50 protein-coding genes, 1 tRNA gene and 1 pseudogene (1 of these 52 cut by a window edge) are annotated in these 56959 nt (G+C 68.2%); 28 read left to right on the top strand and 24 right to left on the bottom strand.

Features of this window, described 5'->3' with window-relative positions:
• The first annotated feature begins 736 nt into the window (after positions 1–736).
• The 3 genes and pseudogenes from ABD116_RS21085 (at position 737) to ABD116_RS21080 (ending at position 2703) form a co-directional block, all read left to right on the top strand.
• On the top strand, positions 737–931 hold the full coding sequence (locus ABD116_RS21085) for a hypothetical protein (protein WP_343972665.1): 195 nt from the start codon (positions 737–739) through the stop codon (positions 929–931).
• Between the two features lie 47 nt (positions 932–978).
• Positions 979–1458, top strand: a pseudogene (locus ABD116_RS41825) (recombinase family protein); the annotation flags it as partial.
• A 132-nt stretch (positions 1459–1590) separates the two neighbouring features.
• Positions 1591–2703 (top strand): recombinase family protein, encoded by a 1113-nt coding sequence (locus ABD116_RS21080; RefSeq protein WP_343972662.1) that lies wholly within the window; start codon positions 1591–1593, stop codon positions 2701–2703.
• On the opposite strand, the gene ABD116_RS21075 is transcribed toward ABD116_RS21080, so the two are convergent.
• Positions 2685–2769 (bottom strand) — tRNA-Leu (locus ABD116_RS21075). The genes ABD116_RS21080 and ABD116_RS21075 overlap by 19 nt on opposite strands.
• A gap of 90 nt (positions 2770–2859) precedes the next feature.
• Between ABD116_RS21075 and ABD116_RS21070 the strand changes: the two genes are divergently transcribed.
• Positions 2860–4188, top strand: a complete 1329-nt coding sequence (locus tag ABD116_RS21070; protein WP_343972659.1) for a M20/M25/M40 family metallo-hydrolase — start codon at positions 2860–2862, stop codon at positions 4186–4188.
• Between the two features lie 5 nt (positions 4189–4193).
• Positions 4194–4955: an SDR family NAD(P)-dependent oxidoreductase gene (locus tag ABD116_RS21065; protein ID WP_343972656.1), complete on the top strand. Its 762-nt coding sequence runs from the start codon at positions 4194–4196 to the stop codon at positions 4953–4955.
• 50 nt (positions 4956–5005) lie between these two features.
• Here the strand turns inward: ABD116_RS21065 and ABD116_RS21060 are convergent, their stop codons facing one another.
• Positions 5006–9055: a S8 family serine peptidase gene (locus ABD116_RS21060; protein ID WP_343972654.1), complete on the bottom strand. Its 4050-nt coding sequence runs from the start codon at positions 9053–9055 to the stop codon at positions 5006–5008.
• Positions 9056–9193: 138 nt separating this feature from the next.
• On the opposite strand from ABD116_RS21060, the gene ABD116_RS21055 reads away from it, so the two are divergent.
• On the top strand, positions 9194–10168 hold the full coding sequence (locus ABD116_RS21055) for a helix-turn-helix domain-containing protein (RefSeq protein ID WP_343972651.1): 975 nt from the start codon (positions 9194–9196) through the stop codon (positions 10166–10168).
• 15 nt (positions 10169–10183) lie between these two features.
• Here ABD116_RS21055 and ABD116_RS21050 read toward each other — a convergent pair whose 3' ends face one another.
• On the bottom strand, positions 10184–11068 hold the full coding sequence (locus ABD116_RS21050) for a LysR family transcriptional regulator (RefSeq protein ID WP_343972648.1): 885 nt from the start codon (positions 11066–11068) through the stop codon (positions 10184–10186).
• A 73-nt stretch (positions 11069–11141) separates the two neighbouring features.
• Here ABD116_RS21050 and ABD116_RS21045 point away from each other — a divergent pair, with 73 nt between their 5' ends.
• Both ABD116_RS21045 and ABD116_RS21040 read left to right on the top strand, forming a co-directional pair.
• On the top strand, positions 11142–12383 hold the full coding sequence (locus tag ABD116_RS21045) for an MFS transporter (RefSeq protein WP_343972645.1): 1242 nt from the start codon (positions 11142–11144) through the stop codon (positions 12381–12383).
• The gene (locus ABD116_RS21040) at positions 12340–13083 is read left to right on the top strand and encodes an N-acetyltransferase (RefSeq protein ID WP_343972642.1); all 744 of its coding nucleotides are present in this window, start codon (positions 12340–12342) and stop codon (positions 13081–13083) included. Before ABD116_RS21045 ends, ABD116_RS21040 begins: the two co-directional genes overlap by 44 nt.
• Here ABD116_RS21040 and ABD116_RS21035 read toward each other — a convergent pair.
• Positions 13080–13265 carry a DUF5703 family protein gene (locus tag ABD116_RS21035; protein ID WP_185445878.1) on the bottom strand — a complete coding sequence of 62 codons (186 nt, stop codon included), beginning with the start codon at positions 13263–13265 and terminating at the stop codon, positions 13080–13082. The genes ABD116_RS21040 and ABD116_RS21035 overlap by 4 nt on opposite strands.
• A gap of 34 nt (positions 13266–13299) precedes the next feature.
• Positions 13300–14241: an aldo/keto reductase gene (locus tag ABD116_RS21030; protein WP_270138833.1), complete on the bottom strand. Its 942-nt coding sequence runs from the start codon at positions 14239–14241 to the stop codon at positions 13300–13302.
• Between the two features lie 51 nt (positions 14242–14292).
• On the opposite strand from ABD116_RS21030, the gene ABD116_RS21025 reads away from it, so the two are divergent.
• Both ABD116_RS21025 and ABD116_RS21020 read left to right on the top strand, forming a co-directional pair.
• Positions 14293–15351, top strand: coding sequence for an LLM class F420-dependent oxidoreductase (locus tag ABD116_RS21025; protein WP_343972634.1), 1059 nt, complete (start codon positions 14293–14295; stop codon positions 15349–15351).
• Between the two features lie 6 nt (positions 15352–15357).
• Positions 15358–16185, top strand: a complete 828-nt coding sequence (locus ABD116_RS21020; protein ID WP_343972631.1) for an undecaprenyl-diphosphate phosphatase — start codon at positions 15358–15360, stop codon at positions 16183–16185.
• 115 nt (positions 16186–16300) lie between these two features.
• Here the strand turns inward: ABD116_RS21020 and corA are convergent, their stop codons facing one another.
• Complete coding sequence (corA, locus tag ABD116_RS21015) at positions 16301–17284, bottom strand: magnesium/cobalt transporter CorA (RefSeq protein ID WP_343972628.1); 984 nt, start codon at positions 17282–17284, stop codon at positions 16301–16303.
• 49 nt (positions 17285–17333) lie between these two features.
• Here corA and ABD116_RS21010 point away from each other — a divergent pair, with 49 nt between their 5' ends.
• From ABD116_RS21010 to ABD116_RS21000, 3 genes are all read left to right on the top strand, one after another.
• Complete coding sequence (locus tag ABD116_RS21010; RefSeq protein WP_343972625.1) at positions 17334–18044, top strand: histidine phosphatase family protein; 711 nt, start codon at positions 17334–17336, stop codon at positions 18042–18044.
• A gap of 100 nt (positions 18045–18144) precedes the next feature.
• Entirely contained in the window at positions 18145–18720 is a 576-nt protein-coding gene (locus ABD116_RS21005) for a DUF3090 domain-containing protein (RefSeq protein WP_343972622.1), read from the top strand.
• Positions 18717–19508, top strand: a complete 792-nt coding sequence (locus ABD116_RS21000) for an SCO1664 family protein (protein ID WP_343972619.1) — start codon at positions 18717–18719, stop codon at positions 19506–19508. Before ABD116_RS21005 ends, ABD116_RS21000 begins: the two co-directional genes overlap by 4 nt.
• On the opposite strand, the gene ABD116_RS20995 is transcribed toward ABD116_RS21000, so the two are convergent.
• Positions 19505–20407 (bottom strand): AraC family transcriptional regulator, encoded by a 903-nt coding sequence (locus ABD116_RS20995; protein ID WP_343972616.1) that lies wholly within the window; start codon positions 20405–20407, stop codon positions 19505–19507. The genes ABD116_RS21000 and ABD116_RS20995 overlap by 4 nt on opposite strands.
• Before the next feature lie 89 nt (positions 20408–20496).
• On the opposite strand from ABD116_RS20995, the gene ABD116_RS20990 reads away from it, so the two are divergent.
• Entirely contained in the window at positions 20497–21306 is an 810-nt protein-coding gene (locus tag ABD116_RS20990; protein ID WP_343972613.1) for an NAD(P)H-binding protein, read from the top strand.
• An 83-nt stretch (positions 21307–21389) separates the two neighbouring features.
• The gene (mshC, locus tag ABD116_RS20985) at positions 21390–22610 is read left to right on the top strand and encodes a cysteine--1-D-myo-inosityl 2-amino-2-deoxy-alpha-D-glucopyranoside ligase (RefSeq protein WP_343972610.1); all 1221 of its coding nucleotides are present in this window, start codon (positions 21390–21392) and stop codon (positions 22608–22610) included.
• A gap of 202 nt (positions 22611–22812) precedes the next feature.
• Here the strand turns inward: mshC and ABD116_RS20980 are convergent, their stop codons facing one another.
• The 3 genes from ABD116_RS20980 to ABD116_RS20970 all read right to left on the bottom strand — a co-directional run bounded on the left by ABD116_RS20980 (position 22813) and on the right by ABD116_RS20970 (position 25443).
• The gene (locus tag ABD116_RS20980) at positions 22813–23706 is read right to left on the bottom strand and encodes a hypothetical protein (RefSeq protein ID WP_343972608.1); all 894 of its coding nucleotides are present in this window, start codon (positions 23704–23706) and stop codon (positions 22813–22815) included.
• A gap of 26 nt (positions 23707–23732) precedes the next feature.
• On the bottom strand, positions 23733–24518 hold the full coding sequence (locus ABD116_RS20975; RefSeq protein ID WP_343972605.1) for a L,D-transpeptidase: 786 nt from the start codon (positions 24516–24518) through the stop codon (positions 23733–23735).
• Positions 24519–24597: 79 nt separating this feature from the next.
• Positions 24598–25443 (bottom strand): PAC2 family protein, encoded by an 846-nt coding sequence (locus ABD116_RS20970; protein ID WP_343972602.1) that lies wholly within the window; start codon positions 25441–25443, stop codon positions 24598–24600.
• A 142-nt stretch (positions 25444–25585) separates the two neighbouring features.
• Here ABD116_RS20970 and ABD116_RS20965 point away from each other — a divergent pair, with 142 nt between their 5' ends.
• The 7 genes from ABD116_RS20965 to ABD116_RS20935 all read left to right on the top strand — a co-directional run bounded on the left by ABD116_RS20965 (position 25586) and on the right by ABD116_RS20935 (position 34200).
• Entirely contained in the window at positions 25586–26236 is a 651-nt protein-coding gene (locus ABD116_RS20965; protein ID WP_343972600.1) for an HAD family hydrolase, read from the top strand.
• A gap of 71 nt (positions 26237–26307) precedes the next feature.
• Complete coding sequence (locus ABD116_RS20960) at positions 26308–27876, top strand: ABC transporter substrate-binding protein (protein ID WP_343972597.1); 1569 nt, start codon at positions 26308–26310, stop codon at positions 27874–27876.
• Between the two features lie 238 nt (positions 27877–28114).
• On the top strand, positions 28115–29107 hold the full coding sequence (locus tag ABD116_RS20955; RefSeq protein ID WP_343972594.1) for an ABC transporter permease: 993 nt from the start codon (positions 28115–28117) through the stop codon (positions 29105–29107).
• Between the two features lie 56 nt (positions 29108–29163).
• Complete coding sequence (locus ABD116_RS20950; protein WP_343972591.1) at positions 29164–30921, top strand: ABC transporter substrate-binding protein; 1758 nt, start codon at positions 29164–29166, stop codon at positions 30919–30921.
• A gap of 90 nt (positions 30922–31011) precedes the next feature.
• Positions 31012–32025 carry an ABC transporter permease gene (locus ABD116_RS20945; RefSeq protein ID WP_343972588.1) on the top strand — a complete coding sequence of 338 codons (1014 nt, stop codon included), beginning with the start codon at positions 31012–31014 and terminating at the stop codon, positions 32023–32025.
• Positions 32022–33080 (top strand): ABC transporter ATP-binding protein, encoded by a 1059-nt coding sequence (locus ABD116_RS20940; RefSeq protein WP_343972585.1) that lies wholly within the window; start codon positions 32022–32024, stop codon positions 33078–33080. The genes ABD116_RS20945 and ABD116_RS20940 overlap by 4 nt, the downstream gene beginning before the upstream one ends.
• A 61-nt stretch (positions 33081–33141) precedes the next feature.
• A complete protein-coding gene (locus ABD116_RS20935; protein ID WP_343972582.1) occupies positions 33142–34200 on the top strand; it encodes an ABC transporter ATP-binding protein in 1059 nt (352 codons plus the stop codon).
• A 56-nt stretch (positions 34201–34256) separates the two neighbouring features.
• On the opposite strand, the gene ABD116_RS20930 is transcribed toward ABD116_RS20935, so the two are convergent.
• The 7 genes from ABD116_RS20930 to ABD116_RS20900 all read right to left on the bottom strand — a co-directional run bounded on the left by ABD116_RS20930 (position 34257) and on the right by ABD116_RS20900 (position 42255).
• Complete coding sequence (locus ABD116_RS20930; RefSeq protein ID WP_425552109.1) at positions 34257–36671, bottom strand: ATP-binding protein; 2415 nt, start codon at positions 36669–36671, stop codon at positions 34257–34259.
• Between the two features lie 239 nt (positions 36672–36910).
• Positions 36911–38185: a hypothetical protein gene (locus ABD116_RS20925; RefSeq protein WP_343972580.1), complete on the bottom strand. Its 1275-nt coding sequence runs from the start codon at positions 38183–38185 to the stop codon at positions 36911–36913.
• Positions 38182–38703: a SigE family RNA polymerase sigma factor gene (locus ABD116_RS20920; RefSeq protein WP_343972577.1), complete on the bottom strand. Its 522-nt coding sequence runs from the start codon at positions 38701–38703 to the stop codon at positions 38182–38184. Before ABD116_RS20920 ends, ABD116_RS20925 begins: the two co-directional genes overlap by 4 nt.
• A 65-nt stretch (positions 38704–38768) precedes the next feature.
• Positions 38769–39428 (bottom strand): response regulator, encoded by a 660-nt coding sequence (locus tag ABD116_RS20915; RefSeq protein WP_343972574.1) that lies wholly within the window; start codon positions 39426–39428, stop codon positions 38769–38771.
• Positions 39425–40723 (bottom strand): sensor histidine kinase, encoded by a 1299-nt coding sequence (locus ABD116_RS20910; protein ID WP_343972571.1) that lies wholly within the window; start codon positions 40721–40723, stop codon positions 39425–39427. The genes ABD116_RS20915 and ABD116_RS20910 overlap by 4 nt, the downstream gene beginning before the upstream one ends.
• Before the next feature lie 39 nt (positions 40724–40762).
• Complete coding sequence (locus ABD116_RS20905) at positions 40763–41536, bottom strand: hypothetical protein (protein ID WP_343972568.1); 774 nt, start codon at positions 41534–41536, stop codon at positions 40763–40765.
• Complete coding sequence (locus ABD116_RS20900) at positions 41533–42255, bottom strand: ABC transporter ATP-binding protein (RefSeq protein WP_343972565.1); 723 nt, start codon at positions 42253–42255, stop codon at positions 41533–41535. Before ABD116_RS20900 ends, ABD116_RS20905 begins: the two co-directional genes overlap by 4 nt.
• Positions 42256–42476: 221 nt before the next feature.
• Here ABD116_RS20900 and ABD116_RS20895 point away from each other — a divergent pair, with 221 nt between their 5' ends.
• From ABD116_RS20895 to ABD116_RS20885, 3 genes are all read left to right on the top strand, one after another.
• Positions 42477–43313 (top strand): MIP/aquaporin family protein, encoded by an 837-nt coding sequence (locus tag ABD116_RS20895; RefSeq protein WP_343972562.1) that lies wholly within the window; start codon positions 42477–42479, stop codon positions 43311–43313.
• Positions 43314–43340: 27 nt separating this feature from the next.
• Entirely contained in the window at positions 43341–44858 is a 1518-nt protein-coding gene (gene glpK / locus ABD116_RS20890; RefSeq protein ID WP_343972559.1) for a glycerol kinase GlpK, read from the top strand.
• A 69-nt stretch (positions 44859–44927) separates the two neighbouring features.
• Positions 44928–46640, top strand: a complete 1713-nt coding sequence (locus ABD116_RS20885; RefSeq protein ID WP_343972556.1) for a glycerol-3-phosphate dehydrogenase/oxidase — start codon at positions 44928–44930, stop codon at positions 46638–46640.
• A 43-nt stretch (positions 46641–46683) separates the two neighbouring features.
• Here the strand turns inward: ABD116_RS20885 and ABD116_RS20880 are convergent, their stop codons facing one another.
• A complete protein-coding gene (locus ABD116_RS20880; protein WP_343972553.1) occupies positions 46684–47178 on the bottom strand; it encodes a winged helix-turn-helix transcriptional regulator in 495 nt (164 codons plus the stop codon).
• Positions 47179–47254: 76 nt separating this feature from the next.
• Here ABD116_RS20880 and ABD116_RS20875 point away from each other — a divergent pair, with 76 nt between their 5' ends.
• Both ABD116_RS20875 and ABD116_RS20870 read left to right on the top strand, forming a co-directional pair.
• Positions 47255–47725, top strand: a complete 471-nt coding sequence (locus ABD116_RS20875; RefSeq protein WP_343972550.1) for a nuclear transport factor 2 family protein — start codon at positions 47255–47257, stop codon at positions 47723–47725.
• Between the two features lie 53 nt (positions 47726–47778).
• On the top strand, positions 47779–48597 hold the full coding sequence (locus ABD116_RS20870; protein ID WP_343972547.1) for a GNAT family N-acetyltransferase: 819 nt from the start codon (positions 47779–47781) through the stop codon (positions 48595–48597).
• Between the two features lie 36 nt (positions 48598–48633).
• Here the strand turns inward: ABD116_RS20870 and ABD116_RS20865 are convergent, their stop codons facing one another.
• On the bottom strand, positions 48634–49026 hold the full coding sequence (locus ABD116_RS20865) for a hypothetical protein (RefSeq protein ID WP_343972544.1): 393 nt from the start codon (positions 49024–49026) through the stop codon (positions 48634–48636).
• 178 nt (positions 49027–49204) lie between these two features.
• Between ABD116_RS20865 and ABD116_RS20860 the strand changes: the two genes are divergently transcribed.
• On the top strand, positions 49205–50020 hold the full coding sequence (locus ABD116_RS20860) for a GNAT family N-acetyltransferase (protein WP_343972541.1): 816 nt from the start codon (positions 49205–49207) through the stop codon (positions 50018–50020).
• Positions 50021–50023: 3 nt separating this feature from the next.
• Here ABD116_RS20860 and glpK (ABD116_RS20855) read toward each other — a convergent pair whose 3' ends face one another.
• The 5 genes from glpK (ABD116_RS20855) to ABD116_RS20835 form a co-directional block, all read right to left on the bottom strand.
• Complete coding sequence (gene glpK / locus ABD116_RS20855; RefSeq protein ID WP_343972538.1) at positions 50024–51532, bottom strand: glycerol kinase GlpK; 1509 nt, start codon at positions 51530–51532, stop codon at positions 50024–50026.
• 48 nt (positions 51533–51580) lie between these two features.
• The gene (locus ABD116_RS20850) at positions 51581–52339 is read right to left on the bottom strand and encodes an IclR family transcriptional regulator (RefSeq protein WP_343972535.1); all 759 of its coding nucleotides are present in this window, start codon (positions 52337–52339) and stop codon (positions 51581–51583) included.
• Positions 52340–52387: 48 nt separating this feature from the next.
• On the bottom strand, positions 52388–54913 hold the full coding sequence (locus ABD116_RS20845; RefSeq protein WP_343972532.1) for an ABC transporter permease: 2526 nt from the start codon (positions 54911–54913) through the stop codon (positions 52388–52390).
• The gene (locus ABD116_RS20840; protein WP_343972529.1) at positions 54913–55671 is read right to left on the bottom strand and encodes an ABC transporter ATP-binding protein; all 759 of its coding nucleotides are present in this window, start codon (positions 55669–55671) and stop codon (positions 54913–54915) included. The genes ABD116_RS20845 and ABD116_RS20840 overlap by 1 nt, the downstream gene beginning before the upstream one ends.
• A gap of 165 nt (positions 55672–55836) precedes the next feature.
• Positions 55837–56959, bottom strand: the 3' portion of a protein-coding gene (locus ABD116_RS20835) for a ribonuclease J (RefSeq protein ID WP_343972526.1). It continues 563 nt past the right edge of the window; only the last 1123 of its 1686 coding nucleotides appear in the window; its start codon lies beyond the right edge, outside the window — the gene reads right to left on this strand; it ends in the stop codon at positions 55837–55839.

The raw sequence follows: 56959 nt of genomic DNA, 5'->3' as shown, positions 1-56959 counted from the left end.
GCCGACCCTGTTGTGTGGCGCTCGATCGTGGGTGGCTGGTAGGTCCAGCGCCGCCGATGATCGGGCAACCAGCTTCGTCAACTTGCGCAAATGCCGAGCCGACCGGTGCGGACACAACCTCGAGCCCACCGCGGCGGCTCGAACCCTGGACTGCCACCCATCAGGGTCAGGTGAAGAGTCGTTGCGAAGAGGAAGGCCCGTGCGCAGCGGGCGCCCTTGGGTCGCAACCTCGTCGGCTATTGAGTTATGGGAGCCGCTCGCCGCGACGCCCTCCCACGATGAGGGCTGATCGTCTGGCTGAGAAAGGCAAGAGTCGGGCCAGGCGATGCGGTCGAGATATGAGGTGCGTACTCTCTGGCTGCTCCGTCACTGCTCCGTGAGACGTCGGCAAACGACGATCAGCGCTAAGAAGCAATGAGGACAAATCCGCAGGTCAGAGGGCAGATCAGCCGTGGTGGCCGATCCGCCCTCGCTTGTACCCGCAAGATCCTCGACATCTTCGAAGGAAACGCCGGACGACGGGTGGCTAGGTGTAATCCTGCACCGTCGCGGACTCAGGGCCTCTGCTTGAGCCGTCTTGCGATGGTCCATCCTCCGAGACGAGTTCGTACCACCTTCGCGACTTGATGGGTGGCGCCGAAAAGTGATGGGTGCTGGTGGCAATTGATCCTCGGTTCGCGTGTCCGCTGTGGGGCACAGGAGCAAATTACGCTCCTGTCGGAGGCGTTGAGACTGCGTGAGGGCTGACAAGGAATCCGCGGAGGACAGCGAGACGCCGGACGGTGACGGTGTTGTTCATGTCGTGTTTCCGGACGAGGTCCCGGTGGTCTATCCACAGGCTGCTCGTTTGCTCGTCCGGATTGTCGTGCGGCTGGCGAAGATGGAACCTCCGGCGGAGGGTTCCGGCGGGACTAAGGAGGAGAGATCTTGAGTGGCGATGGGGCTGAAGCGTGGGGGACCTTGGATGAGCTGTTGGGGATGGAGGCGTTGGCGGCTGACGCCGGCAACGCGGGTGGGGTTGGGCGATTGGCGTTTTATGGGCGGTGTTCGACTGAGGACAATCAGGATCCGGCCACGTCGAAGGCCTGGCAGGTGGGGGAGGCGGCTCGGTTTGTTGAGCCGTTGGGTGGCGAGATTGTTGAGGAGTTCTTCGATATTGGGCAGTCTCGGTCGTTGCCTTGGGAGCGTAGGGGCGAGGCCAATCGGGTGTTGCAGGCGCTCAAGGATCCCGGGCGTGGGTGGGATGGGTTGGTGGTGGGGGAGGCGACTCGGTGTTGGTTCAGTAATCAGTTCAGTCTGACGTGGCCGAAGTTTGATCGGTATGGGGTGTCCCTGTGGATACCGAGTCTGGGTGGGCGGTTTGATCCGGAGAACACGGTGCATGACATGGCGATGACGATTACTGGTGGGTTGTCGAAGTCTGAGCGGCAGCATGTGCAGCGGCGGGTTCGGGCGGCGATGGCTGCTCAGGTGTTGATTGATGGGCGGTATCAGGGTGGGCGGCCGCCGTACGGGTATCTGGTGGTGGATGGTGGGCCTCATCCGCATCCGCGGAAGGCGCAGGAGGGGCAGCGGTTGCGGGTGTTGGTGGTGGATGACGCCGCGGCGGCGGTGGTTCAGCGGATCTTTGAGATGTATCTCGCCGGGTGGGGGAGCAAGGCGATCGCGGAGCAGTTGAATCGGGATGGGGTGCCGTGTCCGTCGGCGCATGCGCCGCAGCAGAATCGGCACCGGAAGATGGACGGGTGGCAGCACTCGGCTGTCGTTGCGATTCTGGAGAATCCGCGGTACACGGGGTACGCGATCTATGGGCGGTGGCAGAAGGTTGAGGAGTTGCTTGATCCGGAGGATGTTGCTGCGGGCTACATCGCTCGGTTCAAGCGGTCGCCGCAGGCGAAGATCGTGCGGTCGCGGGAGCCAGCGCATCCGGCGATCGTGTCAGTGGAGACATTCACTGCTGCTCAGCTCGAGAAGCGTAAGAGGCGGGTCGGCGGGGTCAACGGGTGGTCCTCCAGGGGCCGCCAGCGGGTTTCGAAGAAGCGGACCTACGAGCTGCGTGGGCGGGTCAGGTGTGGGATCTGTGACCGCAAGATGGAGGGGGCTGCGCGGCACAAGGAGGTGAAGTACTACCGGTGCAACGCCCGGACCTTGCTGCCGGAATCGGTGACGGCGCTGGCGCACCCGCAGCAGATTTATCTTCGGGAGGACCTGGTCACGCAGGCGATCAATCGGTGGATCGGGGAGTTGTTCGGGCCGTTGAATCGGCAGGTAACGATTGACTTACTTCTGGCGTCCGATGACAGTTCGGCGCGTCGCGACGAGCACATGGCGCAGTTGCACGGGCGCGTTGCGGCGGCTGAGGTCGTGATGGGGCGCTTGCAGCGAGCGTTGAATTCCGGATGGGATCCGGCGGCGCTGCGGGAGCAGTACAACGCTGCTGTGGCGGAGAAGCGGGCTGCTGAGACGGCGATCACACAGGTTCCTCCTGAGGCGGTGATGAGCCGCGAGGAACTGGAGGGGTACGTCGATCAGCTGGGAGATATGGCTCGGGCTCTGGAGAGAGCGGAACCGGAGGAGAGGAGCCAGCTGTATGGAGCGCTGAGGCTCTCACTGGTCTATCACCACGTCGATCAGATTCTCGACGTGGAGGTCGACCCGTTGGCCGACCGTGTGGATAAGTTGCGTGTCCGAGGGGGGACTTGAACCCCCACGTCCCGTAAAGGACACTAGCACCTCAAGCTAGCGCGTCTGCCATTCCGCCACCCGGACGAGTGGTGTCTGCCGCTGTGCGGCGTCGACTGGAGAACCTTAGCAAACCCCACGGGTGAATTTCACATCGGGCCCTGGCAGGGTGGGGGTATGACTTTTTCGAGCCCCGGTGACCAGTCCTACAGCCCTGACGCCGAGGTGGTGGAGCTGTGTAGTGAGTTGATCCGGTTCGACACGACCAACTACGGGAACGGGAAGAGCAACGGGGAGCGGGACGCCGCGGAGTACGTCGCGGCGAAGTTGGGTGAGGTGGGGATCGACTCGACGATTTATGAGTCGGAGCCTGGGCGGGCGTCGTTGGTGGCGACCTGGGAGGGTGAGGATCCAGAGGCTGAGCCGTTGCTGGTGCATGGGCATTTGGATGTGGTGCCGGCGGATCCGAAGGACTGGAAGGTGGATCCGTTCGCGGGGGAGATTTTCGACGGGTGCGTGTGGGGGCGCGGCGCGGTCGACATGAAGGACTTCGACGCGATGGTGATCTCCGTCGTGCGGGCGCGGCAGCGGGCGGGAGTGAAGCCGCGGCGGCCGGTGCGGTTGGTGTTCACGGCGGATGAGGAGGCCGGTGGGCTGTACGGGGCCCAGTGGCTGATCAAGAACCATCCGGAGACGGTCTCGGACTGCACCGAGGGGATCGGTGAGGTCGGTGGGTTCTCGGTGACGATGAAGGACGACCTGCGGTTGTACCTGATCGAGACCGCCGAGAAGGGGATGAACTGGATGCGGCTCAAGGCGCGCGGTACGGCGGGCCACGGGTCGATGGTGAACAACGACAACGCGGTGACGAACCTGGTCGAGGCGGTCACCCGGATCGGCAACCACGAATGGCCGTTGCGGTTGACGCCGACGGTCAAGGAGTTCCTCAAGACGCTCGAGGACGTGCTCGGGACCGAGCTCGATCCCGAGGACATGACCGAGACGCTGGCCAAGCTCGGGAGCTTCAGCCGGATGTTCGGGGCAACAATCCGCAACACCGCCAACCCAACGATGCTGAGCGCGGGGTACAAGGTCAACGTGATCCCTGGCGATGCCGAGGCGCATGTCGACGGGCGGTTCCTGCCGGGGTACGAGGACGAGTTCTTCGCCACTATCGACGAGTTGCTCGGCGACAAGGTGCAGCGCGAGACGGTGATCGAGGACATCGCGCTGGAGACCAGCTACGACGGCCGGCTGGTCGAGATCATGAAGTCGGTACTCAAGGCGGAGGACCCGCAGAGCCGGACGGCGCCGTTGCTGATGTCGGGCGGTACGGACGCCAAGTCCTGGTCCCGGCTCGGTGTCCGGTGCTTCGGATTCGTGCCGCTGCAGCTGCCGCCGGATCTGGACTTCATGGGTATGTTCCACGGCATCGACGAGCGGGTGCCGACCGCGTCCCTGGAGTTCGGCTCCCGGGTGCTGGACCGATTCTTCTCGGAGGCCTGACAACGATGGATCTGCAGCTGGCGGGGCTCAAGGCGTTGGTGACCGGTGGGACCAAGGGGATCGGGCACGCGATCGTCGAAGGTCTGGTGGCGGAAGGGGCCGCCGTCGCGTTCTGTGCCCGGACCGAGGCCGATGTCACGGCATCGACGGAGAAGTTGAAGGCAGCCGGCGCGACCGTGAGCGGACGGGCAGTGGACGTCGGCGACGCGGAAGCGCTTTCCCAGTGGGTACGTGACAGCGCTGCCGAACTGGGTGGCATCGACGTCGTGGTCTCCAATGTGAGCGCCCTCGCGATCGGCGAGGGCGAGGAGTTCTGGCAGCAGAGCTTCCAGGTCGACATGATGGGGACGGTCCGGCTGGTCAACGCCGCGATGCCGTTTCTCGAGGAGAGCCGGGCGCCGTCGATCGTCACCGTGTCGAGCGTGTCCGGCCGGGAGATCGATTTTGCCGCCGGCGCCTACGGCACGTTCAAGGCGGCGATCGTGCACTACACCCAGGGGCTCGCGTATCAGCTTGCCGGCAAGGGGATCCGGGCCAACTCGATCTCGCCCGGCAACACCTACTTCCCAGGTGGCGTGTGGGAGAGCATCGAGCAGAACAACCCCGAGTTCTTCCAAGAAGCCCTCGCCCTGAACCCGACCGGCCGGATGGCCCGCCCCGACGAGATCGCCCGCGCCGCGGTCTTCCTGGCCAGCCCCGTCGCCAGCTTCATCACCGGCACCAACCTGGTCGTCGACGGGGCCCTGACCCGAGGCGTGCAGTTCTGAGGACGGGGAGCGGCGTGCTGCCGCTCCCCGGCCCGCTAGTAGGGGTACGGCTAGTAGGAGAACTGCTGTAGCTGGGTGCCGTCCGGGCTGTACGTCCAGGCCGAGCGGGTGGCCGGGTCCAGCTGGAGCGAGGTGTCCTGTACGCCGTGCAGCAGCAACCCACCGCGGTTGGTGACAATCCCGGTGTTGAGCGTACGGATCACCTTCCCGCTGGTGAGGTCGACGACCGCCACCTGGCTGGTCGCGTTGTTGTCGGAGACGACGCCCTGTTGGGAGCCGAAGTAGATCGCGCCTTCAGGGGCCGCGAACGACACCAGCGCGACGTGATGGATGCCGTCCACGGCGAGCGTGCTCGGCGTGCCCTTGCGCAACGCGAGCCCGTCGCCCGCGGTCTGGGTCGCCTCGTCGTACGGCGTGAGCGTCGTGGTCGGCGCGATCTTCGTGCTGACCGAGCCGGCCGCCAGGTTGTACAGCGTGCCCGCCCCGTCCGAGACGATCCCATGACCACAGGCCGACACCGATCCGACGGTGGTCACCGTCGCGGTGTCGAGGTCGATCTTGGCCGGCGCGACCCCGCCGAGGCAGAGGATCGCGCTGCCGATCTTGCCGAGGAACACACCGCCCGTGGACTGATCCAACTCCAGCAGGCTGTACGTTCCGGCCGCGACCGCACCGTTGCCATCAGCAATGATCGCCACCCCGACGCTGCCATCGGCGAGGGAGACAGGCAGGACCGAGTCGACGTTCCCGGTGATGGTGCGAACCAGTACGGCGGCCCGATTGCGCTTGGCATCGACCCTGCCGGCGACAACCCGGTACTCCGAAGCCCGGAGTACCGAATCACCGACCAGCGTGCCGTTCGCACTGTCCCAGGTCTCGAGCCGGACGTCGCCACCCGCCTGGGTCGCGTGCGCGAGCAGCACCCGGTGCGAGTCCGGGGCCACGCCGATCACGTGGTAGTCGGAACCGGCGCCGGGATCCGAGGTCAGTACGGCGCCGTAAGTGCCGGTCGCCGTCGAGTACCGCCGCACCTCGGCGCCACCGGCGACGGTGCGCAGCGCGGCGATCGAGTTGTCACCGGCAGCGATGAAGCTCAGGAGCGTACTGCCCTCAGGCGCGAGGCCGTCGTCGACGACCAGGTTCGAGACGGCTGACGCCTGGCCGGTGATGCGCTGCTTGCTGTCGACGGCGAGGACGCGGACGCTGTAGCCGGTGGAGGTGGCCAGGCCGAGGGACAGCGCGTTGAGCCGGACGGTGCCGGACGTCGTGGGGAGCGTCCTGGTCGCGGCGGACGGCGTGTTCACTCCGTCGTTGTCCAGCGTCGTGCCGTTGGCGTTGGTGAACGTGTTCATCGAGTTGAACAGCGTCGGCGCCGCGGCCGAGAACTCGACGACCGCCGACTTCGCGCCGGGAACGCCGTGGACGTCGTAGCTCAGCTCGAAGGTGGGCGCGGAGCGCGTCACGACCGCGCTGTGGACACCCGCGGCGAAGGTCGGTGCCTCGGGCCGGCTGAACTCGGAGCCGCCGTCGATCCGGATGGGGGCGAATTCGCCGTACTTGACGAAGCTGGGGTTGCCGCCGAAGCCCGACAGGACGATGCCGATGCCGTAGAGGCCGCCGCCGCCTTTGAAGGCGTCGGCCGGGATGGTGACGGTGCCGGTCGATGCGGTCAGGGGCTGGTGCCAGCCGGCGGAGAAGATCGGGCCGAGGGACGGGTTCCAGTGGCCGACGGTGGAGACCACCAGTTCGGGAGCGGTGGCGGTGGTGACGCCGGTCAGGTCGTACGAGACGGTGACCGGCTTACCTGCCCGAGCGGTCGCGGGCGCGAGCGGCGCGGTGGATTCGACGTACCGGCCGTCGCTCGGGCCAATGGCCAGGGTACGGCGGACAGCGGCCTGCACCGTGCCGTTGATCAGCACCTCGAAGGTGAGGTCGACACTGCGGTCGGTCGTGGAGGTCACCGGAAGTCCAGCCGCGGACAGAAGCTGGCGGGGCGTCACCCTGATCGCCGGGGTGGCGGAGGAGAAGCTGACCGGATGGTCTGAGCCGACGGTGAGCCGGTACTGCGTATTGCCGCCGCGAGGCATCCCGGTGACGTCCGCAGCGAACGTGACGGGGCCGACCAGGCCCTCGCCGTTGCCGCCGGAGGCCATGTCACCGAGGTCGATCCGGTTCTGGTCTGTGGTCTCGAGGAAGATGCCGCCGAGGCCTCCCACGGTGACCCGATGGGCGACCGAGAGCCGGATGATCGAGGGGTGGGCGTCCTTCAGCTTGCTGCCCAGCGCCTTCTCGGTAGCGGCGGTCACGTCGATCTGCGGCCCGACCTGCAGCTTCCGGTCGATCTGCGGCGGGGTCTCGACCCGACGGCCGGTCTCCGCGAGCAGGTCCCGGACCTGCCCAGGAGTGAGCCGATGACCTGCCAGTCGGCCGGCCTGCAACACCACTGCGGCGGCCGCGGCGATCTCGGGCGCCGACGCCGACGTACCGCCGTTGAACACCGCGCTGACCGCCTGCGCGGTGCCGCCGGCGGAATGCTGGAAGGCGATGATGTTGTCACTCGGGGCGGACAGGTCGAGCCGGCTGCCGAAGCCGGAGGAGAAGGTGCCGAAGCCACTGATCCGGGTCTCCGCGTAGGTGCCGGTGTGCGCGGCGCCGGAGTTCGCCGGTACTGCGAGGGTGTCGTCCAAGGTGGTCCCACCGGCGGCGATCGCGCCGGAGTCGGGAACCTGTGACGGCGTGGTGGTCAGCGCGACGTCGTCGATGGTGGTCGCGGAGGCGGCGTTCGCGGCCTTGTCGGTGGGGGTGCTGCCACCGTCGGGGCCGACCGCGGCGGGCGTGTAGAGCCTGGTGCCGTCGTTGGAGGAGATCGACACCACGATGCCGTCGTTCTTGACGATCGAGGCGACCACGGACCGGACGTACGGGTCGTCCTCCAGGTAGCGGCCCGGGAAACCGATCGAGTCGGTGCCGAAGCCGAGGCTCGCGGTGATCACGCTGGGCCGCGGTGTCTGGTGGGCGGCGGCCAGCAGCGCGCCGGCGATCTGCCTGATCGTCGGCTCCTGCGGGACGACCAGCCGGTAGCCGGCGCCCGGCGCGATGCCGAGCAGGTCGGTGTAGCCGGTGCCGGTGGCTTCAGCGCGCTGCTGATCGTGTGGCAGCGGTGCCATCACGCTGAAGTCGAGCAGTACCTCGCCGAGGACAGGGTCCTGGTTCTTGGTCGAGCCGGCCGGGTCGAGCGAACCGTCGGCGCCGGCGACGTAGGTGGGGATCAGGGGCATCGAGGGCAGATCGAGGTACCGCCGGCCGTCCTTCAGGACCGTGGTCGGGCCGTAGCCCTTCACATAGGCGTCCCCGGCATCGGCCATCGACTGGTCGGTGAGGTCGCCGACGGACACGTTGGTGATGATCTCGCCGGTGCCGGGCTGCTGGCCGAAGTTCTTCTGAAGGGTGCTGAAGGCACCCATCGCGTTGACCCCGCCGGCGTTGAGGAAGGCCTGGGCGGAGTTCGACACGGCATAGTTCGTCGGTACCTCGGTAGAGCTGGAGTCAGCGGGTGGAGGCGGCGTCTTGGTCGCGTAGCTGGGCAGTGACTGCGGCCCGGCGTTCATGGTGTTCACGTAGCGATCCGGTTCGGCGTACGCGACGCCCGAGGTGCCCTGGAGGGTGCTGGCGACTGCTGCGGAGTCCTTCTCCCGGACGCTGACCACGTAGGTCCTGGACAGATCAGGTGCGTCAGCGGTGGAGAGCGTGGGGAACAGCGGGTGCAGGGAGGTTGCGCCCGCCGCGCGCAGCTTGGCGTTGAGAGTCTTGTCGCTGGTCTGCGGGGCGCGGGCGGCCAGCCGGCGCTGAGCAGGTCCGGCGAGCGCTGGCCCGGTCACCGAGGTGTTCTGGTTCAGAGTGACCAGTACCTGACCTGGTACTACACCCTGCCGTTGGCCGGGAGGCGTGGCCGCGCTACCCAGCGGCGTACTGGCAACGGGCGGCTGAGCCGGAGTGCTGGGTGCGGCGGAGGCAAGGGTGGAGCTGCCGGAGACGATGGTGGCTGTCAGAGCCATCACGGTGAGAGTCGCGGCGCCGTACCGGAACTGGGCATGGGGCATTGGCGGGCCCTTCGAATAGGACACAGTGGGGAGGACTTCAGATGGAGAATGTCAACGCAGACACCAACGGCACAAGGAATGTGGGTGGCTGAAGTACGCCGGGTGGCGGAGAGTCGCCACCGGCACGGCGGAGGTTTCATGAAACTGGATGTGCTGGGACTCACCGACGAAACGGAGCGCGTCTATACCGCTTTGGTCGGGCTGCCGCATTGCACTGCTTCGGAGCTGGCCGAGGCCTGCGGACTGACCGCGGCTACTGTCGGCCGGCTGCTCTCCGGTCTGGTCAGGGACGGCCTCGCCACCCGGAGTGCCGGCCGGCCGCCGCGCTTCGCCGCCACCGTCCCCGATGTCTCGGTCGCCGCACTGATCGACGAGCAGCAGCATCGGCTGGACGAGGCCCGCTCGATGGTCCACCAGCTGATGGAGACCTACCGGGAGGCGGCCCGGATCACGCATCCGGAGCTGGCGGTCGAGCTGCTCACCGATCGCGACGACATCAGCTCGGCGGTGGCCCGGATGACGGCTGACGCGCGCCGGGAGATCCGCGCGTTCGACCGGCCGCCGTACGTCGACAGGCCGGGCGTGAACCTCGATCTGCAGATCGAGCGTCAGCGGCACGGCGTGAGCCACCGGGTGATCTACAGCCAGGAGGCGGTGGCGTGGCCGGGCCGGATGACCTCCGATATCGCGCCCAGCATCAGAGCGGGGGAGAAGGCCCGGGTACGGCCCGAGCTGCCACTGAAGCTGGTGATCAGCGACAACCAGTTGGCGATCATCCCGTTCAGCCTGGCGGCCGGTGGTCAGTCGGCGGCGTACCTCATCCACCAGTCGCCGATGCTGGTGGCACTCGAGTCCCTCTTCGAAGGCGAATGGGAACGCGCCGCCGTCTTGTCAGCGGCCGGAGAGCAGGTCGACGACGGGACGCAGCCGGACGAGGAGACCCGATGCCTGCTGGAGCTGCTCGCCTCCGGGCTCACCGATACGGCGATCGCCCGCTCGCAGGGCTGGAGCGAACGGACCACCCAACGGCGGATCCATCGGCTGATGCAGGAGCTCGGCGCCTCGACCCGCTTCCAGGCCAGCCTTACCGCGGCCCGCCGCGGCTGGCTGTGACGCGCAAGACCTCGATCAGCGTGCCGAGGCACGACGCACAGACGTCAGGTGGAGAGCGTCCCGCAAGGTCGGGAGGAGGGCGAGTAGGCGTGGGGGTGGAGTCGTGCCGGTGATCATGCTGAGGGTCAGGCGGTAGCGGAAGGGAGCGGGGACCAGGCGTTCGCCGGGGAAGAGCTCATGGGAGAGGGCGCTGCGGGGGACCAGGGCCAGCTGGGAGCGACGGCGGGCCATGGCGACGGTGGTGGCGAGGGTGATGCCACGGCGGGCCTTGGCGCCGTGGGCGATCAGGCGGGTGCGGATCTCGTCGGCGCCGAGATCGTAGGTGGAGAAGGGGAGATCGCGCTGTCTCAGCGGGTACTTCCCGGTGCCGGGTGGGGCGACGCCGGCTGGGACGAAGAGGACCAGTTCGTCGCGGCCGACCGGGCGGGCGACGGCGCCGCGGGGGAGGACCATCTGGTCGGCGATCGCGATGAAGGCGGCGTCCATGGTGCCCTCGGCAACTAGTCCGACCAGGAACCGGCCGTGGTCGACCTCTTGGGCGATGTCGACGTCGGGGAGCTCGGCGTCCAGTACCGGGAAGAGGACCGGCGCGAGACTGGCGAAGGTGCCGATGGAGAGGCGCTCGCCGGCGACGGCTGCCCGGGTGGCGGCGTAGACCCCGTCGAGGTGGTCGAGGATGTGCTCGGCCCGGCGGGCCAGTTCGTGGCCGGCGGCGGTGGGGCGGGCACCTCGGGTGTCGCGGGTGAAGAGTTCGGTGCCGCAGCTGCGTTCGATCCTTGCCAGACGCTGGGATGCCGAGGGTTGGGAGATCCGCAGTTCGCGGGCGGCAGTACCGACCGAGCCGGTTCTGCTGATCGCGAGGACGAGTTGCAGGTCCTCGACCGAAGGTAATGAGGCCATAGGCCCAGCCTATGACTGATGGCCTGTTGCTGCCGGCTACCAGGGGCGACTCGACGCGACGACCATCGAAGGTGTGAGAGCTCGCCGGGATGCGTTGTTTCTGTTGGCAGGCAGTGGTTCCGCGGATCTGGCTCTGCGGTTCACGCAGGTGGCGTTGCCGCTGGTGGTGTTGCAGCAGACGGGGTCGGTGGCGGCGACCGGGCTGGCCGGTGGATGTGCTGGGGTGCCGGTTCTGTTGTCGCCGTGGTGGGCTCGGCGGGCTAGGCAGTGGGTTGATTCGGGGACGCGGCTGGCGGTGCTCGCGGTTGTTCAGGCGGCGGCGTTGGCGATGGTTCCGGCGGCGGCCGTGTTCGGGTTGCTGCAGGCATGGGTGTTGATCGCGAGTGGGCTGCTGCTGGGCTGTGCGGACGCGTTGTCGGCTCCGGGGCGGAGTGCGCTGCTCGCTGATACCGGAGATCGGTGGGGGCCTGACCGGGCGGTGTTGTTGCTGACCTGGCAGGACGGGATCCGGCGGGTCGGGATGGTGCTGGGTGCGCCCGCTGGGGCGTTGGCGGTGGCGGCTGGGTTCACCGACTCGATGTTGTGGGTGGAGGCGGTTGCCGTATTGATTGCCGGGCTGCTCGCGATCGGGATCGTCGGGGAGCGCTCTCCGGTCGTGGTGGAGGCGCCCTCGATCCGGGGGAGTCTGGCGGGGCGGCCGGACGTTCTGTATGGCTGGATCGCCCGTGGGACGGGGTCATTCACCTGGTTCGCGTTTCCGCTCGGGTTGTCCGTGATCGGTGCTGAGCGCGGCCGGCCGGGCGTCTATCTCGCGGCCGGGATGTCCGGCTATGGCTTGGGGTCGGTGGTGGGCACGATCGCGTCGCTGGCCGTGGTCCGGCGTTTCTCACCGGCGCCGCTGGCCGCTCTCGCCTGGACGCTGATGGGTGTGTGCTGGATCGGGATGGGGATCTGGACGACGCCGCCGGCGATCGCCGGTGTGGCCGCGCTCTCCGGAGCGACGCTGGTGCTCGGGATCACGGCGATCTCGCGAGTGATCACGAGATCGTCGACCGGAGCCGAGCGGCGCGCGTTGCTCTCCGGGCAGACCGTCGTGGTGAACGCGGGCAGCTCGGCCGGCCTGCTGGTCGGTGGATCGGTGATCGCGGCCGCGGGCGCGGAACACACGTTGATCGGGGCAGGCTGCTTGACTGCTGCAGTTGCCCTCGCAGTCCTGGTGCTCAGGAGAAATACGGCTGCAGCGCAGAGCGCTCCCTGCCAGACTGCGATTCATGTCCGACGCGATCGTGATCACCACCCTGGCCGAGCGGCCTGAGCTGTTCGAGTTGCTGGACGGGTTCAAGGGCGGCTGGCCGACGTTCATGGCGCAGGACCCGATCGGTGGCTCGCTGATGGGCCGGGTGCCGGAGCTGTTCCCCGAGCACTGCCTGATGGCGATGGAGGGCGACGTCCTGGTCGCGCACGGACGGAGCATCCCGTTCGAGTACCCGAACGAGGACCGCACCGACCTCCCCAGCGGAGGCTGGGACCGGGCGCTGATCTGGGGCGTCGCGGACCACCGCCACGGCCGTACGCCGACAGTCGCCAGCGCCCTGGAGATCTCGATCACCGCCAGCCACCTCGGCCGGGGACTGTCCCACGAGATGCTCGCGACCATGCGCCGCAATGTCCAGGCGATGGGCCTGAAGACGCTCTATGCGCCGGTCCGCCCGAACGGCAAGCAGGATCCGCACCAGCCGATGAGCGAGTACATCCAGCAGGTCCGTGATGACGGCCTGCCGGTCGACCCCTGGCTGCGGGTGCACGTTAAGGCCGGCGCCGAGATCGTGCAGGTCGCGGAGCGGTCGATGGTGATGGCGGGGTCGCTGGCCGAGTGGCGCGAATGGACCGGGCTGCCGTTCGACCGCACGGGCGAGGTCGTCGTCCCGAAGGCATTGGTGCCGGTGCGTTGTGACGTCGAGCACAACTACGCCGTGTACGTCGAACCCAACGTCTGGGTCCGGCACGACCTCTAGAGGGTCCGCATCACCTTGATGATGCGGCGGCGGAGCCAGACCCGGCGGGTGCCGTCGGGATAGCGCCGGAGCCGGGCGAGCTCCCAGCCGCCGTACTCGGCATGCTCAGTCAGCAGCCGCCGCACAGCTCCACGCGTCTCCGTCCGGGACACCTCGAACTGCTGCAACTCGTATTCGGCCATCCGCACCTCCGAACCTTCCGGAACAAGCATTACCTCACGAAACATCCTCCAGCGCCGCCACGATGGCCGGCGGCAGAGTCAGCTCCTCCACACCCAGTACCGACTTCAGCTGCATCGCCGTCCGGGCCCCGACGATCGCCGCGGTCACCCCGGGCCGGTCCCTGACCCAGGTGAGCGCCACCTCGAGCGGGGTCCAGCCCAGTCCGTCAGCGGCACGGGCGACCGCTTCCACGATGCCCGAACCTCGCCCGTCGAGATAGGGGTCGACGAATCTGGACAGATGCTGAGACGCGGCCCGCGAGTCCGCCGGGATGCCGGTCCGGTACTTCCCAGTCAACACACCCCGCCCAAGCGGCGACCACGCCAGTACGCCGATGCCGAGCCCACCAGCGGCCCGGATGGCGTCCGCCTCGGCGTCCCGGGCGAGCAGCGAGTACTCCACCTGGTTCGAGACCGGTACGGCGCGCCCTGGCCAGGCCTGCTGCCAGGTGACCGCCCGGGCTGACTTCCAGCCGGCGTAGTTGGACACGCCGACGTACCGGACCTTGCCCGAGCTCACCGCGTGATCCAGCGCCGACAAGGTCTCCTCGAGCGGCACGTCGTCCGACCAGGTGTGGAGCTGCCACAGGTCGATGTAGTCGACGTTCAGCCGCCGCAGGGACCCCTCCAGGTCGCGTAGGAGCGCGCCGCGGGAGGTGTCGGTGATCCGCTCGCCCCGCCGGACGCTGAAGCCGGCCTTCGTCGCGATCACCAGGTCGTCACGGTCCACCACGTCGCCGAGCAGCGACCCGATCAGCCGCTCGCTGTCACCGTCCCCGTACGCCGCCGCGGTGTCGACCAGGGTGCCACCGGCGGCCACGAACGCGGCCAGCTGCTCGCGCGCCTCGTGTTCGTCGGTGTCGCGTCCCCAGGACATGGTGCCCAGGCCGAGCCTGCTCACCGTGAGGCCACTGTGACCGAGATAGCGCTGCTGCATGGAGCGAGCCTATTGCGGGCCACCGACAAGGGCTCGTTAGGCTCGCCTGTCATGCGACTCGGACTCAACATCGGCTTCGTCTTCGGTGGCGACGACCACCTCGATCATCTGAGGCTGGTGAAGGAGGCCGAAGCACTCGGATTCTCGGTCACCTGGGCCGCGGAGGCGTACGGCTCGGACGCCGCCACGCTGCTCAGCTGGATCGCCGCCCAGACCTCCACCATCGACATCGGGGCCGCGGTCTTCCAGATCCCGGCCCGGACACCGGCCATGACCGCGATGACGGCAGCCACCCTGGACCGGCTCTCGAACGGCCGGTTCCGCCTCGGCCTCGGCGTGTCGGGCCCGCAGGTGTCGGAGGGCTGGCACGGCGTCCGGTTTGCTCAGCCGTTGCTCAGGACCCGTGAGTACGTTGAGATCGTGAACTCGGCGATGCGCAGGGAGACCGTCAAGTTCGAGGGCAAGTACTTCACGCTGCCGCTGCCCGACGGCCCCGGCAAGCCGCTCAAGCTGTCCATCCGGCCGGTCCGTGACCACGTACCGGTCTATCTGGCCGCGGTCGGCCCGAAGAACCTCGAGCTGGCCGGCGAGATCGCCGACGGCTGGCTCGGCATCCTCAACGACCCCTCGTTCCTGGGAGAGCAGTTGAACTTGATCAAGGCGGGTCGAGCGACCCGCCAAGCTGGTCTCGGCATGGACGGGTTCGACGTCGTCGCGTCGGTCCCGGTCGTGGTCGGAGACGACATCGAGGCTGGCGCGGACCCGATCCGCGGCTACACCGCGCTCTACATCGGCGGGATGGGCAGCCGGGAGAAGAACTTCTACAACAACCTCGCGGTCCGGATGGGCTACGCCGACGAGGCCAAGGAGATCCAGGACCTGTACCTGGCCAAGAAGCACCGCGAGGCGATGGCCGCCGTACCGCTCGGCTTCATCGACTCGATCTCGCTGCTCGGCGGCAAGGAACGGATCGCCGACAAGCTCACGGCGTACGCCGAAGCCGGGACGACGACCGTCGCCCTGACCCCGTTCGAGCCGACCGTGGAGCAGCGCATCGCGACCCTGCGCACGGTGGCCGAAGCCCTCGACCTCGCCGGGATCGGTGACTGACACCCCATGTCGATCTGGGACGCCATCATCCTCGGCATCGTCGAGGGCCTGACCGAATTCCTGCCCGTGTCCAGCACGGGCCACCTGACCATCGCCGCGAAGCTGCTCGGCCAGAAGATCGACGACCCGGCCGTCACCGCGTTCACCGCGGTGATCCAGTTCGGCGCGATCGCGGCCGTGGTGCTGTTCATGTGGAAGGACATCAGCCGGTACGCCGTCGCCTGGTTCCGCGGCCTGCGCCACCCCGAGTACCGCGGTGAGTTCGACCACCGGATGGGCTGGTTCGTGATCGTCGGCTCGCTGCCGATCTGCGTCATCGGCTTCCTGGCCAAGGACATCATCTCCGGCCCGCTGCGCAGCATGTGGTGGGTCGCGGGCTCGCTGATCGTCTGGTCGTTCTTCATGGTCGCGGCCGAGAAACTGGGCAGCAAGACGCGGCCGCTGACCCGGATCACGCTGATCGACGCGATCGTGATGGGCCTGATCCAGTGCCTGGCGCTGATCCCCGGCGTTTCCCGCTCCGGCGCGACCATCACGGCCGGTCTGTTCCGCGGCCTGGACCGGGTCGCCTCGACCCGGATGGCGTTCCTGCTCGGCATCCCGGCGCTGGTCGGCGCGGCGGTCTTCGAGCTGAAGGACGCGCTCGGCGGCGACATCGGCCCGGTACCGCTGCTGGTCGGCACGATCGTCAGCTTCATCGTCGGCTACGCCTCGGTCGCCTGGCTGATCCGCTTCGTCGCCAAGCACTCGACCTCGATCTTCGCCTTCTACCGGGTCCTGCTCGGCGTCGTCATCCTGCTCCTGCTCGCCACCAGCACGATCACCGCGACCTGACGCCGGCCGGCATCCGGCCACGGCCGGTACGACGAGACGCCCGGGCTGCTCCCAGCGCCCGGGCGTCTCGTCGTACCGGCTCAGACGCACCGGGCAGCGTTCTGGTTCAGTCGGTCTACGAGGGACCGAGCCAGCCGGCCTTGCGGAAGCCGGCGTACATGCTGGTGCAGGTGACGACCATCAGGGCGACGACGGCGTAGTAGCCGTAGTGCCAGCGCAGCTCGGGCATGTTGTGGAAGTTCATCCCGTAGACACCGGCGATCATCGTCGGCGCGGCGGCGATCGCGACCCAGGCGGAGATCCGGCGCATGTCGTCGTTCTGCTGGACCGAGACGCGGGCGAGATGCGCGTTCAGAGCCGAGCTGAGCAGGGTGTCGAGCGCCTCGGTCTGGTCGGAGACGCGGATCACGTGGTCGGCAACGTCGCGGAAGAACGGCGCGGCCTCGTGGCTGATCCCCGGTACGGCGCCGTGCGCGAACGCCTCGATCGGCTCCCGCAGCGGAGCGATCGCCCGGCGCATCTCCAGCACCTCGCGCTTGAGCGTGTAGATCCGCTCCGCGTCGCTGGTGCGCTCGGGGGAGAAGACCGAGGTCTCCACCTCGTCGACGTCGACCTCGACGGCCTCCGCGACCGTCTCGTACCCGTCCACGATCGAGTCGCAGATCGCCCAGAGCACGGCGGCCGGGCCGTGGCCGAGGACCGCCGCCCGGTCCTCGAGATCCTGGCGGGCGGTGGTCAGTGGGGCGCCCTCGCCGTGCCGGACGGTGACGACGTACCGGCGGCCGACGAAGATGCTGACCTGGCCGGTCTCGACGGCGTCCTCGGCGTCGACGTACCAGAGCGTGCGCAGGACCATCACGAACGAGTCGTCGTAGCGCTCGACCTTGGGCCGCTGATGCGGTTCGAGCGCGTCCTCGACGGCGAGCGGGTGCAGGCCGAACAGTTCCTGGACCCGGGCCAGCTCGGCCTCGGACGGCTCGTACAGGCCGACCCAGCCGAACGCCTCCTGGTCGGTGCCGATGGTCCGCGCGACCGTCTCGGGGTCCTTGGGCAGGTCGTGCCGCAGACCCTCCGAATAGACCCCGCAATCCACGATCACGGTCACATCATGGCATCGGTGACTTGCCCGACCGGATAACGTGCGGTCTATGCCCACGGTGATTCTGGTCCGGCACGGACGCAGCAGTGCCAATACCTCCGGCGTACTGGCCGGGCGGACGCCAGGGGTGAAGCTCGACGAGACCGGCCTCCAGCAGGCGGCCGCGGTGGGCGAGCGGCTCGCCGCACTGCCGCTGGCCGCGATCGTCACCTCGCCTCTGGACCGCTGCAAGCAGACGGCGGCGGCGATCGCCAAGCACCACCCGGCGTTGCGTCCGGCAACGGACCGGCGGCTGACGGAGTGCGGGTACGGCGACTGGACCGGGCAGAAGATCGCCACCCTCGCCAAGGACCCGCTCTGGGCGGTCGTCCAGCAGCACCCGTCCGGTGTCACGTTCCCGAACGGCGAGTCGATGCGCGGGATGCAGCAGCGCGCCGTGGACGCGATCCGCGCGCATGACGCGGCGATCGCGGCCTCGCACGGGGAGAGCGCGGTCTGGGTGGCCGTGTCGCACGGCGACGTGATCAAGGCGATCGTGTCCGACGCGCTCGGCCAGCATCTGGACAGCTTCCAGCGGATCGTCGTCGACACCGCCTCGACCACGATCATCACCTACACCAAGACCCGCCCGTTCCTGGTCCGGCTGAACGACTCGGGCAGCGAGCTCACGTCGCTGATCCCGAAGCCGCCGGAGAAGGCGAAGGGCCGGGCGAAGAAGTCCGGAGTACAGTCCTCTGACGCCGTAGTAGGCGGACGGTAACTAGAACATGCCCGGTAGCTTCCTGCGTGCTGCGCGGCACTCGGCACGGCATCTGCTCGCGACTGCAGGAAGCTACCGGGCATGTTCTAGGGTCTAAGGCATGGCGCGCGTAGTGCATTCGTATGACGATCCGGACCGGTTCGTCGCCGGCACCGTCGGTGAACCCGGTGCCCGGACCTTTTTCCTGCAGGCCAGGGCGGGTAACCGGCTGACCTCGGTGGCCTGTGAGAAGGAACAGGTGATGGCGCTCGCGGAGCGGCTGGACGTGATGCTGGACGAGGTCGCGCGGCGGTTCGACCGCGAGCCGGCCGCGCTGACCACGGTCGACGACACCGATCCGCTGGAGCAGCCGATCGAGGAGGAGTTCCGGGCCGGCACCATGACGCTGGCCTGGGAGGCCGACGCCGAGAAGGTGGTGATCGAGGTCTTCGCGGTGGTGGTGGCCGGCGAGCAGGCCGAGGAGGAGCCCGACCCGGTGGCGGCGGCGCTGGAGGCTGATGACGCCGAGGTGTTCATCGTCCGGATCAGCGAGGAGCAGGCTCGCGCGTTCGCCCGCCGGGCCGTCGCGCTGGTCGCGTCCGGCCGGCCGAGCTGCCCGTTCTGCGGCCGTCCGATCGACCCGGAGGGGCACATCTGCCCGCGCGCCAACGGCTACCGCAGGCACGTCCGCGAATGATCGACCCGGACCTGCTCGCACGTGGCGAGCTGGATCTGCTCGGCCGGCTGGTGGCCGCGTCCAACGGGACCTTTCAGGGCACGGTGAGCCTCGACGGCTCGTCGGCGACGGTGGTCTACAAGCCCGTCGAGGGTGAGCGGCCGTTGTGGGACTTCCCGGACGGGACGCTGGCCGAGCGGGAGTACGCGGCGTACGTCGTGTCCGAGGCGCTCGGGTGGCACGTCGTACCGCCGACGCTGCTTCGGGATGGGCCGCTCGGGGTCGGCATGGTGCAGCTGTGGATCGATGAGATCGAGCTGGCGCCGGGCAAGACGGAGCTGGTCGACATCGTGCCGCAGGGGCGGGTGCCTGACGGTTGGGTCGGCGTGCTCGACGCGCTTGACGGGCGGCACAAGCCGGTGACGTTGGTGCACGCGGACAATCTGGAGTTGCAGCGGATGGCGGTGTTCGATGCCGTCGTCAACAACGCGGACCGCAAGGGCGGGCACGTGCTGAACCCTGGGGATGGTCGGGTGTTCGGTGTCGATCACGGGGTCACGTTCAACGCTGACGACAAGCTGCGGACGGTGCTGTGGGGATGGGCCGGTACGCCGGTACCGCCGGAGCTGCTCGAAGACGTCCGCAAACTGGCCGACGGGCTGACCGGTGAGGTCGGTGCTGAGCTGGCCGACCTGATCACCCCACTCGAACTGGCAGTCACCCGCGAGCGCTGCGCGACTCTGCTGAAGACCGGCAACTTCCCGACCCCGAGCGAAGACTGGCCCGCCATCCCCTGGCCGGCGTTTTAGACCCCTGCTGGTTGGCTCAGGTTGCTGGGGCTTACTCCTCGTTCTCGTTTGAAGGCGGTGCTGAAGCTGTAGGCGTCCGCGTAGCCGATTCGGCGGGCTACTGCCGCGACCGAGGCGCCTGGTTCGGCGAGGAGGTCGGCGGCCAGGGTCATGCGGAGGTCGGTGAGGTAGCCGAGGGGGCTTTCGCCGGTGAGGTCGGTGAAGCGTCGGGCGAGGGTGGTGCGGGAGACCTTCGCGTGCTCGGCGAGGGACGCGAGTGTCCATGGGGCTGCGGGGGAACTGTGCATGGCTTGGAGGACCGGGCCGATGACGTCGTCGCTGAGGGCGGTGTACCAGCGCGGGGAGTTGAGGTCGAACCAGTCGCGCAGGGTGCAGACCATCAGCCAGTCGAGGAGACGGTCGAGGCTGACCTGGCGACCGAGTTTGCCGGCGGCCAGGTTGTCCTCGAGGTAGGCGAGCAGCGGGGCGCAGTCGTAGTCGTCCTCGACGATCATCACCGGCGGAAGCGCATGGAGCAGACGCCTGGGGAGTTGTTGCCGGATGTAGTAGGCGCCCGCGAGCAGCACCGTGCCCCCGCCGGCGGCGGGGCCGGCGTCGGCCGGGCGGAGTGGCGTCGCACCGACGGTGCCGTCGCAGGTGACGTCGATGGGGTCTGGGGTGGCGGTCGGGTCGGTGGTGAACACGAAGGGGGCTGGGCCGCGGACTACGGTGGTGTCGCCGGGTTTGAGGTGGATGGTCTGGTCGTCGACGAGTAGCCAGCCTTCGCCGCGGAGTGGGGTGCAGAGGGTGAGGGCGGCGGCGTCGGTGAAGCGCAATGCCGAGCCGGTGGGGAGTACCGGCGTACCGAGGACGGCGCCGTTCGCGCGGACGGCGTACAGGAGCTCGTCGAGGGGATCCATGGCGCCACGCTAGACGGTGGGACCAATGGACATCCGCGTGGTGATTTCACGCATGGCCGGGGCGCGGGCGGCGCGGTTGGGTTGTGGGTATGACGATTCTGGTGCTGGCAGCGACAGGGAAGACCGGGCGGCGGCTGGTTCCGCGATTACGGGCCGAGGGCAACGACGTGCGGGCGGCGTCGCGGTCGGGGGAGGTGCGGTTCGACTGGGGTGAGCCGGCGAGGTGGGAGGCGGTGCTGGCCGGCGTACGGGCGGTGTATCTGGTGGCGCCGGACGATCCAGCGCCGATCGAGCGGTTCGTGGCCAAGGCCGAGCGGTCGGGGGTGGAGCGGTTCGTCGTGTTGTCGGGGCGGAAGCTCGATCAGGCCGGTGGCGCTTTCGGGCACGCGATGCTGACGGCCGAGCAGGTGGTCCAAGCGTCAGCGGCGGAGTGGACGGTGGTGCGGGCGAACAACTTCAACCAGAACTTCGATGAGTACACCTGGCGCGAACCGTTGCTGGCGGGGCGGCTGGAGTTGCCGATCGGGGCGATGGGGGAGCCGTTCATCGACGTACGGGATGTGGCTGAGGTGGCGGCGCTGGCGCTGGCCGGGGTCGGGCATGCGGGGCAGGTGTACGAGCTGTCGGGGCCGGATTCGATCACCTTCGCCGAGGCCGTCCGGATGATGTCCGAGGCGAGCGGGCGACCGATGGAGTACGCCGAGATCGCGGGCGCGGAGTACGAGGCAGGGCTGGTTGCTGAGGGCTATCCGGTCGAGGTCGCGGCGGAGTTGGGTGGACTGTTCGCGGTGATGCGGTCGGGGCTGATCACCGAACCCACCGACACCGTCGCGAAGCTGCTCGGGCGGCCGGCGATCGGCTTCGCGGAGTACGCCGCGCAGGCCTGGCGACCCCGCTAGCGCAGATCCGCCGGAATCGCGCGGCGGATCGGGGAGTGAGCCAGGTCGTGGCGCGAACTCGCTGACTGGATAGGCTCCGTCCTATGCAGGCGTGGACAAAACCAGAAATCCCGGTCGTACCCGGGCCGGCGCGGCGTCTTCGCCTCTACGACACCGCCTCGGCGGGTCCGGTGGAGGTGCCGCCGGGACCCGACGGGACGGCCCGGATCTACGTCTGCGGGATCACGCCGTACGACGCGACCCACATGGGCCACGCTGCGACGTACGTCACATTCGACCTGATCAACCGGCTCTGGCGCGACGCCGGGTACGACGTGCACTACACGCAGAACATCACCGATGTGGACGACCCGCTGCTCGAGCGGGCGACCGCGACCGGCGTCGACTGGACCGAGCTCGCGCTGGCCGAGATCCAGTTGTTCCGCGACGACATGACCGCGCTGCGGGTGATCCCGCCGCAGAACTACGTCGGCGTGGTCGAGTCGATCGACCTGGTCGTCGACTCGATCGAGGACCTGCAGAAGGCCGGTGCCGTCTACTCCGTGGACGACGACCTGTACTTCGCGGTGAAGGCCGACCCGGCGTTCGGTGGAGTCTCGGGCTATGACGTGGAGACCATGCGGGCGCTGTTCGCCGAGCGCGGCGGCGACCCGGATCGCGAGGGTAAGCGCGACCCGCTGGACAGCCTGCTGTGGCGGGCCGAGCGGCCGGGTGAGCCGGCTTGGGACTCGCCGTTCGGGCGTGGGCGGCCGGGGTGGCACGTGGAGTGCTCGGCGATCGCGCTGAAGCATCTCGGGATGACGTTCGACGTACAGGGTGGTGGGAGTGACCTGATCTTCCCGCACCACGAGATGTCGGCGAGCGGGGCGCAGGTGGCGACGGGGGAGCACCCGTTCGCACGCGCCTACGTGCACCAGGCGATGGTCGGCCTCGACGGCGAGAAGATGTCCAAGTCCAAGGGCAACCTGGTCCTGGTGTCCAAGGAGCGCCTCGCCGGCACCGACCCGATGGCTATCCGCCTGACGCTGCTCGCCCACCACTACCGCACCGACTGGTTCTGGACGGAGTCGGATCTGCTGGCAGCCCAGGAGCGCCTGGATGTCTGGCGCGGGGCTGTCGGCCGGGGCAGTGGTCCGGATGGGGCCGCTGCTGTCGACGCACTGCGCGCTGCCCTCACCAACGACCTGGACACCGTCGCAGCGCTTGCCGCCATCGACCGGTGGTCCGAGACCAACGGCGACGACCCCGAGGCCCCGGCGCTGGTCGCCCAGGCCGTCGACGCGCTGCTAGGCGTCCAGCTCTAACCAGCACGACAGCAGCGCCACGCGTACGCCGTACTGACGGGCGGACCGGCGGACCGGCGGACCGGCCAGAAGCGGCGACTTTGAACACCGAACGGCGACCTTGAACATGAAATAACGTGTTCAAGGTCGCCGCTTGGTGTTCAAGCCCACCCGTTCCTGTTCAAGCCCACCAGATGTGGGCTTGGACAGTGAATGGTAGGGGTCAGCCGGTGACCGGGTGGTGGGTCTTGACCGGGGTCGGGACCGGGGCTGCGGGGGCCGGGGCCTCGCGTGGCGGGATGGGCTGGGTCTTGGTGGGGGTGGGCTTCGGGGTCGGCTTGGCTGCGGGCTTGTTGCAGGTGGCCGAGGCGAGGCGGATGACCTCGGCGCCGCCGCCCAGGTTGATGGTCAAGCCGGTGATGGTGAAGGCGCCGTCGGAGTGCTTGGTCTGCTCGTTGACGGTGATGTTCGCCAGGGGAGCGGCCGGGATCGAGGCGCTCTGCTTCACGGTCGGTACCGCGATGCGGTGGCCGAGCAGGGTCAGCGCGCCGATGTCGACACCGCCCGTGTCACCGGAGCACCAGACGTTGACACCCTCGATGCCGAGCAGGGAGCTCGGGGGCGTCAGCAGCAGCTTGCACAGGTCGGGCAGGTTCTTGACCGGCAGGTCGATGGTGCTCAGATCCGGCAGTGGGATGCCCAGATCGGGCAGCGGCAGCTTCGGGATCGGCAGGTCGTCGGCACCCGTCGCGGGCAGTGTGTCGCAGCTCTTCTTCAGGTCCGGTGGGAGCTTGATCTGATCGAGGATGTTCGGCCCGACAGTGATGTCGAACAGCTCGACCGAGGCAGCGTCGTTGCCTGCCGTCGCCGTGCCGGCCCGCAAGGAGATCAGCGGGTTCTTCGGCAGCTCCAGCGCCGACGTGGTGTGCCGCTTGCCGTCCAGCGATTCGGCGTACGGAGTACGGGCCACGGGGACCTGTCCCTCGGCGCTGATCGCGTACGCCGACGAGGGCCGCGCGGCCGCGTTGCCCACCGGGGCACTCGCCACCAGCGTGAACGCCACGACCCCGGTCACGGCCGCGAACGTCGTGATGGTCGGTACCAGCTGTCGTCGCATCAAGATCCCCACTCTCAAAGGCTCTCTTACTTGCTGTCGATCAGGACGAGGGTCCCCAGCGGGACCTTCTGGAGCTTGGCCAGCGCGACCTTCGGCACCCGGACACAGCCGGCGCTGATCGCGGCGCCGAAGACGTCCGGCCGGGGCCAGCCATGGATCGCGACGGTACCAGGACCGCCACCGAACGTGTCCAACGTGGGACTGTGCGCACCCAACGGCAACACGATCGGGGACGCCGACCGCTTGTTGTCGATGATCGAACCGAGCAGGAAGGTCCGCCCGGGCGGTGTCGGCGTCTGCTGAGCGCCGACGCCGGCCTTCCAGGAGCCGAGACTCTTGCCGTGCTCGGACAACTCGATCGTCCGCGACGCCGTGTGCACCCGGATCAAGTACGCCGAGGAAGCACGATCCAGCCCCTCGTCGCGGACCCACCCGGTCGAGCGGTTCGGCTTCGACGGCAGCAGCACCCGCAGCCAGCCGTCCGACTGCTCGACGACGGGCAGCCAGGTCGGGCCGAACTGGGTCGGGCCGATCTTGGCGAAGGCGTCGCCGTCAGGCGCGGAGTACAAGGCGGTCTGAGCGCGTGGATGGACGACGAGGCCGTCGGTCAGCGCGAACGGATCCGGGTCGAGCGGCGCGGACGGGATCGTCATCTGGGTGGATGTACCGGTCAGCGTGGACAGGTCGACCGCGGCCTCGGCGTGCTTGCGGTTGCCGAGGATCCCGACGACCGCGACGGCACCGAGGACCAGGAGCACGGCAAGTGCCCCGATCGATCCACCGCCGCGCTCGTCGGCGCGTACCTTCCGCATACGAAAGCTCCCCGTTGGTCCCCAGCGTCCCGGTCGACAATAGAACGCTTGAAGCGAAGAGGCTACTCCTCAGTACGGTTTATTCGGGCCGATCCGTGTTGCGTCGACGGAGGTACCGCTCGAACTCGGCGGCGATCGCGTCGCCGGTGGCCTCGGGCAGATCGGTCGTGTCGCGCTGCTCCTCCAGCGACGCGACGTACTCCGCGACCTCCGGGTCCTCCTCGCTCAGCTCGTCCGCGCCACGCTGCCAGGCGCGAGCCAGCTCGGGCAGGTCGCCCTCGGGGATCGGCAGGTCCAGCAGCGCCTCGACCTTGCTCAGCAGGGCCAGCGACGCCTTCGGGCACGGCGTACCCGCGATGTAGTGCGGGATCGCCGACCAGATCGACACGGCCGGTACGCCGAGAGTCGTGCACAGATCCGCGAAGACGCCGGTGATGCCGGTCGGGCCCTCGTAGCTGGACGGCTCGAGGCTCCACGAGGCGTTCAGCTCCGGGTCGGACGATGACGCCGTGACCGGGATCGGCCGGGTGTGCGGCGAATCGGCGAGCAACGCGCCGAGCACGACGACGAGCTGCGTGTTCGACTCGTCGACGACCTCGAGCAGCTCCCGGCAGAAACCCCGCCAGCGCATGTTCGGCTCGATGCCGCGGATCAGGATGACGTCGCGGCCGGTGTCGTCCGGGCGCGCCAGGTAGATCCGGGTGGTCGGCCAGGTCAGCCGCCGGACGCCTTCGTCGTCGAACTCGACCTCCGGCCGTTTCACCTGGAAGTCGTAGTAGTCCTCCGGGTCGATCGCCAAGACGAGCTCGGCGTCCCATTCCTCGATCAGGTGATCAACTGCTCCGGTGGCCGCCTCGGCCGCGTCGTTCCAGCCTTCGAACGCGGCGATCACGACCGGATCCCTAAGGTTCGCGAGATCTGCCACTCGCCATCCCCTGTCCTAGTCGTCTGTTGTGCCCCGAAGTCGTGCACTGTCGGACTGCCCAGCCTACTTCCATCGCCCAGCCGGCGGCGGTCGTTTCGCAGCCAGCGGAAGGTGTCGCCCCGCGCGTACATAGGATCGGGGCATGACGCTCCAAGCGGTGCTCTGGGACATGGACGGCACGTTGGTCGATTCGGAGCCCGTCTGGGTGCGAGTCCAGATCGCGGTGCTGGCCGAGCTCGGCGCGACCTGGACCGCCGAGGACTCGCTGGCTCTGGTCGGCAGTGACCTCAGCGACGCGCTCAAGGTCTGGATGGCGCAGTTGCCCGAGGGCCTGATCGAGCCGGACGAACTCGCGGGGCGGATCTACGGCGAGGTGATCCGCACGCTGAAGGAAGAGGTCGAGGTACGTCCCGGCGCGCTGGAGTTGCTGACCGGGCTCAAGGCGGCGGGCATCCCGTGCGCGCTGGTGTCGGCGTCGTACCGGACGATGATCGAGGCCGTGCTGTCCCATCTGCCGCCGGACCTGTTCGACGTGGTGGTCGCGGGCGACGAGGTCACCAACGGGAAGCCGCACCCCGAGCCGTACCTGACCGCGATGGCCGAACTGGGCGTCGAACCGGCCAATTGCGTAGTGATCGAGGACTCGCCGGGCGGCACCCAGGCCGGTACCGCGGCAGGCGCGTTCGTGGTCGCCGTACCGCAGTGGGTGACGATCCCGCCGGCCCCGCGCCGGCTGGTGCTGGAGTCACTTGAATCACTCAGCCCGGACGCGCTGCGCGACTTGCTCCGCTGAGGGGCTACCTTCTTTGGGTGCTTACGGGGGCGTTCTGGGGGAGTGGGCAGGGGTGGGGCAAGATTAGGGTGGTGACGGTGTTCAAGCGGCGAGCCGTGTGGCTGGCGGCGGTCGGGGTGCTGGCGGGGTCGCTCGCGGCCTGCGGCAAGCCGGATGCGAATCACCCGAGCCAGGGTGGGACGGCGCCGAAGGAAATGGTCATCAAGGTCGCGACCACCGACGCGGTCAGCTCGCTCGACCCGGCCGGACCGTACGACATCGGCTCACGCACCCTGCAGGCCAACCTGTACCAGACGCTGCTCACGATCCTGCCGGACAAGCCGACGCCGGTACCGGACGCCGCCGACTGCCAGTACGACGCGCCCACGACCTACACGTGCAGCCTGAAGGACGGCCTGACCTTCCCGAACGGGCATGAGCTCGAATCGTCGGACGTGAAGTTCAGCTTCGACCGGCTGCTGCGGCTGAAGACGCCCGGCGGAGCGGCCGCACTGTTCAGCTCGGTGGCCTCGGTCAGTACGCCGGACCGGCTCACCGCCGTGTTCACGTTGAAGCGGCCCGACGCGCGGTTGCCGTATCTGCTGACCACCACGGCCGCGTCGATCGTCGACGAGCAGTTCTATCCGGCGGGCAAGTTGCTCAGCGACAACGCGATGGGCAGCGGGCCGTACCAGCTGAAGTCGTACAAGGCGGGCTCCGAGGCGGTGCTCGGCAAGTTCAAGGGGTACCGCGGCCCGCGGGCGGCGCAGAACGACACCGTCGAGGTCAGCCTGCTGACGACGGCCGCGTCGCTGGAGCAGGCGCTGAAGACCGGCAAGGCCGACTTCGGCGTCCACGGGTTCGGACCGAGCGCGCTGGACAGATTGCGCGCCGATGGAAAGCTGCAGGTCGTCGACGCGGGGTCGGCCGAGATCCGGTTCTTCACCTTCCACATGGCCTCACTCGTCGCGCGCAAGCCCGCGGTACGCCGGGCCGTGGCGCAACTGATCGACCGCTCGGCCATCGCGAAGAAGGCGTACGGCGACCACGTGACGCCGCTGTACTCCGTGGTGCCGCCCGGGTTCGCCGGGCAGGTGGACGCGTTCCGGACGCAGTACAAGGACCCGAACAAGACTGCCGCGACCGCGATCCTGCGCGAAGGAGGCATCACCGCGCCGGTGACGCTGACGGTCGGATGGACGCCGGTCCAGTACGGCGCGGGCGCCAAGGCCGAAGTACTGGAGCTGAAGCGGCAACTGGAGGCGTCGGGGCTGTTCAAGGTCGTGCTGAAGAGCGCCGACTGGCCGAGGTACCAGCAGCTCGCCAGGGCCGGTGCGTACGACCTCTACCAGGCCGGTTTCATCCCGGACTACCTGGACAGTGGTGACTACCTGGAGCCCTTCGTCCGCGACGGTGGTCTCTTCCAGAACGGCTATCGCAACTCGGCGGCGAACAGGTTGATGGACCAGCAGATCGCCGAGCAGAACCAGCTCGAACGCGAAGCGTTACTGACCGACCTGCAGAACCTGCTGGCTCAGGAAGCGCCGGTGATCCCGGTCTGGCAGGGCCGGCTGACGGTGGTCGCGGCCGACGGGATCGAGAACGTCGCCAAGACCCTGGATCCGCTGTCTTTCGTGTACTTCTCGGCACTGCGCAAGTAGTCGCCGGATGGCCCGTCGGTGCCAGTGACAGTGTGTTGTCACGGCGTCGCCAGCGACCCTCTGTGGGTGCATGCTGTACTGCGAGTTGTCCCACGATACGGGACGATTTCCTGCTCATCACGATCGGGCAACGCAGCACTTTCGGCGTTTGACTCCAGCGAGTAATGACGGCAGGTTAAGGCGACAGCCGCTGCAGGGCGGTCGATTGACCATGACATCGGACAGGGGTAGCTATCGCGTGACGACACCACTCGAGGAGGAGCCCGGCGCGACGGGAGATCCGGCAGCGATTCTGCAGGGCATGCCCCGGATCGAGGGCCGGTCGCTGTGGCGGATCTCCTGGACCAGGCTCAAGCGGGACAAGGTCGCGATGGCCGGCGCGGTGATCATCGGACTGTTGATCCTGATGGCCGTCTTCGCGCCACTGATCGTCAAGCTGCTCGGTGATCCGCCGAACGAGTTCCACCAGGACCTGATCGACACCAAGACCGGCACGCTGGCCCCGATCGGAACCTTCGGCGGGATCAGCTGGGACCACCTGATGGGCCTGGAGCCGGTGAACGGCCGCGACCTGTTCAGCCGGGTCGTCTACGGCTCCCGGATCTCGCTGCTGATCGCGTTCTTCGCCACCCTGTTGTCGGTGGCCATCGGCACCACGATGGGAGTCGTCGCCGGCTTCTTCGGTGGCTGGGTCGACGCGGTGATCAGCCGCCTGATGGACATCTTCCTGGCCTTCCCGCTGCTGGTCTTCGCGATCGCACTGGCCGGTGTGATGCCCGACGACGCGTTCGGGCTGAAGGGGAACACGCTGCGGATCGTCCTGCTGATCTTCATCGTCGGCTTCTTCAACTGGCCCTACATCGGCCGGATCATCCGGGGCCAGACGCTGTCGCTGCGCGAACGTGAGTACGTCGACGCCGCGCGCAGCCTGGGTGCCAGGCGGCCGTACATCCTGTTCACCGAACTGTTGCCGAACCTGCTCGGCCCGATCCTGGTGTACTCGACGCTGCTGATCCCGACGAACATCCTGTTCGAGGCCGCACTGTCCTTCCTGGGCGTCGGTATCCGCCCGCCGACCGCTTCCTGGGGCGGCATGCTCTCGGACGCCGTGACCTTCTACACGATGCCGTACTTCATGTTGTGGCCCGGTCTGGCCATCTTCATCACGGTCTTGGCCTTCAACCTGTTCGGGGACGGGCTGCGCGACGCCCTCGACCCGAAGGCCCGCTAGTTTCACCGCAGTTCCTGCTCGACTTGGCTCTGAGAAGAAGGGGTGGATCGGAAACGATGAACACCAAACGAATCAAGACAGCGATCGCCGCCACAGCGGTACTCGCACTGTCGCTGTCCGCCTGTGGGGGCAGCAAGGACAACAGTTCTTCGTCGGGCGGTGACTCCGCAAAGGCCGAGTTCAACGCCGGCATGACGAAGGTGTTCAATCCTTCTGACAAGAAGGGCGGCATCGTCAAGCTCGCCGACGAGGGCGCACCCGACTCGGTCGACACCGGCGACACCTACTACGGCTACAGCTGGAACACGGTGCGGCTCTACTCGCGGGCCCTGACGATGTTCGCGGTCGCGCCCGGCGCGGCCAGCGGCAAGCTGGTCGGTGACCTTGCCGAGGGGCTCGGTACGCCGAGCGACGGCGGCAAGACCTGGACCTACAAGATCCGTGCGGGCCTCAAGTTCGAGGACGGCACCCCGATCACCTCCAAGGACGTGAAGTACGGCGTCGAGCGCTCGACCGACAAGACCGTCTTCCCCGACGGTCCGGCCTACTTCGACTCGATGCTCGCCTGGCCGGCAGGCTGGGCAGGCCCGTACAAGTCCAAGGGTATGAACACGGACTCGGCGATCTCGACGCCGGACGACACCACCATCGTGTTCCACCTCAAGGCGGCGTTCGCCGGCTTCGACTACCTGGCCATGACGCCGCAGTCGGCTCCCGTGCCGGCCGCCAAGGACCAGGGCGCGAAGCAGAAGCAGCACATCATCTCGTCCGGCCCGTACATGTTCGCCTCGTACGCCGACGGCAAGAGCTTCACGCTGAAGCGCAACCCCAACTGGGATCAGGCCAGCGACCCGAACCGCAAGGCGCTGCCGGACGGTTACGAGTTCTCGCTGAACGTCGACCCCGAGGACATCGACAACCGGTTGATCTCGGGCGACCTCGACATCGCCACGGCCGGTACCGGTGTGTCGGCCGCCAGCCAGAGCCGGGTGCTGGGCGACCCGACGCTCAAGGCTCGCGCCGACAACCCGACGCTGGGCCGGCTCTGGTACACCTCGATCAACCCGACGGTGAAGCCGTTCGACAACATCGACTGCCGCAAGGCGGTCGAGTACGCGATGGACAAGACGTCCTACCAGACCGCCTACGGCGGCGAGTTCGCCGGTGGTTCGCTGGCCACGACCCTGCTGCCGCCGGTCATCCCGGGCTACAAGCAGTTCGACCTGTACCCGACCAAGGACGGTAAGGGCGATCTGGACAAGGCCAAGGAGCTGCTGACCTCGTGCGGTCAGCCGAACGGCTTCTCGACCAACATCTCCTACCGCAACGAGCGGCCGAAGGAGAAGGCGACCGCCGAGGCGTTCCAGCAGCAGCTGGCCAAGATCGGCATCAAGGTCACGGTCAAGGGCTTCCCGAAGAAGGACTACTTCTCCACCTACGCCGGTAACCCGCCGTACGTGGCGAAGAACGGTCTCGGCCTGGTCGTCAACGGCTGGGGTGCGGACTGGAACGACGGCTTCGGCTTCCTGTCCCAGATCACCGACTCCCGGGTCATCCGCGACACCGGTGGTTCGTCGAACACCAGCGTCCGGATCCCCGAGGTCGACAAGCTGCTCGACCAGGCGCAGGGTGAGCTCGACACCGCCAAGCGCGAGGCCGACTGGTCCGTCATCGACCAGAAGGTGATGGAGCAGGCGGTCATCTACCCGGGCGTCTACGCCAAGAGCCTGCTGATCCGCGGCAAGGACCTGACCAACGTCTTCGTCAACGAGCAGTTCGGTATGTACGACTACCTGTCCCTGGGCAAGCCGTAACTCGTTCCGTCTTCTTCAGATTAGGTAGGTGAAGGCACTTGGTGGCCGGTCCGGAAGTCACTTCCGGACCGGCCACCGACGCCGAGGTCTGTGGTCACATACATCATCAGGCGGCTGATCGCCGCGGTCGGACTGCTGTTCGTCGTGAGCGCCATCACGTTCTCGATCTTCTACCTCGTTCCGAGGCTGGCCGGCGCGACGCCGGAGACTCTCGCGACCAGGTACGTCGGCCGGACGGCGACCGCGGAGACCGTCAAGCTGACGGCGCAGAACCTCGGTTTCTACGATCCGATCGTGGTCCAGTACGGGCATTGGGCGAAGGGCATCTTCGTCGGTGCCAGCTATGACATGGGTGCCGAGATCGAGCACTGCCCCGCGCCCTGCCTGGGGTACTCGTTCATCACCCGGCAACCGGTCTGGCCCGATCTGCTCGACAGAGCGCCGGTGACGTTGTCCCTGGCGGCGGGCGCTTCGGTGCTGTGGCTGCTGGCGGGTGTCTCGATCGGTGTGCTGTCCGCGTTGCGACGAGGATCTCTGTTCGATCGGGCTGCGATGACGCTGGCACTGGCCGGTGTCTCGATGCCGATCTTCTGGACCGGTCTGATGTCGCTGGCTTATCTGAGCTACAAGTTCGGCATCTTCGCGAACGGCGCCAGCTACCAGCCGATCACCCAGGATCCGCTGGCCTGGTTCCAGTCGCTGCTGCTGCCCTGGATCACGCTCGCGTTCCTGTTCTCGGCGCAGTACGCGCGGCTGACCCGGGCCGGCATGCTCGAGACGATGAACGAGGACTACATCCGGACGGCCCGGGCCAAGGGCCTGAAGGAGAACGTCGTGGTGGTCCGGCACGGCCTGCGCGCCGCGCTGACACCGATCCTGACGATCTTCGGTCTCGACCTCGGCCTGCTGCTCGGTGGCGCGATCCTGACCGAGAAGGTGTTCAGCCTGAACGGCCTCGGCAAGTACGCGGTGACCGGCATCTCCGACCAGGACATGCCCAAGATCATGGGCGTCACCTTGCTGGCGGCCTTCTTCATCGTGATCTCCAACCTGGTCGTCGACCTGCTGTACGCGGTCGTCGACCCGAGAGTGCGGCTCCAGTGACCGAGAACCTGCGTCCGACCGACAGCGCGCGGAGCTCCGACGCCTTCCTGCAGGTTCGCGACCTGCGGGTCCACTTCCCGACCGACGATGGAGTGGTGAAGTCCGTCGACGGTCTGTCCTTCAACCTCGATCGTGGCAAGACGCTCGGTATCGTCGGCGAGTCTGGGTCCGGCAAGAGCGTCACCAGCCTGTCGATCATGGGCCTGCACAAGGCCGGTACCGCGCGGATCAGCGGCGAGGTCCTGCTCGACGGGCAGGATCTGATCAGCTCGTCCCGCGAAGAGGTGCGGTTGCTACGCGGCAAGCGGATGGCGATGATCTTCCAGGACCCGCTGTCCGCGATGCATCCGTACTACACGGTCGGCGCGCAGATCATCGAGGCGTATCGGGTACACAACCAGGTGACCAAGCAGGTCGCCCGCAAGCACGCGATCGAGATGCTCGACCGGGTCGGCATCCCGCAGCCGGACAAGCGGGTGGACGCCTACCCGCACCAGTTCTCCGGCGGTATGCGGCAGCGCGCGATGATCGCGATGGCGCTGTCCTGCGACCCCGACCTGCTGATCGCGGACGAGCCCACCACGGCGCTCGACGTGACCGTGCAGGCGCAGATCCTGGACCTGATCCGGGATCTTCAGCGCGAGTTCAACTCGGCCGTCATCATCATCACCCACGACCTGGGTGTTGTCGCCGAGCTGGCCGACGACATCCAGGTGATGTACGCCGGCCGCGCGATCGAGTACGGCACGGCCGAGGACATCTTCGACCGGCCGCAGCACCCCTACACCTGGGGCCTGCTCGGCTCGATGCCGCGGATCGACCGGGAACGGACCGAGCGGTTGATCCCGATCAAGGGCACGCCGCCGAGCCTCATCAATGTGCCGCCGGGCTGCGCGTTCAACCCGCGCTGCAACTACGCGCACCTGAACGGTGGAGCCAGCGAGACCGAGAGGCCGGAGCTGCTCGACATCGGCGGCGGTCATCAGGTCGCCTGCCACCTGTCGCCCGAGCAGCGCAAACATGCCTGGGAGACCGACATCAAGCCGAAGCTGTGAAGGCCGAGCCTGTGCAGACCCGAGCCATCATCGCCGATTCTGGGAACGACGGAGCGCCACTGTGACCACTACCGAAACCGAATCGGGCACCGCGACCCCGCCGGCAGGCGAGGAGCTGCTCAAGGTCACGGGTCTGAAGAAGCACTTCCCGATCCGGCAGGGCCTGCTGCAGCGTCAGAGCGGTGCGGTCCAGGCAGTCGACGGCCTCGACTTCACCGTCACCAAAGGGGAGACGTTCTCGCTGGTGGGGGAGTCTGGCTGTGGCAAGACGACCACGGGCCGGCTGCTGACGCGGCTGCTGGAGCCGACCGAAGGCACGATCATCTTCGAAGGCCGCGACATCAGTCATCTGTCCGAGGGCAAGATGCGGCCGCTGCGCAAAGACGTCCAGATGATCTTCCAGGACCCGTACGGTTCGCTGAACCCGCGGCATACCGTCGGCAAGATCGTCGGCGCGCCGTTCAAGCTGCAGCACGTGAAGACCGAGGGCGGCACCAAGAAGGCCGTCCAGGAGTTGCTCGAACTCGTCGGCCTGAGCCCGGAGCACTACAACCGCTACCCGCACGAGTTCTCCGGCGGTCAGCGGCAGCGGATCGGCATCGCCCGCACGCTGGCCCTGCGCCCGAAGCTGATCGTCGCCGACGAGCCGGTCTCGGCCCTGGACGTCTCGATCCAGGCCCAGGTGGTCAACCTTCTGGAAGACCTGCAGAACGAGTTCGACCTCACCTACGTGATGATCGCCCACGACCTCTCGGTAGTCCGCCACGTCTCGGACCGGGTAGCGGTCATGTACCTCGGCAAGATCGTAGAGATCGCTGACCGCGTCAGCCTCTACGAGAAGCCGATGCACCCCTACACGTTGGCACTGCTGTCCGCAGTACCGATCCCGGACACCAAGCGCCGCGGCAAACAGGAACGCATCCGCCTCCAGGGCGACGTCCCCAGCCCGATCAACCCGCCGCCGGCCTGCCGCTTCCACACCCGCTGCTGGAAAGCCCAGGACATCTGCAAAACAGTAGAACCCCCGCTCCTGCAGATCGCCCCCGGCCACCAAACAGCCTGCCACTTCCCAGAAAACCAGCCCGGCGCCGAGGCTCCCCGCAAGGCGACCACAAGCTGATCGGAACCCGCAGCCGGAGAATCTCATCCGAGACTCTCCGGCTGTTCTGTGGACGGCTACTCGGCCGGCAAGCTGTCAAGGACCTGCTTGACCCGGTTCGCGGCGGCCTCGTCGCGGGAAGCGAAGTAGGCGAGAGCGTCTTCCAGGTGGTCGCGTGCGGAAGCGGGGTCGTCGAGCTCGGAGTAGATCTTTCCGAGTTGGAGTGAGGCTCTGGCCAGGCGGAGCCGGTCGTCGGCCGAGGTCGCGATGGCGAGTGCTTCCTGTGCACGGTCCACCGCGTCCTCGTGGACGTGCAGCCGGCAATAGGCGTCCGCGAGGTCGATCAGCGCGTTGCAGAGGGTCAGTTGCATTCCGACCGCCCGGAGCACCCCGACCGACTGTTCGAGGTACGGAACCGCTTCGTCGGGCCGGCCCAGATCCATCGTGACGCAACCGAGGTTGTGCAGGGCGATGCCGCGGCCGGTTTCTTCTCCGGTTTCGGTGTAGAGGCTCAGGCTCTGGACGAAGTAGTCCCGGCCGGTCTCGAACGCACCGGAAAGGCAATGAACGTTGCCGAGGTTGTTCAGCGCCAGGTTGATGGAGTGGGCGTTCCCGGATGACCGGCTCACCTCCAGCGCTCGCTCGCCGGTCGCGATCGCCTCGGCGGACCGGCCGAGATCGCCCAGGAGCCGCGTCGCATTGTTCAGAGCCGCGGCCTCACCGTGCCGATCGTCGTTCTCGCGGAATTCGGAGCCGGCGGTGCGGAAGCTGTCCAGGGCTTCGTCCGGTTGCCCGAGCTCGGCCTGGGCGATGCCGAGACTGCAACGCAGGATGGCTTTGAGGTCCTGACTGGAGGTGGCCTCGAGTGCTTGCCGGGCCAGCGCCGCCAGGTCGATGAAGCGGCCGCAGGAGATGAAGTACGGCGTCAGCCCGATCGTCAGACCGGCGAGCCGGTTCGAGCGGTCGACTCCGGCCTCGGTCAGCTGCTTCGCGAGCTTGACGATGGTCTCGTGCTCCACGCCCAGCCATTGGAGCAGATCTGGCACCTCAGTGATCGCCGGCTCGACCTCAGGCTGGTCAGGTGGCTCGATGCGTCGGATGTAGCTCATCGGTGCGATCAACCTGGTGGTCCGCCAGCCGATCGTTTCGTAGAGGCCGAGGAGTCTGTCCAGCGCCTCGTCCTGGTCGGCCGTGGGCATCAGTTGCTGCGCCAGCTCACGGGCATAAAGGTGCAGGAGATCGTGCAGGCGGTAGCGGCTTGGGCCCGACGAGGTGAGCAGGTTCGCATCGACCATGCGCTCGAGCTGACCGCGGGCAGTTGCCTGCTCGGTGCCGATGAGGCATGCAGCCGCAGCGGCTGTGAGGTCGGTGACGTTGATGAGACCGAGAGCGGCGAAGGCGGGCTCGGATGGTTCCCCGGCCGAGGCGGATTCTTCACCTGGGCGCGGGAACGATACCGCCAGGCTGGCCCGCACGGTGACGTCGTCGACGGCGAGCTCGTCGATCCGATGCCGCTGATCACGGAGCCGTTCGACCAGTCGTTCGACGTGCCAGAGTGGCTGGGCGACCAGGCGGCCGGCCGCGATCTGGATCACCAGCGGCAGCCCGGCACAATTCTCGACCAGCTCCGCCGCCGCGCCGGGTTCCGCGTCGATACGGTCCGCGCCGACGATACGACGAAAGAGTTCCAGTGCGGCGGAATCGTCGAGAGCGTCGAGCTGGAGGTGGGTCTGCGCCGGCAGCAGAGTGAGCCAGACCCGGCTCGTTACCAGGACTGCGCAGGTCGATGCAGCGGGCAACAGAGGCGTGACCTGGTCGGCGCCGGTGGCGTTGTCGAGGACGATGAGGACCCGCCGACCGGACAACCTGCTCCGCAGCAGCGCGCCGGCCTCGGCGACCTGGGTGGGGAGTTCTGAGTCGGCCAGGCCTGTTGCGCGAAGCAACGAGTAGAGCGCTTCGTCCTCACGGAGCGGAGGTGAAGGACCGAAGCCGCCCAGGTCGAGGTACAGCTGACCGTCCGGGAACCGCTCTGCTACATGTGCTGCGACGGCGAATGCCAAGGCAGACTTTCCGACGCCTGCCATCCCCTGGATGGTCACCACAGGTGGGCTTCCGGGGGAGATCAGTCGGGCGGTGAACACCTCACTGGCCTGCTCGAACTCTGCCTGGCGGCCCGTGAAATGCGCCGGTATCGGTGGCAGTTGCTGGGAAACCGTCCACGGCGGCCCTGCGAGGCCGTCCCGTGTGGGCTGGGGTCGGTTGCCCCGACCCCGCCTCGGTACCGATCGCAACAAGGCTGCTCGGCTCGGCTCGTCCAGCTGCAGAGCGTCCATCAGCCGCCTCACGGTGCCGCTCCGCGGATACCGGCGCTCACCGTGCTCGAGGAGCCTGATCGCCTGATCGGTCAGCCCCGCCCGCTCACCCAGCCCCGCCTGGGTGAGCCCAGCGGCCAGCCTGAGCCGCCGCAATTGCTGCCCGAACGATTGATTCACTTCGCCCCCAGCGTCCAACTGAATGTAGGAGCCGATCGTATGGTTTGTCGCCGCCTGTGGCGCTGGCGCCCACCCGCCCACGCGAGGCTAGTGGCCGGGTGGGCGCGATTCGTTGACTCGGGGCCTGAGTGCTGGCGTGGGCGGGGTCGAAGGAGCGCGATGTGGGTTGGTTGGCGTCGGCGGCCTGCTCGCCATTGGTTTGGGTGGACAGTTCGGTGGGTCGGGGTGGGCCTATTTGGTCAGTCGACTCGGTAGCCGACGGGGAAGGCGAAGTGTTCGCCGTTCAGGTTGGCGCGGTCGGTGGAGAAGTTTTCGGCTACGCCGCGGCCGATGACGTCGCAGCGGAGGGTTTGGGTGGAGCAGCGGAGGAGGTCGGTGCGGTGGTTGGCTCGGGTGCCGGCGGTGGTGAAGGTTTCGTTGTCGAGCCATTGGCCGAAGCGCTGGTGTTGGTAGCCCGTTGCCAGTAGGGGGATCTCGCGGCCGGTGTCGGTGGCGAACAGTTGGATGCCGGTTTCGCTGGGGTCGCCTGGCTCGGGTCGGGTGACGACCACGTGTTCGGCGTCGGGCGAGAAGGCGCCAGTGAGGCTCTGGGTGGGTTGCGGGAAGGTCAGCTGGAGGGGGTGACCATCGGCGGGGTCGAGAGTCGGGCCGACGACCAGGCGGCCGTTCGGTGCCTTGGCGTCGAGGGTTTGGTACAGGAACTTGCCGTCGGAGATTGCTTGGGTGTCCAGGATGAGGATGGGGGTAGCAGGCCAGGAGAAGACCTTGCCCTGCTTGGTCCTGAGATCGACGCGGAAGACGCGCTTGTCGGCGGCGAAATAGGCCATTCCTTCGTCGATGGCGAGCAGGCGGCTGACGTTGGGGCTGCCGGCGACTCCGGGCACTGGCTGCCCGGTCGGGATTCGGAGGAGCTGGCGGCGGGCGGCGACGTCGTACACGACGATGGCGGTCGGCGGGCCGGTCTGCTTCGTGGCGAACTCAGCCCAGCCGGCCAGGCTGCCGTGATCGTCGGCGACGAGGTTGCTGCGCGCGTACTTGCCGCCGATTCGGTGGCTGCCGGTGCGGTCGAGCAGGGTGACGTAGCCGCGGCCGGCGTCGGAGCCGTCGGGAGCGGGCTTGCCGTCCAGGCCGCCGTCGCCGTGCGGCATGGTGACGTAGACGAAGCCGGCATCGGTCTGGACGTAGTTGTTGAACAGTTCGCCCTTGCCGATCGAGAAGACCTCCTGGCCGTAATGGAGCTGGTCGCGGACCGCATAGGTGGCGCGGCGCTGGGCGAACGGCTTGGCCGTCTGGCCGGCGGGGTCGGCGGTGCCGGAGGGGTGGCTGGTCTCGTTCAGCACGCCGAGGCCGGAGGCGACGACTACTGCCGCGATCGCCCCGACGCCGAGTACGCCGACGGCCCGGCGACGGCGCATCCGGCGCTCGCCGGTGGTCATGATGGTGTCGAGGTCGAGGGTCGACGGCTCGGTGGCGTCCGCCCGCTCGACCAGGGTGTCCTTGAGCAAGTCTGTCATGACTTCAGTCCTGCCTTCTCGATGATCTGTCCGGCGTCGCCGAGGTTCTTGCGGAGTTTCTTGAGCGCGTCGGAGACCTGGCTCTTGACGGTGCCGACCGAGCAGTCGAGCACCTCGGCGGTCTGTACCTCCGTCAGGTCCTCGTAGTACCGCAGAACGATCGCGGCCCGCTGTCTCGGCGCCAGCCGCATCAGCTCGTGCCAGAGCCAGATCCGGGCGGTCGCGTCGTCACCGGTGAAGGCCTGCTCCGGTACGTCGTCCTGCGGGCGCTCGAAATGCCACGACTTCCGCCGCCACCAGGTGATCGCCGTGTTGGTGATCACCCGCCTGGTGTAGGCCTCGGCGTTGGTCGGGTCGCTCAACCGCCGCCAGGCGACGTACGTCTTGGTGAGCGCCTCCTGCACCAGGTCGTCGGCCAGGCCGCGCTCACCGGCGAGCAGAAAGGCGTAGCGATAGAGCGCGCCGTGCCTGGTGGTGGCGAACTCCTCGAACCCGGATCGGTCCGTCCTGCCTGCCATCGGTTCTCCTCACCTCGGCCCTTGTATCCGCCCTGACGTGATGAAGCCGCTGAATGGTTGGGTGGCTAGCTCCCCGGGCGGACGATGCCGGTTTCGTAGGCGTGGACTATGACTTGGGCTCGGTCGCGGAGGTTGAGTTTGGTGAGGAGGCGGCCTACATGGACCTTGACGGTTGCTTCGGACAGGTGGAGGTGTCGGCCGATCTCCTTGTTGGAGTGGCCGCGGGCGATTTCGAGGAGGATTTCGCGTTCGCGGGGAGTCAGGCCGGCCGGGGGATCCGAGGCCGGTACGCCGGGAGACGGTAGGTGGTCGGCGAACTTCTCGATCAGGCGGCGGGTGACGGCAGGGGCGACCGCCGCGTCGCCGGCGGCGACTATCCGGATGCCGTTGATCAGGTCGGCGGGGAGGGCGTCCTTGATGAGGAAGCCGGAGGCGCCGGCGCGGAGGGCGGCGTAGACGTAGTCGTCGAGGTCGAAGGTGGTCAGGACCAGGATCCGGGCGGGGGAGCCGGACGCGACGATCTGACGGGTTGCCTCGATGCCGTCGAGGACCGGCATCCGGATGTCCATCAGGACCACGTCGGGGGTGAGGGTTCTGGTCAGCGCGACCGCTTCCTGGCCGTTGCCGGCCTCGCCCACGACTTCGAGATCCGGTTCCTGGTTGAGGAACGCCCGGAAGCCGAGCCGGAGCAAGGCTTGGTCGTCGGCGAGAAGAACCCGGATCACGCTCGCGCCCCTTGGCGTGGCGGAAGGGCGGGTGCAGGTCGCGGCGTGGTGGGTGCGGTATGTGGCGGCGAGAGATCGAGCGGGAGGTGGGCGTGTAGGTGCCAGCCGGTTGGGTGGAGGGGGACGGCGCGGATTGTGCCGCCGTACGCCGTGGTGCGTTCGGTGATGCCGAGGAGGCCGTGGCCGCCGGGGATCGGTGCGGGGGCCGGCGTACGGGCGCCGTCGTCGGTGATGTCGAGGTCCAGTCCGTCGGAGGTGCGGCTCAGGCGGACCGTTGCGTGGGCCGCGGGGCCGGCGTGTTTGAGTGTGTTCGTGAGGCCTTCCTGGACGATCCGATAAACGACCAGGCCGACGCCGTCGGAGAGCGCTCCACCGAGCTCACTGACGCTGAGCTCGACGGACAACCCGGCGTCCCGGACCTGCGCAACGACTTCAGTGAGGTCGGCGATGCCCGGTTGCGGCGCCAGCGACTGCCCGTCCGCTAGTGGCTGACCATCCCGCAGTACGCCGACCAGCCGGCGCATGTCGGTCAGGGCCGCCCGCCCGGTGGTCGACGACTGCCGCATCAGCTCGGTCGCCTGGCCGGGATCGGTCGCGGCAGTCGCAGCCGCGCCGTCGGCGAGCGCGACCATGACGGCCAGATTGTGCGCCACCACGTCATGAACCTCCCGGGCCAGTTGGGTCCGCTCGGCCGCGACGGCGATCCTCGTCTGCGCCTCCAGTTCTTGCTGCCGGTGCCGGATGCGTTCTTGCTCAGCCGACTCTCGCAGGCGCAGGGAGATCGCCAGCAGGCAGATGACGGCGACGATGGAGCAGATTCCGATCAGGGTCGAGAGGTGGCCGTCGCTGGTCAAGGTTGCGACGACCACTGCGGTCAGTACTGCCGCGAGCGCGGGCCACAACTGGATCAGCCGGGCGTACCGGGCAACGCCGTAGAGGGCGAACAGTGGGGCGAAGACGAGATAGACGCCGGCGACATCCAGCAGAACGCAGAAGCCGACCAGGGCGAGGATCGACCAGAAGACCAGGACCGGGGCACGCCGTCGCCAGATCAGCGGCAGGTGTACTGCGGCGAACAGCAGCCAGGTCGCACCGGCGATCCCCGGGCCCGACCCGATCGCTCCTGGTGCGGTCGACCCGCCCACCGTCGCCGGGAGCACGATCAGCGCCACGAGCGCGGTGAGGCACGCGTCGACCAGCCGCGGCGGACGGATCACCAGCCGGGGCGGATGGATGACCCGCCGGGGCAGGCGGACGGCCAGCCGGGGCGGGCGGATGCTCCAACGGCCTCTCAACGGCGGACGCTCCAGCGGTCTCTCATCGGGTCCTCCAGGTCACACGTCGCGGCGCCGGAGCAGTGCTGCGGCCCACGCCAGCAACAGGATGACCCACCCGAGGACCACCGCGCTGGAGATGCCGGGGGAGAGCATCACGTCCGGGGCGCTCCCGACCTGGACCATGGCCTCCGACGTGTTCCGGAACATGCCCTGCAACGCGAGCGTGGGGAAGTACGGCAAGGCGCCCTGGAACGACACCGGAAGCGCAGACATCAGCACCGACGGCAGCACGACCAGCAAGAGGATGTACGCCGACAGCGCGCCCGCCGTACTCCGCAGCAGCGTCCCCAATGCAAGCGCCATCAACCCAGCGGCCACCGTCGCGCCGACCGCTCCGAACAACGACCGCAAGATCCCCGGATCCCCCAGGGAGAGCCGGAAAGCGCTGTCGGTGAACGCCTGGAAGGTGAGGAACGCACCGAAATACGCGACGAGCAAGGCAGGTGTCGCCACCACGACGAGCACGATCGCCTTGGCCCACAACACCGGCAGCCGGCGCGGGATCGCGGCGAAGGTCGCCCGGATCACCCCCGACTGGAACTCACCGGTCATCATGGTCAGCCCCAACACCCCGATCGCCACCGCGAACAGCAGAAAGCCGCCGCCCACACTGAGCGTCGCCGAAGTCGCCTGGGCATGGTTGGCGTGCCCGATCCAGCCGGACAACGCACTGAAGACCACCGGCAGCGCGATCAGCACCGCCCAGTTCGCCGGCGACAGTTTGGTCCACTCGGACCGGAGTACGTGCTGGAACGCCAGCCCACTGGTCATCGCGATCCTCCCGAGAACTCGACCGCGTCACCGGTCAGCCGGAGGTACGCCGCTTCGAGCGACGCATGACCGGAGGTGAGCGCGGCCATCGGCAAATCGGCCAGCAACCGCCCGCGACCCACCACCACGAGCTGGTCGGCGGTCAACGCCATCTCACTGATCAGGTGCGACGACACCAGAACCGTCCGCCCCTCGGCCGCCTGGGCACGCAGCAGGTTGCGCAGCCAATGGACCCCGGCCGGGTCCAGCCCGTTCGTCGGCTCGTCGAGGATCAGCGTCGACGGCTCGCCCAGCAGCGCCGCAGCGATCCCGAGCCGCTGCCGCATCCCCAGCGAGTACTCCGACGCCTGCCGGCCCGCCGCCGAGGTCAGCCCAACCAGGTCGAGCACCTCCTCCACGCGGCCGCGACCGAGCCCGTGCGTCTGTGCGAGCGCCAGCAGCTGCCGGTACGCCGTACGCCCCCGCTGCACCGGCGTCGCCTCGAGCAAGGCGCCAACCCGACGCAGCGGATCAGGCAACCCGGCGTACGGAACCCCGTCGATCGTCGCCGACCCACTGGTCGCCTGCACCAGCCCGACGAGGATCCGCAGCGTGGTGGACTTGCCGGCCCCGTTCGGCCCGAGGAACCCGGTCACCCGCCCCGGCCCGACCGCGAAGGACAGGTCGTCGACGACGGCCGCGCCGCCGTACCGTTTGGTCAATCCCTGGATTTCGATCATGCCCCGACGCTAGGAACCAGGCACCCTCCCCGGCGTCTGCCCAAGGTCTGCGAACCGCCGCCACGCGGTACGCCGAAGGTCGTACGTAGCCCCCGAGTGTCGTAGACCTGTGGCAAGGTGGTCCCGTTCGACAATGTCGAACGAGTGGCGTTGTGCCGCCTCGCTAACGCTCCTACATTCCAGTTCTCCGTGGTCGTCACGGGGTGGAAGGGAGATCAAGCATGGCTACGACCGAGGCGGTCAAGGCGAAGACCCTTCTGGGGGAGTGCTCCGCCGAGCTCGCCGGCACGTTCATCCTGATCCTGTTCGGCTGCGGCGTGGTCGCGCAGGTGGTCGCGGGCGGGATCGGGGACCACGACTCCATCGCGTGGGCCTGGGGACTCGGTGTGACACTGGGTATCTACGTGGCGGGCCGGATGACCGGCGCGCACCTGAATCCGGCGGTGACGATCGCGCTGGCGGCGTTCCGCGGGTTCAGCTGGAAGAAGGTGCTGCCGTACTCGGTGGCACAGTTCCTCGGAGCGTTCCTGGCGGCGCTCGTGGTTCGCTGGAACTACACCGAGGCACTGCACAAGGTCGACCCGGGCCTGACGATCAAGACCCAGGGCGTCTTCTCGACCCTGCCGGGCAACGGCAGCATGGATCTCGGCGTCCACATGTGGGGCGGCTTCCGGGACCAGATCATCGGCACGGCGATCCTGATGATGGTCATCCTGGCCATCACCGACCTGCGCAACACCTCCCCGGCGGCCAACCTCGCGCCGCTGATCGTCGGCCTGCTGGTGGTCGGCATCGGGATGGCGTGGGGCACCAACGCCGGGTACGCGATCAACCCGGCCCGTGACTTCGGTCCGCGGCTGGCGTCGTTCTTCACCGGGTACGGGGGAGCGATGAAAGACCAGTTCGGGGACGTCTATTTCTGGGTGCCGATCGTGGCACCGATCATCGGCGCCCTGGTCGGCGCGTTCCTGTACGACCTGCTGGTCGGGCGCAACCTGCCGATCGCCGACGAGGACGAGGAGCCGGGCCGGATCCCGGAGGAGAAGACCACCGCATGACCCGCGAGCGTGAGGAGAGGAAATTCCATGGCTGACTTCGTAGGTGCCGTCGACCAGGGCACCACGAGCACCCGCTTCATGATCTTCGACCACTCCGGCAACGAGGTGGGCAAGCACCAGCTGGAGCACGAGCAGATCCTGCCGCAGGCCGGCTGGGTCGAGCACAACCCGGTGGAGATCTGGGAGCGGACCAGCTCGGTGATCCGGACCGCGCTGAACGCCCAGGGGCTGCATGCGAGCGACCTGGCGGCGCTCGGCATCACCAACCAGCGCGAGACGGCCGTGGTCTGGAACCGCAAGACCGGCCGGCCGTACTACAACGCGATCGTCTGGCAGGACACCCGGACCGACCGGATCGCCTCGGCGCTCGAGCGCGAGGGCAAGGGCGACGTGATCCGGCAGAAGGCCGGTCTGCCGCCGGCGACGTACTTCTCGGCCGGCAAGGTGCAGTGGATCCTGGAGAACGTCGACGGGGTCCGCGAGGCGGCCGAGGCCGGTGACGCCGTGTTCGGCAACACCGACACCTGGCTGCTGTGGAACCTCACCGGCGGTACCGAGGGCGGTGTCCACGTCACCGACGTGACGAACGCCAGCCGCACGATGCTGATGAACCTGGAGACGCTCGACTGGGACGACGAGCTGATCTCGTTCTTCAACATCCCCCGCCAGATGCTGCCGGAGATCCGGCCGTCGTCGGACCCGAACAAGTACGGCGAGACGCTGACCAATGGGCCGCTGGGCGGCGTAGTACCGCTGACTGGTGACCTCGGTGACCAGCAGGCGGCCACCGTCGGCCAGGTCTGCTTCAACCCGGGCGAGGCCAAGAACACCTACGGCACCGGCAACTTCATGCTGCTGAACACCGGTACCGAGCTGGTCCGGTCGAAGGCCGGCCTGCTCAGCACGATGGCCTACAAGTTCGGTGACGAGGCCCCGGTCTACGCGCTCGAGGGATCGATCGCGGTCACCGGGTCGGCCGTGCAGTGGTTGCGCGACCAGCTCGGCATCATCTCCGGCGCGAGCGAGACCGAGACACTGGCCCGGCAGGTCCCGGACAACGGCGGCGTGTACTTCGTACCGGCGTTCTCCGGCCTGTTCGCGCCCTACTGGCGGTCGGATGCGCGTGGTGCGATCGTCGGGCTGTCCCGGTTCAACACCAACGCCCACCTGGCGCGAGCAACACTGGAAGCGATCTGCTACCAGAGCAAGGACGTCGCCGACGCGATGGAGAAGGACTCGGGCGTCAAGCTGGAGGTCCTCAAGGTCGACGGCGGAGTCACGGCGAACGAGCTCTGCATGCAGATGCAGGCCGACATCCTCGGGGTGCCGGTGAGCAAGCCGGTGGTCGCCGAGACGACGGCCCTGGGAGCGGCGTACGCGGCCGGCCTGGCGGTGGGGTTCTGGAACAACACCGACGAGCTGGTGCAGAACTGGAACGAGGACAAGCGCTGGAACCCGGAGTGGAACGACGAGCAGCGCGCCGAGGGGTACAAGGGCTGGGAGAAGGCCGTCCAGCGCACCCTCGACTGGGTGGACGTGGACTAACGCGGTAGTGGGCAGCGTTAAGTAGTACGAGGGTTTTTGCAGTACGAGGGAACGACGGAAGGAACAGACGTGGGCGCAGTGGCACTGTCACCGCAGGCAAGGACCGAGGCCATCGAGGCGATGGCCGACGGCCGGGAACTTGACGTCCTGGTGATCGGTGGCGGGGTGGTCGGCACCGGGTCGGCCCTCGACGCCGCCACCCGGGGCCTGACCACCGGACTGCTGGAGGCTCGCGACTTCGCGAGCGGCACCTCCAGCCGGTCCAGCAAGCTGGTGCACGGTGGCTTGCGTTACCTGGAGATGCTGGACTTCCGTCTGGTGCACGAGGCGTTGCAGGAGCGTGGACTGCTCCTGCAACGCCTGGCACCGCACCTGGTGAAGCCGGTGCCGTTCCTCTACCCGCTGCAGCACCGGTGGTGGGAGCGGTTCTACGCCGGCTCCGGTGTGGCCCTGTACGACGCCATGGCGCTCAGCTCGGGTCTCGGCGCGGGCCTGCCGATCCACAAGCACTTGACCCGGCGTGGAGCGATGCGGCTGGCGCCGTCGTTGAAGAAGTCGGCACTGGTCGGCGCTCTCCAGTACTACGACGCGCAGGTCGACGACGCCCGTCACACGATGGAGCTGGCCCGTACTGCGGCGTCGTACGGCGCACATGTCGCCAACCGGGTCAAGGTGACCGGCTTCCTGCGACAGGGGGAGCGCGTCACCGGCGTACAGGCGAAGGACCTGGAGAGCGGGCGGGAGTTCGAGGTCCGCGCCAAGCAGGTCGTCAACGCGACCGGCGTGTGGACCGACGACACGCAGGCGATGGTCGGCGAGCGCGGGCAGTACCACGTGCGCGCATCGAAGGGCATCCACCTGGTGGTGCCGAAGGACCGGATCCAGTCCAGCACCGGGATGATCCTGCGGACCGAGAAGTCCGTGCTGTTCATCATCCCGTGGGGCCGGCACTGGCTGATCGGTACCACCGACACCGACTGGAACCTGGACAAGGCCCACCCGGCCGCGACCAGCAAGGACATCGACTACCTGCTCGACCACGTGAACGCAGTGCTGGTGACGCCGTTGACGCGCGAGGACGTCGAGGGCGTGTACGCCGGGCTCCGACCCCTACTGGCGGGGGAGTCGGAGAGCACCTCGAAGCTGTCGCGTGAGCATGTCGTCGCGCACGCGGCCCCCGGGCTCGTAGTGGTTGCCGGTGGCAAGTACACGACGTACCGGGTGATGGCCAAGGACGCCGTCGACGCGGCCGCGAACGCGCTCGACGGGCGGGTGCCGAAGTCGGTCACCAAGAACACGCCGCTGGTCGGCGCCGACGGCTACCACGCGATGTGGAACCAGCGGCACCTGATCGCGCAGCGCTCGGGGCTGCACGTGGCCCGGATCGAACACCTGCTCAACCGGTACGGCGCGCTCATCGACGAGGTGCTCGCGCTGGTCGAGAAGGACCCGTCCCTGGGGGAGCAGTTGCCTGGCACACAGGACTACCTCAAGGCCGAGGTCGTCTACGGCGCGACGAACGAAGGCGCTCGTCACCTGGACGACATCCTGGCCCGCCGGACCCGGATCTCGATCGAGGCCTGGGATCGCGGCGTCGAGGCTGCCGAAGCGGCTGCCCGGTTGATGGCGCCGGTGCTCGGCTGGACCGAGGAGACGATCGAGCGCGAGGTCTCCTTCTACAAGCAGCGCGTCCAGTCCGAACGCGACTCCCAGGACCAGCCCGACGACGAATCCGCCGACAAGGTCCGCTTGGGAGCACCGGACATCGTCTCCCCGGCCTGATCCCCTTTTCAGCAGCAGCCCCGAGGTTTCCTCGGGGCTGCTGTCATGTGTGCAGGACGGAGGCGATCAGCGCCGTGCCTGGCGCTGAACGGCCGCCGGGGCCGGGGGACGCGGTGGTGTTGGCGGTGGTGAGTTGGTCGCCGCACTCGGAGCAGCAGATCGTGGGAGTCGAGGGCTTGCCGCAGGTGGTGTGGGTGAAGCGGATGGGCTGGCCGGCGGGTGGGGTGGCCCAGCGGTCGCCCCAGGCGGTGAGGGCGATCAGGACGGGGATCAGTTCGCGGCCGGGTTGCGTGAGGGAGTAGGCGTAGCGGACCGGGTTCTCCTGGTACGGCGTACGCGCCACCAGGCCGGCCTCGACGAGCGTGGCCAGGCGGGCGGTGAGCAGGTTGCGGGAGATGCCGAGGTCGGCGACGAACTGGTCGAACCGGTCCAGGCCCAGGTACAGGTCGCGCAGGATCAGTGGACTCCACCAGTCGCCCATCACCTCCAGCGACTGGGCGAGGGAGCAGTGCATCTCGGCGAAGCTCGTGTTCCGCATGTCATCAGTTTAGTCAGTTGCTGCATTGAACTCACTAGGCCTAGGCTCGGAGCCACACCGACGAGGGGAGAGCGGCATGTACCACCGGATCGTGGCGGGCAAGGTGCGGGCGGCGTTCGCGGAGATCAGCGCCGGCAACTGGGAGGCGATGGTGGCCGGGATGGCGCCGGAGTTCACCTACCGGTTCTACGGTGACCACGCGCTGGGTGGTGAGCGGCATACGCGCGACGCGCTCCGGCGGTGGTGGGAGCGGTGCTTCAGGTTGTTGCCGGAGACAACCTTCGAGGTGCGGGACGTGCTGGTCGCCGGCTGGCCGTGGGACACCCGGGTGGCGACCGCGGTGACGGTCAAGGTCGGCGTGGTCGACGGGTCGCGGTACGAGAACGTCGTGCACCAGTTCGTCCGGATGCGGTGGGGGAAGATCACCGAGGTGCGGACGCTGGAGGACACGGCGGTGCTGGAGCGGACGCTGGACCGGCTGGCTGCGGCCGGGTTCGAGGAGGCGCATGCCGCGCAGATCACCGACGAGGTGCCGGCGGTCGCTTGACCGCGTGCGGTTGTCGCGGCAAGCAGGTGGGCCGGCTGGTTAAAGTATGCAGTATGAATCTCGTGGAGCTGGCCGAGCTGGCCGAGGCCGATCTGATGTTCGGGATCGCCGGGATCGAGGGGCCGGTGCGCGAGGGCCTGGGGATCACCGGGCAGCGGTTCGGCCGTGGGGTCGCGATCTCGGTGCGGGAGGATCCGTCGCAGTACTGGTCCAGGGCGCAGGGGTTCGGGTTCGACCGGCCGGTGACGGCTGAGCTGATCGGTGAGGTGGTCGAGTTCTACCGGGCCGCGGGCACTCCGATCGCCCATTTCAACCTGGCGCCGGACGTGTTGCCGGCGGACTGGGACGAGGTCCGGGCGGCGTACGGGCTCGAAGCGGGTGGGACGGTCGTGAAGCTGGTGCGGGACGCTTCGCCGGTGGCCGAGGCCGGGACCTCGTTGCGGATCGGACCGGTCGATCGAGCCGACTCCGACGACGTCCGGGCGTGGGTCGAGACGCAGATGATCAGCTTCGGCCTGCCGGACCGGGACGGATTGTTGAGGCGGATGCTGGCCGCGCTGTGCCAGGTACCGGCCTTCCAGCCGTACGCCGGGTGGGATGGCGGCAAGTTGGTGGCGACGGCCGGGCTGTATGTCCACGGTGAGGTCGGTGAGTGCGTGAGCGCGGCGACCTTGCCGGAGTACCGGGGGCGCGGAGCCCAGTCCGCGCTGATCGCGTTGCGGGTGGAGGATGCGCTCGCGGCCGGCTGCAAGTGGCTGTCCACCGAGACAGGCAAGCCGGCCGAGGGTGAGCGGAACCCGTCGCTGGACAACATGCGCCGGGCCGGTTTCAAGGACCTGTACGACCGGCCGTCCTGGACCTGGAAGCCATAGCGGCTCCCCGCTCGATGCGAGGAGCCGCGCGGCCGCCTACTGGTTCGCGATGGTGACGGTGTAGTTCGCCTCGTCGTCGGTGAACTGGTAGTCGCCGGCGCCGGTGATCTTCTTCGCGCCGAGGTTGTCGTCGTCGTCCGGCGAGTCACCCTCCATCAGCGTGAGCACATGGTCCTGGGTGACCGGGACGTCCTGGATGTCCTTGCTGTCGCCCGAGATCATCTGGACCGGACCCCACAGCACCTTGCCGTCCTGCACCAGGTAGGCGTCGTCGGCGCCGGTGAAGTCTTCTTGCTGATGGCAAACGATGTGAGTGATCTTCAGCCCTGCCTGGACCTGGGTGCCGGACGCCTGTGCGCCCACCGGGGCGGCGACGATCGAGGCGGTACCGAGGGTCGCGGCGATCAGCAGGTTGCGTACCGAGGACATGGTTTCCTCCCGAGTTTGTCTGCTTGTCATCGAACGCCTGCGACGCTAGGCAGCGGCTGTGTCAAACGCTTGACAGCCACATCACGGTTGCCGCTCTTCGACCCTGGTCGAAACGTCCCGGCTTGGCCGGATCGCCTACCCTGGTTGAAGAATCACTCATACCCGGAGGACCTCGCACATGTCGCTGGACCGGATCACCCAACTGCTCGAGACCGCCGAGGCCGAGGCGATCTGGGGGTATGAGACGCATGTGGCGCCGGAGGTGATGGAGCGGTTCGGGATGGCGTCGGCGCGGATCGGTGGTGGGGTGGCGCTGGCGGTGCGAGACGATGCGACCAACTACTGGAGCCGTGCCCTCGGCTTCGGTTTCACCGAGCCGGTCACGGCCGAAGTGGTTGCCTCGGTCACCGATTTCTACCGCGGCAACGGCAACCCGATCGCGGTGCTGAATGTCGCGCCGTCGGTGCTGCCGGCGGACTGGGACGCGATCTGCGCGAAGGAAGGCATCACGGGCGGCGGTACGTGGGTGAAGCTCGCTCGGCCCGCAGGGCTGGTCAACGCGCCGGAGACGGAGTTGCGGGTGGCCGAGATCGAGCCGGCCGATGCGGAGCTCTGGGCGACCGTGCTGACTCGTGGGTTCGGGATGCCGGAGGAGTTGCTGGTGCCGATGTCGAAGGGCGTCGTGGGCCAGCCGGGCTGGACGGCGTACGGGGCTTATGAATGCGACCAGTTGATCGCTGCGGCGGCGCTGCTGATCACCGGCGAGGTGGCGGAGTTCTGCGGCGCGGCGACCTTGCCGGAGCATCGCGGGAAGGGTGCGCAGTCGGCGCTGCTGGCGGCGCGGGCTGCCCGGGCGGTGGCCGAGGGCGTGAAGTGGTTCAGCGCGGAGACAGGCAAGCCGGATGAGGGCTCGAAGAACAGCTCACTCAACAACATGATGCGGGCCGGGTTCGAGGTCCGGTACGACCGCCGGAACTGGATCTGGCGTCCCTGAGCCCTACTGGTCGGGGCGGATCCAGCCGAAGGTGCGCTGGACCGCTGCCTGCCAGTTCGCGTACTCCGTGGCGCGCCGGTCCGGATCCATGTGGGGGAGCCACTGGCCGGCTCGGTGCCAGTTGCTCCGCAGCCCTTCGAGGTCGGGCCAGTAGCCAACCGCTAGGCCGGCGGCGTACGCGGCGCCGAGCGACACCGTCTCGGTGACCATCGGCCGCACCACCGGTACGTCGAGCAGGTCGGCGAGGAACTGCATCAGCAGGTTGTTCGCCGTCATGCCGCCGTCGACCTTGAGCGCCTTGAGCGCGATCCCGGAGTCGGCGTTCATCGCGTCGACGACCTCGAGCGTCTGGAACCCGGTCGCCTCGAGCACCGCCCGGGCGAGATGGCCCTTGGTGATGTACGACGTGAGCCCGGCGATCACCCCACGGGCCTCACTGCGCCAATGCGGCGCGAACAGTCCTGAGAACGCGGGCACGATGTAGGCGCCGCCGTTGTCCTCGACCGTGCGCGCGAGCGTCTCGATCTCGGCGGCGGTGTGGATCAGGCCGAGGCCGTCCCGGAACCACTGGACCAGCGAGCCGGTGACCGCCATCGACCCTTCCAGCGCGTACGCCGCGGGCTCCGACCCGATCTGGTAGGCGACCGTCGTGAGCATGCCGTGCGTCGACCGGACGATCTCCTTGCCCGTGTGCAGCAGCAGGAACGAGCCGGTGCCATAGGTGCACTTGGCCTCACCGGGGCTGAAACACGTCTGCCCGAACAGCGCTGCCTGCTGATCGCCGAGGGCCGCACCGATCCGCACGCCGGGGAGCACCATGGTCGCGGTCGCGAAGACGCCCGACGACGGCCGGATCTCGGGCAAGACGCTGCGCGGTACGTCGAACGCGGCCAGCAGTTGGTCGTCCCACTCGAGCGTCTCGATGTTCATCAGCATCGTCCGGCTGGCGTTCGTCACGTCCGTCGCGTGCAGACCGCCGTCGGGGCCGCCGGTGAAGTTCCAGATCAGCCAGCTCTCCATCGTGCCGAACAGCACCTCGCCGCGGTCGGCTCGCGCGCGCAGGCCGGGGGTGTGGTCGAGCATCCAGCGGAGTCTTGGGGCGGAGAAGTACGTGGTCAGCGGCAGGCCGCAGAGGTCGGCGAAGCGGTCCGTACCCTCGTCGCCGGCGAGTTCCTGGACGAGCCGGTCGGTGCGGGTGTCCTGCCAGACGACGGCGTGCCCGATCGGCTGGCCGGTGCGGCGGTCCCAGAGCAGGCTGGTCTCGCGCTGGTTGGTGATGCCGATGGCAACGATCTGGGACGGCTCGGCGCCGATCTGGCGGATCGCGGCCGGTACTACGCGCGTGACGTTGCGCCAGATCTCCGCCGCGTCGTGCTCGACCCACCCCGGCTTGGGAAAGATCTGCCGATGCTCCCGCTGCGCCACCGACACCAACCGCCCCCGCCGATCGAACAAGATGCACCGGGTGGAGTTGGTCCCCTGGTCGACCGCAGCAACATATTGCTCAGCCATCAGCGGGACCTCCGAAGGGCGGCGGAGGGCAGAGGTGGTGGGAGGCCATCAGCGGTCCTCGCGGAGGTCTCGGCCGATGGCTTCGGCGGTGGCCCGGACCATGGTGACCAGGTCGGTGCGGTGGCGGAGGCGGCTGTCGCAGATGCGTTCGATCCGGCCGGTGAGGCCGACCGCGCCGACAACGAGCCCGCCCAGCCCTCGGATCGGCGCCGCGATCCCGGCCAGCTCGACCGTGTGCTCCTCGAACTCCCCGGCCCACCCCTTCGCCCGTACGGCGGTCAGCTCCTCCGCCAAGCGGGCGGGATCCGTGATGGTCCGCGTCGTATAGGCGTCGAGCTTCCGCGGCCGGGCAGCTCCGGACGCATCGAAGGCGAGCACCGCCTTGCCGAGAGCGCACGCATGCGGCGGGAGCGTAGTACCGACGTCGAGATCCTGATCGCTGTCGTCCGGCCGGAAGACGTGGTGGACGACGACCACCTTGCCCTCGACGAGCCGTCCGACCCGGACCACCTCGCCGCTGCGAGACGCCAGCGAGTCGGCCCAGTTGATCGCCCGGCTCCGCAACTCGTTCGGATCGAGGTATGTCTCGCCGAGCCGCCCAAACGCGTCACTGAGCCGATAGTGCGCCCCGCTGCGGTCCTGCTCCACGAAACCAACCTGATGCAGCGTCTTCAGAATGCCGTGCACTGTCGTCTTCGCCAACCCGAGCGCATTGCCGAGGTCAGCGACACCCAAGCCGTTCGGCGCTGCGGCGAGCAGTCGCAGCACGGCCGCGGCCCGCTCGATCGACTGCACGCTGCCCGGCACACCCGCAGGCTACCTGCGATTGCCTGTCGTGGCTGCGGCTCGGACACGTCACTCGGCCGCGATCGCCCGCAGTACGTCGAGCTTCGCTGCGCGCCGTGACGGCCACACTGCAGCCAGTACGCCGACCACGCCCGCCACCACGACCGCGATCAGCAGCTGGAACACGGGGATGTCGAGGACGCTGAGGCCGTCCTCCGTCATCACGTGCTGGATCGCCGCCGCGAACAGGACCCCGACCAGCAACCCCAGCAACGCGCCGAGCAAAGCGATCGCGATCGCCTCCACCTGGAGCATCCGGCGCAGTTGCGGCCGGTCCATCCCGATCGCCCGGAGCAGGCCGATCTCCCGGGTGCGCTCGATCACGCCGAGCGCGAGCGTGTTCACGATGCCGAGCACGGCGATGATGATCGCCAGCGTGAGCAGCATCGCGATCACCGCGAGCACCATGTCGATCGGCTGCTGCTGGCTCTTCGCGAACGCCTGCTGGTCGCGGACCGCGACGGCGGGGTAGTCGGTCAGCGCGGCGGCCACCGCCAGCTTGACCTGGCCCGAATTGGTGCCGTCGGCAACATCGACGTACAGGGTGTTGTCGGTGCTCGCGCCGCCGGCCTTGGCGAAGGCGGGCTGAGCCAGGATGATCGCGTTGAGCTGGCGGTTCGGCGCGATGATGCCGGCCACCTGCAGCGTCTGCTTGCCGCTGGTCGTGGTCAGCTCGAACTTCTTCGCGACGACCAGGTCGAGCTGCTTGGCGAGGTTGCGGGGGATGACCGCTTCGCCGTCATCGAGGCCGTCGGCCGAGCCGGAGACGAACCGGGTGGTGATCGGGCCGTCGATGGTCCCGTCGTCGATGCCGGCCACGGTGACCCGGTGGCCGTCGATATCGCCGGGCATCTGCCGGACCCGGTGCACCGCGGCGACGCCGGGGACCTTGGCGATCTTGTCGCCGACCTCGCCGCTGAACGGCTCGTCGCCGCTGACCAGGAGTTCGGCGGTACCGATCGCGTCCTGCAGATTGCGGTTGACCGAGGCCTTGGCGGACGCGGCGATGACGACCAGCCCGCTCACGAGAGCGACCGAGATCATCAGGGCGGACGCGGTCGCCGCCGTACGCCGGGGGTTGCGTGCCGCATTGCGTCGACCGAGCGTGATCGGGGCCTTGCGGCCGAATGGGGCCATCAGCCCGCGGACGGCGTACCGGCTGATCAGGGGGCTGGTCATCACCACGCCGAGCAGGGCGAGACCGGCGCCGAGGCCGAGGAGGATGGCCGCAGGCAGGCCTTGCAGGGTGAAGGCGATCGCGACCAGGAAGGCGGTCATCAGGAGCAGGAAGCTGCCGATGATGAGGCGGAGGAGCAGTGAGCGTTCGGGGACGCTGACGTCGTCACGCATTGCCGCGACGGGGGGCAGCTTCCCGGCGCGACGTGCTGCGGGCAGGGCCGCGAAGAGGGTGACGCCGATGCCGACGAGGTAACAGGCGATCACGGTCGGGGCGCTGATCTGCAGGCTCGAGCCGGGGATCGCGAGGTCGAGGGACTGGTAGAACGCCTGCAGGGCGGCGGCGACGCCCGCGCCGATCAACAGGCCGAGAGTGGAGCCGATCGCGCCGATGATGAGCGCCTCGATCATGACCGTGCTGGTGACCTGGCCCCGGGACGCGCCGATCGCGCGGAGCATGGCGAGCTCGCGGGAGCGCTGGGCGACGAGCATCGAGAAGGTGTTGACGATCAGGAACGTGCCGACGAACAGGGCGAGCCCGGCGAACAGCAGCAGTACCGCGCTGAAGCCGCCGAAGGTGTTGTCGACGGCGCTCTCACCGTCCGCCGAGACCTGCGCCGCCGTCCGGACGCTGACGTCCTTGCCCGCGACCTTGCTGATCGCCTGGATGACTGTCTGGACGTCTTGACCGGGTTGGACCGCGACGGTGATCGAGGTCCAGCCGGGGCTGCCGAGCAGCAGCCGCTGGGCGGTGACCGAGTCGAAGGTGATCAGCGGGGCTCCGGCCGACGCGCCGGTGAGGTTCGGGGTGGTGATCGCGGTCATCGTCGCGGTGACGGCCTTGCCCGGGGTGACGACCTTGACCTGGTCGCCGACCTCGTAGCCCTCGCGCTTCGCGGTCGACTGGTCGAGGGCGAGTTGCTCCTGACCCTGCGGGGGCTGGCCGGCGAGGAGCTTGAGGTTGGCCGTCCGGGGGTCGTGCGGCCAGCCGGTGGCGTACGTCGGTAGGCCGAACGCTTCGGTCGGCTTGCCGTCGGTACCGAGGATCTGGGCGCCGGGGACGAGTACCTGAGGGTCGCTGCTGGCGACGCCGGGGAGGTTGGCGATCTGGTTGGCGAGGTCGGACGTGAGCGTGGCCGGGCGGGCGTTGGACAGGCCGGCGTTGTGCTTGAGGTTCTCGACCGGGGTGACGGTGATGTCGGACGGGCTGCCGGCGAAGTTCTTCTTCAGCGCGGCCGAGAGCGTGTCGGTGAAGATCAGCGCGCCGCCGACGAAGGCGACGCCGAGCAGGACGGCGACCGTGCACAGCACGAACCGGAGCCGGTGCGCGAGCACCGACCGGAGGCCGAGCTTGAGCATCAGCCGGCCTCTTGGGTGTCGAGCTGCTTCATCTTGTCGAGCACGGTGTCCGCGGTCGGGTCGAGCAGCTCGTCCTGCAGCCGGCCGTCGGCGAGGAAGACCACGCGATCGGCGTACGAGGCCGCGGTCGGGTCGTGGGTGACCATCACGACGGTCTGGCCGAACTCGCGGACCGAGCGATGCAGGAAGCCGAGCACGTCGGCGGACGAGCGGGAGTCGAGGTTGCCGGTCGGTTCGTCGGCGAACACGACCTCGGGGCGGGAGGCGAGGGCGCGGGCGCAGGCGACGCGTTGCTGCTGGCCGCCGGACAGCTCGGACGGCTTGTGGTGAAGGCGGTCCTGGAGCCCGATCGCGGTGACGACCTTGTCGACCCATTCCTGGTCCGGTTTGCGGTTGGCGAGGTCGAGGGGGAGGGTGATGTTCTCCATCGCCGACAGGGTCGGGACCAGGTTGAAGGCCTGGAAGACGAACCCGATCCGGTCGCGCCGCAGATGGGTGAGGCGCTTCTCGTCGAGCCGGGTGAGGTCGACGTCGCCGAGCATGACCTGGCCGGCGGTCGGGCGATCGAGCCCGGCGAGGCAGTGCAGCAAGGTCGACTTGCCCGAGCCGGACGGGCCCATGATCGCGGTGAACCTGCCCTTGCCGAACTCCAGGTCGACGTCGGCCAGCGCCTCCACCCGGGTGTCCCCGGACCCGTAACTCTTCCCCAGCCCGCTGGTCCGGATGGCAACACCCTGCCCGACAACTCTCACCGTCACAGCGAGAACGCTAACCCCCACCAGGTCCGTCCCACCCCACCAGCCCGGTACGCCGTACCGGCACCGGCCCATGCGGACGGGTAGGCCGCCCCGACCCCGCCCAGCTGTCGATGGCCCTGCCCGCCCACCACCCGTGGTTGGTGGCGGGTGGGCAGGAGCGCTGCCTCAGGCGTCGATGACGACGGGGATGATGACCGGGCGGCGGCGCCAGTGGCGCCAGGTCCAGTTGCCTACCGCGCGGCCGACGAGCTCTTCGAGGGCGTTGGCGTCGCCGATGCTCTCCGAGGCGGCCTTGGCCAAGGTGTCCTCGATGACCGGGATGACGTCCTTGAAGGTGGTGTCGTCGTGGACGAAACCGCGGGCCAGGAAGTCCGGCGGCTCGGCCAGCAGGCCCGTGTTGGCATCGACCAGCAGAACGACGGTGACGACGCCCTCCTCGGCCAGCGTGCGGCGGTCCTTGAGGTTCGCCTCGGTGACTCCGCCGACCGTCATCGCGTCGACGTACACATACCCGGCCTCGACCTTGCCGACGATCTTCGCCCGGCCCTTGTCCAGGTCGACGACCACGCCGTCCTCGGCGATGATCACCCGATCGGCCGGTACCCCGGTGGCGACCGCGAGTGCCGCGTTCGCCTTCAGGTGCCGGTACTCGCCGTGGACGGGCATCACGTTGCGGGGCTTGATCAGGTTGTAGCAGTAGACCAGCTCGCCGGCGCTGGCGTGACCGGAGACGTGCACCTTGGCGTTGCCCTTGTGCACGACGTTCGCGCCCCAGCGGATCAGGCCGTTGATCAGGCCGTAGATCGCGTTCTCGTTGCCGGGGATCAGCGAGCTGGCCATCAGCACCGTGTCGCCCTCGCCGATCCGGATCATGTGATCGCGGTTCGCCATCCGGGCCAGGGCCGCCATCGGCTCACCCTGGGAGCCGGTGCAGATCAGGGTGACCTTGCGGTCGGGGAGCTTCTCCAGCTCCTTCAGGTCGACGATCAGCCCCTTCGGCACCTTCAGGTAGCCCAGGTCGCCGGCGATGCCCATGTTGCGCACCATCGAGCGGCCGACGAAGGCGACCTTGCGGCCACCGAGCTTGGCCGCGTCGAGCACCTGCTGGATCCGGTGCACGTGGCTGGCGAAGCTGGAGACGATGATCCGGCCGGGAGCAGTCCGGAAGACGGTGTCGATCGCCGGGCCGAGGTCCTTCTCCGACGTGGTGAAGCCGGGCACCTCGGCGTTGGTCGAGTCCGTCATGAACAGGTCGACGCCCTCTTCGCTCAGCTTGGCGAAGCCGCGA

The sequence above is a fragment of the Kribbella koreensis genome (genome assembly GCF_039525325.1).
GTDB lineage: Bacteria > Actinomycetota > Actinomycetes > Propionibacteriales > Kribbellaceae > Kribbella > Kribbella koreensis.
Note: the sequence above shows the minus strand (reverse complement) of the source record. Positions and strands in the feature narration are given on the sequence as shown.

Excerpts from the sequence above, each read along its gene's own strand:
- ABD116_RS20860 (WP_343972541.1), top strand. The coding sequence starts at position 49,205 with ATGTCGCTGGACCGGATCACCCAACTGCTCGAGACCGCCGAGGCCGAG.
- ABD116_RS21065 (WP_343972656.1), top strand. The coding sequence starts at position 4,194 with ATGGATCTGCAGCTGGCGGGGCTCAAGGCGTTGGTGACCGGTGGGACC.
- ABD116_RS20895 (WP_343972562.1), top strand. The coding sequence starts at position 42,477 with ATGGCTACGACCGAGGCGGTCAAGGCGAAGACCCTTCTGGGGGAGTGC.
- ABD116_RS20870 (WP_343972547.1), top strand. The coding sequence starts at position 47,779 with ATGAATCTCGTGGAGCTGGCCGAGCTGGCCGAGGCCGATCTGATGTTC.
- ABD116_RS21050 (WP_343972648.1), bottom strand. The coding sequence starts at position 11,068 with ATGGCCTCATTACCTTCGGTCGAGGACCTGCAACTCGTCCTCGCGATC.
- ABD116_RS20965 (WP_343972600.1), top strand. The coding sequence starts at position 25,586 with ATGACGCTCCAAGCGGTGCTCTGGGACATGGACGGCACGTTGGTCGAT.
- ABD116_RS21030 (WP_270138833.1), bottom strand. The coding sequence starts at position 14,241 with ATGCAGCAGCGCTATCTCGGTCACAGTGGCCTCACGGTGAGCAGGCTC.
- ABD116_RS21040 (WP_343972642.1), top strand. The coding sequence starts at position 12,340 with ATGTCCGACGCGATCGTGATCACCACCCTGGCCGAGCGGCCTGAGCTG.
- ABD116_RS21000 (WP_343972619.1), top strand. The coding sequence starts at position 18,717 with ATGATCGACCCGGACCTGCTCGCACGTGGCGAGCTGGATCTGCTCGGC.
- ABD116_RS21070 (WP_343972659.1), top strand. The coding sequence starts at position 2,860 with ATGACTTTTTCGAGCCCCGGTGACCAGTCCTACAGCCCTGACGCCGAG.
- ABD116_RS21055 (WP_343972651.1), top strand. The coding sequence starts at position 9,194 with ATGAAACTGGATGTGCTGGGACTCACCGACGAAACGGAGCGCGTCTAT.
- ABD116_RS20975 (WP_343972605.1), bottom strand. The coding sequence starts at position 24,518 with ATGCGGAAGGTACGCGCCGACGAGCGCGGCGGTGGATCGATCGGGGCA.
- ABD116_RS21035 (WP_185445878.1), bottom strand. The coding sequence starts at position 13,265 with ATGGCCGAATACGAGTTGCAGCAGTTCGAGGTGTCCCGGACGGAGACG.
- ABD116_RS20990 (WP_343972613.1), top strand. The coding sequence starts at position 20,497 with ATGACGATTCTGGTGCTGGCAGCGACAGGGAAGACCGGGCGGCGGCTG.
- ABD116_RS20925 (WP_343972580.1), bottom strand. The coding sequence starts at position 38,185 with ATGACAGACTTGCTCAAGGACACCCTGGTCGAGCGGGCGGACGCCACC.
- ABD116_RS21060 (WP_343972654.1), bottom strand. The coding sequence starts at position 9,055 with ATGCCCCATGCCCAGTTCCGGTACGGCGCCGCGACTCTCACCGTGATG.
- ABD116_RS21025 (WP_343972634.1), top strand. The coding sequence starts at position 14,293 with ATGCGACTCGGACTCAACATCGGCTTCGTCTTCGGTGGCGACGACCAC.
- ABD116_RS21010 (WP_343972625.1), top strand. The coding sequence starts at position 17,334 with ATGCCCACGGTGATTCTGGTCCGGCACGGACGCAGCAGTGCCAATACC.
- ABD116_RS21020 (WP_343972631.1), top strand. The coding sequence starts at position 15,358 with ATGTCGATCTGGGACGCCATCATCCTCGGCATCGTCGAGGGCCTGACC.
- ABD116_RS20995 (WP_343972616.1), bottom strand. The coding sequence starts at position 20,407 with ATGGATCCCCTCGACGAGCTCCTGTACGCCGTCCGCGCGAACGGCGCC.
- ABD116_RS20920 (WP_343972577.1), bottom strand. The coding sequence starts at position 38,703 with ATGGCAGGCAGGACGGACCGATCCGGGTTCGAGGAGTTCGCCACCACC.
- ABD116_RS21005 (WP_343972622.1), top strand. The coding sequence starts at position 18,145 with ATGGCGCGCGTAGTGCATTCGTATGACGATCCGGACCGGTTCGTCGCC.
- ABD116_RS20900 (WP_343972565.1), bottom strand. The coding sequence starts at position 42,255 with ATGATCGAAATCCAGGGATTGACCAAACGGTACGGCGGCGCGGCCGTC.
- ABD116_RS20980 (WP_343972608.1), bottom strand. The coding sequence starts at position 23,706 with ATGCGACGACAGCTGGTACCGACCATCACGACGTTCGCGGCCGTGACC.
- ABD116_RS20865 (WP_343972544.1), bottom strand. The coding sequence starts at position 49,026 with ATGTCCTCGGTACGCAACCTGCTGATCGCCGCGACCCTCGGTACCGCC.
- ABD116_RS20880 (WP_343972553.1), bottom strand. The coding sequence starts at position 47,178 with ATGCGGAACACGAGCTTCGCCGAGATGCACTGCTCCCTCGCCCAGTCG.
- ABD116_RS20845 (WP_343972532.1), bottom strand. The coding sequence starts at position 54,913 with ATGCTCAAGCTCGGCCTCCGGTCGGTGCTCGCGCACCGGCTCCGGTTC.
- mshC (WP_343972610.1), top strand. The coding sequence starts at position 21,390 with ATGCAGGCGTGGACAAAACCAGAAATCCCGGTCGTACCCGGGCCGGCG.
- ABD116_RS20905 (WP_343972568.1), bottom strand. The coding sequence starts at position 41,536 with ATGACCAGTGGGCTGGCGTTCCAGCACGTACTCCGGTCCGAGTGGACC.
- glpK (WP_343972538.1), bottom strand. The coding sequence starts at position 51,532 with ATGGCTGAGCAATATGTTGCTGCGGTCGACCAGGGGACCAACTCCACC.
- ABD116_RS20950 (WP_343972591.1), top strand. The coding sequence starts at position 29,164 with ATGAACACCAAACGAATCAAGACAGCGATCGCCGCCACAGCGGTACTC.
- ABD116_RS20875 (WP_343972550.1), top strand. The coding sequence starts at position 47,255 with ATGTACCACCGGATCGTGGCGGGCAAGGTGCGGGCGGCGTTCGCGGAG.
- glpK (WP_343972559.1), top strand. The coding sequence starts at position 43,341 with ATGGCTGACTTCGTAGGTGCCGTCGACCAGGGCACCACGAGCACCCGC.